We start from the raw sequence: 57314 nt of genomic DNA on the forward strand, positions 1-57314 counted from the left end.
CTGGCGACAATGCATGAAGCCTTCCTCAAACTCGCTGCCTGCATGATCTGCTGGAATACTCTTCAACGATCTGCTCAGGCATTTTGAAACCACCTCTTAAGCAGCTTGTGTGGCTAGAGGATTCAGCCATGGACCATACAAACGCACGTTTATGAATCTATTGAGATGATCGCGCCAGCACATTGCCTTTAGTCAATCTAACGCGTATCTGACTATTAGCAACTATCGACGACGTAACCAAAACAGGAAAGATCAATGACCTGATCGTCACACAGCCTGTCCGGTTTGATGAAGCGTTTGGCCTAAGGCACCAAGGTCATTAAACCGAGCGTTCAACCTGTTGTGCTCTCGGCCTTCAGCCTCTCTTTCGGCGGGAAGCATGTTAGCCTTGAATCGCGTCCTTGTTAGCCAAATATTCGTTAAATTTCCAGCGACCTCTCCTCGATTCCAGCGTCGTCCTTTTTCAAGATTCGCGCGAGGAAGTTAGTTGAGTTGTGAATGTCGAACGCCATTTTTATGGATGACGTCAGGAGGGCACGAAATGATATCGGTCCGTCAGACGCCTCCTAGAGGACACGGACTAATTCCCTCGCTAACAACATAAGCCATGTGACTTCGTTCGAAACCGAACGAGGATCTTGACAAAGCCATGAAGTCACTACAAATTAGCGATCGCGTGCGCTTCAAGAAACACTGAAAGCCGGACTGCTATACGCGGCTTACGATCGAAGATAAACGTTGCGCGGACTCGCACAAAGAACGGCCGGAAGGACGGCACCGCGACAACAAAAAGTCAGGGAGGACACCGTTGGATCTCGCGTCGTGGATTCATCGCTTTTTTGAAGCGCAGAGATCTCGGCTTCCCAATGGAGACATGCTGTTTTCCTACCGGGCAGACTTTTTTGTGACGCGTGGGCGTAACCAAGCGGTGCGGTAAGGTCTTCATCGATACCTGCCCGAAGAAATAAACAGGACAACATGAGCACGCAGTTAGATAAAAACGGACAGCCCCTGATTCGCGCTTTCCGAGGACAAGCCGTAGCAGAGCGAAAACTCGATGAACTGATTGGTATCGTCAAGGGGGTATTGGCAGACGGCGTCGTCTCTCAAGGCGAAGCCGAATTTCTGCTTCATTGGTTGGAAGCCAATCGTGACGTGGCGGCCATATGGCCGGCCAACGTCATCTATCCGCGTCTCGCAGAGGCATTGGCGGACGGCGTCCTCGACCTGCGTGAGGAAGGAGAGTTGCTCGAATTGCTCTTGCAGACTGTCGGTGGCAATAAAGCGCCATCTCAGGGAGAGGCCTCTGATTCCTCGACGCTACCGTTGACGCGCCCCGCTCCTGCCGTAGTGTTTTCAGACCGAAGCTTTTGCTTCACCGGGAAATTCTTCTCGGGCACGCGCGACTGGTGTCGCCGGCAAGTCCACGAGCGCGGAGGAATGCCGACCGATGGAATCACGAAGACGCTGCATTACTTGGTCATCGGAGAAATCGGCTCTCGCGACTGGCTACATTCGACATACGGCATCAAGATTCAGAAGGCGGTATCGCATGCGTCCGGCGGTGCGCCGCTGGTAATCGTAAGCGAGGAGCATTGGGTAAAACACTTGGGTTGAACGGGAGCCCACGCTCGACATCGAGGTTGTTTCTTGAGGCCGATTTGGCGGGCTTCCTGCTGCTTTGTTGTCGATTGAAGCTGATCGGCCGTATCCGGGCGGGAATACTCGACAATCGACAGATGCGACGAGGGGCTCGTTCGTGCCCGCACGAGCTGCGATGTTCAGGGGCTATTTCGGCCTTGCTGTCATTGACGCTCCGTGCGCGGCTCCCACGAAGCAGAGGGCTGGACGAGGCCAACGAGCGAAGTGTGCCGCAAAAGTTGCTCTAAAGAATGTTCGTCCGTTTCCGTTATTAAAGCGGGAACCGCGCACGGCGTGCCGCAATCGCGTGGCCCAGACAACAAAAAACAGCCAAGGCAAGAGGGAAAATTATGGCGTGGGTTAAAGCAGGCGCTGCGATGTTAGCGGCAACGGTGTTCTCAGGTTGCGCGTATAACGTCCAAGTTGCATCGCAATCTGGTGCTTCCGAAGTCATGAGCACGAAGATCAAACAGGACAAGGCCTATGTTGTCTTCAGCGACAATCTCGTTACGGCGGGGAAGGATGTCAAATCCGGTTTTGCCTGCGGCGCACATAAGTACCCAATGTATATCGGTGAGGCGCTGCAAGGTTCACTTTCAAAGACGGTCGAAGCCGCCTTCCCTCAAGTCGTGAACAATGGCGGCGCAGTGCCGTCCGCGCATGATGGGATCATCTTCAAGTTCGACCTCTCCGAGTTTGACCCGCGAATTCGCTTCACTCCCGGCTTTTGGGTGCCATCCGCCGATGCAAACGTGGATATCGCAATTCGCGCTCGCGTCTCCGACAAACAGGGAAAAGAACTGATAACCACGACTTTCCGCGGTCAAGGCCATGCAAGTGAGGACGGAAATTGCCCCGTAGGCGCTGATGCGTTGAGCCTTGCTGCTCAGAAGGCGATCGCCAATGCGATGGAAAGTTTTGTTGACAAGGTGATCAACACGGGTGCGCTCGATCCAGTCATGGCAACATCAGCGCGACAATAATCTCAAGTCAATCTGGGAACGTTGCCAACTTCAGTTGGAGACGGAACTCAGGTACTTCGCGCAAGGTCATCGGTCATCTTTGTCGGATTGGTGGCCTGCCTAAGTGGACGCGGGCACATGCTTTTGTGCCCTTGCCGACCTTCGGTGATCAAGAGTCGGACGGTTCTTCAATTCTCGACAACGGTCGTTGGTATCGCGGCCGCCGCGAACGGCGGCTCGCCTTCTGACCAACAGGCGAAGTCGACCCTTTAGTGTCGTTCGAGAATCTTGGGCCCTGATGGCGACTTTCAAGCCATATCGGGCAGGCCGCTGTCATATCGGTGGGCTGGATATCGGCCTTTGCGGACGACCAACACCCGGTCCGCCGACGACCGCAGAGACACGCGAAGCGGCCGTTGCTACTTGCGAGCAGAGAAAATTTCCGGGCGGGTCCGGTAACGGCCAAGAGGTCATTCGACATGTTGCGCAAGATCGTCAACAATGTCGGAGAGAGATGCTCGGGTGAAGGATGCAGCGCATATTGGCGATTGGCGAGGCGGGTTCACAACTGAAAAAGAGCCCTCGCCGGTTGATGCGTATCTACGCCAACTGATCGACAAGCCTCGGCCGCGTATCTCCTTCATAGCGACTTCCAGTTGCAATAACCGTCGAAAGATCAATAGATTTTATGCGGCTTACGATTCGCTCGGGTGTGAGACGTCTAATCCTTCATTCTTCAATGGTTGGAGTCCACACGCCATCCCGTTCACTGATTTCAGGCAGCACATTTGAGTCAGGACGCGATCTTTGTTGGCGGCGGCCACCTTCGATCTGCACTTGCAGTGTGGCGCGAATGGGGTCTTGACGTCGCGTTAGAGGACGCATGGAATGACGGCGTTCTCCTTGCCGGGATGAGCGCGGGTGCGATGTGCCGGTGTGAGGCGGCGCTGGGCGGGCCAATCGAGCAAGGGAACCACAGGATTCAGCGGGGCTTGGGACTTATTCCACGAGCATGTGCAGCGCACTGTAGCAAGCTGAATATCTCCTGGCGACGGGCTAACCTCCTTAGCGAGGTACATCGCGGCCTGATACCACCCACGCTGGCGATCGACGCCTACGCAGCTGTTCTCTTCAAAGATCACACGCTGGCACGCACCGTTTCGCGGACGAACATGTCTACGGCGCATCGGGTCGAACGGCGAAACGGTAGGGTCGAAGAAACGCCCAGGGTTGCTGTCGTTGAGTGATCGGCGGATTTCGTGACTGGAACGTTCGATTGGGCAGGAGCCACCCAGTTACGGCCACTCGTCCACCGGCTCGAATCGTGCTCGCTTTAGAATCCGGAACAAAAGTTCGCCAAGCTGATTGGCTCCCGCACAAAAAAGGACGTCATGAAGAGACGATGCCTTCTAAAGGGCGTGGCCGCCCTGCCTTTCTTCTCCAGCACCACGACCTTTGCGGACGGAACTCCAGACGTGGCTGGAACGGGCCGCGTCCGGCCTGGCGATCCTAGGTGGCCGCCACCAGACGAATGGGAGGCGCTGAGTCGCGCAGTTGACGGAAATGTGTTGCGACCATCGACGATCTGGCAGACCTGTGCGCAAGCGCCCCGCGCGCCCGATTGTCTTGCTCGCCTGGAGGAAGCACGAAACCCAATCGCGCTCGGCGACGATTCCGGCGGCACTCAGATCTCGGGCTGGCTCGACGCATGGACACCGCGCGCGAGCGCTTACGCCGTGGCGGCCCGCTCGACCGCCGACGTGGTTGCGGGCATCAATTTCGTGCGCCAACACAACTTGCGTCTGGTGGTGAAAGGCGGGGGGCATAGTTACCTTGGCGGCTCGAACGCGCCCGATTCCGTCTTGGTCTGGACACGCGCGATGAACCGCATCGAGTTACACGGTGCGTTCATTCCATTGGGCTCTTCGATGCCTCCGACGCCGGCTGTGACTGTAGAGGCCGGCTGCATGTGGATAGATGTCTACACGGCCGTCACCACCAAGGGGGGGCGATACGTCCAGGGCGGCGGCTGTACGAGCGTGGGAGTGGCCGGCCTCGTCCAGGGCGGCGGTTTCGGATCATTCTCGAAGCGTTACGGATTGGCGGCCGCGAGCTTGCTTCAGGCCGAGATCGTAACCGCTGACGGTGTGATCCGCACCGTCAACGCATCGCGGGAGCCCGATCTCTTCTGGGCGCTGAAAGGCGGAGGTGGCGGCAGTTTCGGCGTGGTGACCAGGATCACCTTGCGAACCCACGATCTGCCTGAGCACTTTGGCTGGGCTGAGGTCAGAGTCAAAGCTTCATCGCGTGATGCTTACCAGCGGCTGGTTGAAAGGCTGGTTGACCACTACGCGGACAATCTGTTCAACCCCCAATGGGGCGAGCAGCTTGTTTTTCACAACGACGAAGTCCATGTTTCGATGGTGTGTCAGGGCCTCGACGATCGACAGGCCAAATCGGCCTGGGCACCTTTCATCGATTGGGTACGAGCGTCGTCGTCGGATTTTATCTTCAACGACGAACCTCACGTTGGCGCCAGTCCCGCACGACATTGGTGGGATCCCAAAACCAACCCGGGACTCGTGCCCGACCCGCGGGCTGAAGCGGCCCCCCAGCACGGCTGGTGGCGAGGCGATGGAGACCAAGCCTCACTATTTCTGTACGGCTACGAGTCACAATGGCTGCCCGCGACGCTTCTCGAGCCAACCCAACGCGGCCGGCTCGTCGAAGCGCTCATGGAGGCCTCCCAATTTCAGACGGTGGAACTGCATGTCAACAAGGGACTCGCGGGCGCTCCCAAGGAGGTGAACGAGCAAGCACGTCGGTGCTCCATGAATCCAAAGGTAGCCGACGCGTTCGCTCTGATGATTGTCGCTGCAGGCGGTCCGCCGCCTTTTGCGGGCCTCCCGGTCACGCCGACTGATATGGCGGACGCGCGTCGCCAAGCCGAATGTGTGGCGAAGGCTGCGGCGGCTCTTAGAACACTGTCGCCAGAAGGAGGCGCCTATCTCTCGGAAGCCGACTTTTTTCGTGAAGATTGGCGCGAAGCGTTCTGGGGAGCGAATTATGCGCGGCTGAAAGCGATCAAGCACCGCTACGACCCCGAAGGATTCTTTTTCGTCCATCACGGGGTCGGCAGCGAGGACTGGAGTTCCGACGGCTTCACGCCGGTGCGGTCGTGATCCTGGGATGTTCGTTCGTTGACTTGCAACGGTCGCACGTCGTCCATTCGGACCACAGATCGCAACGGGTCGATTCCGGCCGACCGAGCAACGGTAGGCTTGCGCAGCTTGGCGTACGAAGATCCGTTCGTTGAGGGCGCCCCGTACTCCGTCAAAGCAAAATCAATTCAGCTGTACAGGCCGAACGCCGTAGGCTTGCATGGCGGATTCGATCTGTTCGCACTCTTTCGTCTCGGGGTAAAGGCGGTAGCTCGGCGCGAGGATCGGTTCGACAGACGTGAGAGCGATCTGAAATAGCGATGCAAACGCAAAGCGTGGTCCAGCGAGTTTTGCTAGCGGAGCGGCCAAGGCATCGAAGCCGTGTTCGGAATTCAGCATCAGCCGTGCGTTGCCTGTCAGTTTGAAGCCTTTCTGAACGAAGGGATCGACGAAGCTGACGCAGACGGCAGCATGCAAACGAATATTGCTCGCGCTTTTCGGCGATGCGATATTGGCGATCAGAAGTTCGTCGCGCCCATGCGGACAGAAAATCTCTTTCGGTGAGACGTTCGGATAACCGTCCCGGTCTACCGTCGCCAGCCAGCACAGCACACTTTTCTTCATCGCCATTGAAATCGTGTCATTCAGCATTCGGCATCACCTTTTCCAATGCATGGTGTAACTGCGTTCGTCTCGATAAGCCGCTATCAGAGACGCAGGGATTTACTTTCCTGACACCTTGCGGTGCACCGTCCTTACGAGTTCGTCGAGAAGACTGGACGCGGGGCCATTGAGCCTGCTGCGTTCGAAAAGCCGCAATTCGAGCGCAGGAAGTCGCGGCAATCCGGCACCTGACAGAGCCCGAATCCCGCGCGGCACGCGGTGATCCGTACGCACGGTAAGACCGTGCCCGAAGCGCAGAGCGGCCCATACGCCAGGCAGGCTTGGCGTCGTGATCGCCAGACGCCATGCACGATTTCGCCGGTCCAGTTCCCGCAGCGCGGTCTGTCTGAAAAGACACGGGTGATCGAAGAGCACTAGCGGAAGCGGCGACTTGGAATTCGGCAAAACGTCAGTGCTTTCGTTTGCAAACCAGAACAAGGGCAGCGTAACGAGCAGAGAGCCGGTTCGGCATTGACCGGACTCGGCGAATGCAATGGCCATGTCGAGCTTTCCCGTGTTCACTTCTTCTTCGAGCGCATAGTTCCGGCCCGCCCGCACTTCCACTTCGACGTCCGGGTGCTTTCTGGCAAAACGGGATACGGCTTCCGGCATGACGTCTTCGAAGAAGTCTTGCGGCAATCCCATGCGGATCGAGACGGCCGGCACGTTCGCCCCCAGCGCCGCGGCGGCCTCGTCGTGCAAATCGACGATACGACGGGCATAAGCAAGCAGTGCATTGCCCGCCTCCGTCAGCACGAGACCGCGGCCTTGCCGCTCGAAAAGGACGTGACCGGCCTGCTCCTCAAGGCGCTTTAATTGCATGCTGACGGCCGACTGTGAGCGTGCGAGCTGGGTGGCCGCACGCGCGAAGCTGCCGACCTCCACGCCCACTACCATGGTCCGCAGCGCATCGATATCGAATCGTATATTCGTGGACATATCAGGAAAGATGAAGTGTCGGTTCAAAGATATTCGTTATTCGAAAGACAATCCCTGAAATATAGTCGCACAACGATGTCGACGCGCCTAGCACTCCGATCGTCTCTCCACCAGGCACCACCATGACAAACATCACGGACAAGCAACCGATCGGCTTTATCGGTCTTGGCACCATGGGCGAGCCGATCGCGCTCAATCTGCGAAGAGCGGGTCATCGACTCGTCGTTTGGAACCGCTCGACGGAAAAGTGCGCGCGCGTCGCAGCGGCGGGTGCGGTAGTTGCCCCGGATCCCGCCGGTGTGTTCGCCACTTGCACGACCGTCATGACGATGCTGGCGGACGGCAAGGCGATAGACGCCGTTTTGGGCCGGGGCACGCGTTCCTTCGAAGAACGTGCCAGCGGACGCACAGTGGTCAATATGTCGACCGTCGAACCCGCCTATTCGCAGGCGCTGGCCGACGACATCCGCGCAGCCGGCGGCAGTTTCGTCGAAGCACCGGTTTCCGGCTCCCGAAGCCCTGCGGAACGCGGCGAACTGGTCGCGATGCTGGCGGGCATACCCGAGGACGTCGACCGTGTGGTCGCTCTGCTGGCGCCGGTGTGCAAAGAGACCTTCCGGTGCGGGCCCGTTCCCGGCGCATTGCGCATGAAACTGGCCGTCAATGTATTTCTGATCACGATGGTGACGGGTCTTGCGGAAGCTGCCCATTTCGCCTCGCGTCAGGGACTCGACACGCGCTGCTTCTCCGACATTCTCAATGCGGGTCCAATGTCGAGTGCTGTATCGCGGGTCAAGACCGAAAAGCTGTGCGAAGACGACATGACAAAGCAGGCAGGCATCACCGACGTTCTCAAGAACAGTGATCTCGTGATGGACGCCGCCAATGTCGCCGGTATCGACATGCCGCTCATGCAGGTTTGTCGGGCGCTGTACGCGCGCACGGAAGACATGGGTTTAGGCGATCACGACATGATCGCCGTCATAAGGGCGATCGAAAACCTCGCTCGTGAAATGTAACCGACGTTCCGCATGTGTCAGGAGAGTTTCATGTTTTCACATGTCTTCGTAGGCGTTACCGACTTCGATCGCGCCTTTCATTTCTACTCTGCGGTTCTGAACGAACTCGGCCTGACGCTGAAATTCTGTGAGCGGGACAGATCGTGGGCCGGCTGGGTGGCAGCGTCGGCTTCTCGTCCGCTATTTCTGATCGGCCATCCGCACGATGGGAATCCGGCGACGTGCGGAAACGGCCAGACGATCGCGTTCACCGCGCCTGATCGCCGTGCCGTTGATCGTGCGTATGCCAATGCACGGGCATTAGACGGCGGATGCGAAGGCGCGCCGGGACTCAGGCCGCAATACCACCCCCACTACTACGGCGCGTACTTCCGCGATCCCGATCGCAACAAGATTTGCGTCTGTTGTCACGATCCGGTATCACAAGCCAGCGATCGTCCCTCAAACGATCTCCTGACATCGTCGGAATGGAGTTGATCAGGATGCGTGCTGTTCAGGCTATCGCTGCAATCGCTGTTGTTGCGCTGTCTTACGGCGCCGTGCAAGCTGCACCGGTTTTCTCCGACACTGGGTACGCCGCCGATGCTTACGGCGCATCCGATCACTATCCGAGTCCCGCTCGTGGTCACGGTAGAACGCAGAAGCAGTTCGTCGGCTATTACAGCCGGTTCGACCAGATCTATCCGAGCGACGCTATCGCCCGCGCCGGGACGCCTTCCGCGTTTCGCTATGCGCCGACCGAACTCGCGCTGACTTATCCCTACGGCGGCCAGTATCGCCACCTCGACGATTATCTCGACCGCAATCCGGTCACCGGTCTGCTGATCGCGCGCGGCAACACGATCCTCTACGAGCACTATCGTTACGGGCGAACGGACACTGACCGGCTGATTTCGCAGTCGATGGCGAAAACCATTGTCGGCATGATGATCGGCATCGCGCTTTCGGAAGGTTCAATTCACTCTATCGACGATCTCGCCGACAGCTACGTGCCGGAGCTTTCAGGCAATCCCTACGGACAGACTTCCATTCGCGATCTGCTGCATATGTCATCGGGAATTCATTTCTTCGAAGACAGCAATCCCGGCGACGATCGCGACAAACTCGGGCAAGCGCTCCTCCTGCAGCAAGGCGTGGGCGCAATTGAAGCGGTCAAGCGCTTCGACCAGCGCGAGCGTGCGCCCGGTACGCATTTCAGCTATGCAAGTATCGAGACCGAAGTGCTCGGACTGGTGTTGAGCCGTGCAACGCACATGACGCTTGCGCAATATGCCAGCGCGCGTATCTGGTCGAAGCTGGGCATGGAATCCGCTGCGTCGTGGGGACGCGATCCGACCGGTCAGGACATCGCCTACTGCTGCGTGAGCGCGACGCCGCGTGACTGGGCGAGGCTTGGCGAGATGCTTGCGAACGACGGTGCATGGGACGGCAACCAGATCGTTCCGCGCGACTGGGTATTGCAGGCGACGAGCATTGCTCCTCGCGATAGCTTCCTCGCTCCCGGCAAGGCAAACCCGATCTTCGGCTACGGTTATCAGGTGTGGATCCTGCCGGGCGAACGTCGCATGTTCGCGCTGCAGGGAATGGATGGTCAGAGGATCATCGTCGACCCGCGCTCGAAGCTTGTACTCGTGCAAACGGCGGTATGGACCAGCGATCACGATCCGGGGATGCGCGAAATTTACGCCCTGTGGTATGCGCTCGTCGCCCAGCATGGGTGAACGTAGCTTCACTGCCAAATGACCGGCCGCTTTCGGCAAGCTCGCTACGCCGCTCTGGGTGGAATGCAAACTGCCACCTGAAACGACTATCGGCCAGAAGCGGTGTTCGGACATCGAGCATCACATTGACAATCGCTTCTTCAAAGGACTTATCGATGCTCGCCGCCCCCTGATCAACTTGGACGATACTGCAACGTGCCGGACGATGAACCGGTTCCCCGCGCCAGGCACGTTGGCAGGCGACGCTGCCGCAGGCTTTCTCAATCGACAGATCAAGGACTTGCAATGAACATATATTTGATAAAGCGCGAGGAGATTGATGAGATGGAAGGTACCTCCAAAACACATTTCCTGAACGCCAACGCACGACGTATCAACAAGTCTCTTGGTGATGCTGCGGGCCTGACAGGATTTGGCTTTCATATCATCGAGGTCGAGCCTGGTCATGAGACAACCGAGCACCACTTACACCATCACGAAGACGAGTGCATTTTCGTATTGAGCGGAACGGCAACTGCGCTGATCGGAGATGAAGAACTTGCCATTGGCCGAGGGGATTTCATTGGCTACCGGAAGGGTGGCTTAGGCCATTCGATTAAGAACACGGGTTGCGAGACGCTGCGTTGTATTGTCGTCGGGCAACGGCTCGCGCATGACGTATGCGATTACCCGCTCTTGAACAAACGAATGTTCCGCAATCCAGGGATGCCAGCAAATCTTGCTGACGTGTCGGAAATTAAAGAGCTTAGTGGATCGGTAGGGAAGAAATGAGCAGGTCGTGAGTGCGACTGGCTATGCGTGCGGACGATTGCCGGCGACCAATGTCTATTTTCAATCTTTTAATCGTCGTGGGCTGTCGTTTTCTTGTTGACAACTGCGCAGGCTCCCACGGCGCGGCGCTCGAGCTATGTATTCGGGCTCGAGTGCGCCGACAACGGACGGTCGACGCGGTCGGCAAGATCGCTGACGCGTCCCGCAGCAACCGCCTCCCTCATACTGCGGGACATCGACGACAATCTGCGCTCCGAAGCGGACAGGTCCCGCCGCATCTTGATTGGGTGCTTGCCATATCAACGAGAGATTCGAATGACAACGTACGCCTTCCGCCTGCTGAACGTATTTGCCGAGTCCATGTTTGGCGGCAATCCCCTTTGTGTGTTCGAAGATGCGCGCGGCCTGAACGACGCAACAATGCAGGCACTGGCAGTACAGTTCAACCTGTCCGAAACAACATTTGTCTTGCCGTCGGACCATGCACATGCACATGCGCGAGTGCGTATCTTTACGCCCGGCTATGAAATGTCCTTTGCGGGCCATCCGACTCTCGGTACTGCGCATGTCGTGCGAGACATGTTCAAAGCAAGCGACGATCTCGCCCTTGAATTCAAGGCCGGAATTGTGCGCGTCAGAGCGCAAGACAACGTATGGACGTTCACTGCGCCTTACGTTGGCATGCCAAAAACAGCTGCTTGCGAATTTTCCAATGCAAGAGTCGCGGCGCTGCTAGGGTTGACAGAGAACGACCTGCTTGTGCCACCAATCTGGGTCAACACCGGTTCGGATCAATTGCTGGTCGCGGTTAAGGACACTGACGCCGTGCGCCGCGCCCAACCCGATAGCGCGTGCTTCCATATCTGGCCGACAAGCAGTCTGGGCCGCAAGACGGCATACGTGTTCGCTTTTGACTCAAATCGCCCCGGAAAGGTGGTTTCGCGTTACTTCTTTGCCAAGCAAAGCGGTGAAATTTCGGAGGACCCAGGTACCGGATCGGCGTGTGCGAACCTAGGTGGCTGGCTGCTTGCTACCAAGCGGGATTTGCCCGTTTCCTTTCAGGTTGAGCAAGGCGAAGCCGTGGGCCGACCTTGTCTGCTGCGATTGTCTGTTACCGCAGGCGGCGAAATCGGAGTTGGCGGTCGTGTGATCGAACTCGGACGCGGCGTAATTAACATCTGAAGGCAAAACCTTCAGCCACGCTTCGCGTAACTGCATGCAGGTTTTCCGTCTGAACGGCCGCTTTGGGTCAAGTCAACCGGCTGCTATGGGTCGTGAGTGTGAATTCGCCGATGCAGGCGGTTGCGGTGCTGCATCGACGCCGCTAAGATCAGCAATCCGCCTGGCTGCTGACGGTGAACAAAATCCGCGTCAATGTCCGCAACGGCCGAAGTCCGGCCCTTACCTCCGCCCTAGACGGCCACGCCCCTTCAAGCCACCCTCTGCAAATACCCCGGCAATTCCGGATCAGGCAACACGGCGAGCACCTTAAGCCTCTGCCTAGTCCGAACCTGCCCGTTATGCAGATGCTCAGCAAGCGCATCGGCAGCCTTCCGATACTCGCGCCGAATCAAGCGTTCGATCACAACTTGATGCTCCACCAACGTCCCCTTATCCGGATGCAGCTGAAACGCGTCGTAGAAGGCGTGATTAACGATAAGCGGCATATGCGCATGCCCGATAGCGGCAAGCAGTTTCCCATTAGGCGCCCGGCTGAGAAACGTGTCATGGAGGGTAGTCTCCAGCCGATGCAACTCCCCCGCATCGACCGAATCCGGATCTTCGATCGCGCGTTCAACATCCGCTAAAGCCTCTTTAAGCAGCAAAGACCCCAACAGAGGCCCACTAGCCAACAAAGCCGCAGGCTCCAACAACCCCCGCAGTTCATAATCCTGCGCCACGGCTCTCGCCGTAAGCGGCCCACAAAGCCAGTGCGAGTAAGCCGACTTCTCGACCAACCCACGATCCCGCAGCCGATTAAGCGCCTCCCTAACGGTCCCCCGACTGACCCCGAACCCTTCAGCCGCTTCACTCTCATCGATCCTGAAGTGACCAAAAACGATAGCCAGCGAAATCGCAGCCTCAAGCGAATCAAGAATCCGCTCACTAGTGGAAGGAATCGAAAGCGGCTCCGGCCGGCGATCAAACCCCAGCGTCTCTTCCGACAATGGCACGCGCAAAGGCTCCGGCACCCCTCCATCGGCCTGAGCAACCAGATACCCTCGCCCTTCAAACGTATGCAGCAACCCGCCGGCGTGAAGCATCTCAAACGCCTTCCTAACTGGCACCCGACTAGTCCCAAACAACCGCGCCACAGGTCCTTCAAGCAACACGAGCCCAGGCTTGATAGCCCCAACAGCAATAGCCGACTTGAGCCGATCATGAATCACGCGATAACGCAGCCGGCTATCCGCCTCGATCTGCGTATCGGCGATTTGCGTCGCGTCAGTCGACGCAACAACCTTATTTGGGGAAGCGCTTGCGCGTCTTGTCATCGTGAAAGCAACTGCATAGAAGCACCTGCACCATCAGGACCTCATGAACTCGGTCCATCGGCGCACGAGGTAGTTATGCTCATCCATCACCGAATCCCAAACCGCGATCCGGCTCATGCGCGCGACGTACCCGCCGCCATCCCGCACTTGCCCGACTGGCACGAGATGCTTGCTGGTAGGCCCGGGCAATTCGGCGGAAGCGCGCGCACCATCGTACCAGTAGGCCCATTCCGCGTCGCTCATCTGTGCGCGTGACTGCTTGGGATTAGAGATATAGAACCCCTGCCGCGCCATCGTCGCGCCGGCCCAGCCTTCGAGCCACCAGTTCAGGTACTCATAAGCCGCATCGAGCACCCTTCCATGCGCCAACCGCGAAATCCCGATACCGCCAAACCACGCCCGATACCCTTCACGCGGCCGAGCCAACCGAAACTTCAGCCCTGCCCGCTCAAGCTCCACAGTAGCCGGCGACCAGATACTCTGAATCACGACCTTGTTGGCGATCATCAACTGCGCCGCTTCAGCAAAGCTCGACCAGAACCCCGCAAAATGCCCGCGCCGCTTGAACTCGATCAACGTCCCGATGAGTCCATCGATCTCCTCGATCTCCAGGTTGCCGATATCCCGAAACCGCATCAGCCCACTCGCCTCGACAGCGAGCGCCGCATCGATAGCGCCGATAGCCGCATCCGCCTGCAACGCCACGCGCCCCGCGAGTTCTGGCGCAAGAAGCCAAGCCCAGCTTTCCTCGCCTTCGACGAGCGAAGCGGGCATTGAATCCGGCAGATACACGAAACTATCCGCGTTATGCGTGAGCGGCAGCATGCTGATGCGCTCGCTTGGCTTGCGCGCGAGCGTGCCATCCGCCTGCACGAACAGCCGATCAGCGGGCACACAGCCCGCGCCTCCTGCTGGTTGTGCCTTCGAGAGACGCCCCGTACGCGGCAACGCATTGACTTCATCCCATCGACGAATACGTGAAAGCTCGATAGGCTGAAGCGCATGCGTGGGCCACAAACAATCGATGCTATGAAACCACTGATCGTACAGTTCATAGCGATCCGGATGCATGACGCCATCGCGCTGCACGCTGCCGCCGTCCTGCACGACAAAGCGCAGCTTGATACCAAGGTCCTGCTCAGCGCGCTTGCGGATATGTTCCTGCAGCGTGACGCTCGTGCCCAGGACGCGCAACTCGACCTTGGAGGGATGCACCGCGGGTGCGGAGGGACTTGAACGAGCAGTGTTCAATCGACGGATTCGGCGGTATGTGGATGAAGATGCCGGCTAAAGCGCCGGTACGAATCGCGGACGGCATTGCCATCGAGATGTTCCGCGATGAACACAAGACGCGAATGCCTCGCGCCGTCCGGCCAGGCATCGAGATGCAAGACCGGATACACGAGATGATGCACCGCATGCACGACAACCGGCTGCGGTGCGCCCTCAAGCGCGAGCAGGCCTTTGACTCGCAGGATGTTATCACCGTGACGGTTCAGCAGCATCGTGAACCAGAGCGTGAAAACGGGCCAGTCGAGCGGCTCATCGAAGTCGATGCAGAACGATTCGATACCCGACAACTTCCCGCGATGCGCATTCAAGCTCGCAAGCGGCCGCGCATTGCCAATAGCTTGCGCATCGCGCGAACCTGAGCGGCGCACAAAATCCGCGAATTCATGCGCGTTTGCGACGACATCAATCACCAGCGAAGCATCGTCACGCTGCGTGCGGCGCGTGATCCGCGCCGCCGGATTCAACTGCGCGAGCATGAGTTCCAACGCATCGATGGCAGCAGCGTCTTCAGCGAGATCCGCCTTGCTGATCAACAGGCGGTCCGCCGCCGCAACCTGCGCAAGCCATTCCGGATGGCGCGCCTGTTGCTGGGCTGCATTGAGCGCATCGACAACCGTGACAATAGCGCCAATCGAATAATGACTCGACACGATCCGGTCGCCCAGCAAGGTCGCAACGATAGGCGCGGGCGTTGCCAATCCGGTCGTTTCCAGCACGACACGCGAGAACGGGGGCACCTCGCCGCGCGCGCGTCGCGAGAAGAGCGTCGCCAGCGCATCCTTCAGTTCGCCGCGAATCGCACAGCAAATGCAGCCGTTATCGAGCAGCACCGTCTGCGCTTCGACTTCGCCTATCAGCAAATGATCCAGCCCGACTTCACCGAACTCGTTGACGAGCACGGCCGTGTCGCGCGCCGCATCGCCCTTGAGCACATCGGCCAGCAACGTGGATTTGCCGCTGCCGAGAAAGCCCGTAACGATCGTGACCGGGATGACATCATAGGCGAGGCTCATGATTGCGCCTCGACATCATCAGCGAACATGGCGAGCGGATCGAGCGGCTTGCCAAGCATCGTTTCAGCGGCCTTCCATATCTGCATGAAGTCCTCGACGATCAGCTGCGCACCCGTCGGCGATGACAGCACGAACGACTGCCCATGAAAATCCGCGAGCGTCAGCCGATACGTCTCAAGCACACGGTTCGCATGCGCCACCTGCACATAGCGTTGCCGTCGCGCGTTCGCGCCTTCGCCCGCCGCCACCGTGTTCGACCAATGTCGTCCGCCGCCGAGCAACCCGCACATGCCGCACATAGCCATCCACTCCTTGCATCAGGGCATGACATCGCCGGAATTCGGACCCAGCGTCTGCCCGACAAACAGATTGCCACCCGGATCCGAAGCCAGCAGCACCGCAGTGGGCGCCACTTCGTCCGCGCGTCCAAAGCGCCGCAACGGCAATTCCTTCGACTTCATCTCCTTCCACGCCGAAGAAATGCCATCGACGAGCGGCGTTTCGATCGGCCCCGGCGCAATCGCGTTCACCAACACATTGTCCGGTGCCGCTTCCAGCGCGAGCGACTTCGTGAAGCCGATCACGCCCGCCTTTGCCGCCGCATAGTGCGTCAGTTCCGCGCCGCCCTTGATGCCCAGTTGCGACGCCACGTTGATGATGCGCCCCCAGCGTTGTGCGGTCATCGCGGGCAGCGCACGCCGTGAGCATAAGAACACGCTGCGGAGATCCACGCGCATCATCTCGTCCCACATCGCAGCGCTGAGATCGACGCAACGCGCCTGCGTCAGCATGCCCGCGTTGTTGACCAGAATATCGATGCCGCCGAACGCTTCGATGCACCGGTCCACGATGCCATGCGCGCCCGCTTCGTCGCCCACATCGGCGGCGATGGTCTCGACACGCACGCCCTGCGCGCGGCACAAATCGGCTTGCGCGGCGAGACGCGTCGCGTTGAGGTCGGCCAGCACGAGACGCGCGCCCGCTTCCGCATATGCTTTCGCGATCGCCGCGCCGATGCCGCTCGCCGCGCCCGTCACCACCGCGCGGCGGCCATCGAGTGAGAAGGTCGATGCCATATGACTTATGCCTCCACGTTGTGTTCAGCCCGGCCAGCGCACAGTCAGGCCACCATCCGCGATGATCGACTGGCCTGTAATGTACGAAGCGTCTTCGCTCGTGAGAAAGCGGATCAGCGTCGCGATCTCGCGCGGCGCGCCCACACGCCTGAGCGGAATGCCCTTCGCCGCTTCACGCAAGCCATCAGGTCCTAACGAGTTGACTGCATCGAGCGATTGCGGCGTTTCGATCAAACCCGGTATCACCGCATTGCAGCGGATATTCCGCGACGCGAGTTCCATCGCTACCGCCCGGCACAAGCCCGGCACGCCGGCCTTCGCCGCCGAGTAATGCGTGTGATCTTCCCAGCCGTACACGCCGCCAGCGATCGATGAAATCGCCACCATCGCGCCGCCGTCCGTCATGTGGCGAGCCGCCGCACGGAACGTGCGCATGACGCCGGACAGATCGACATCGAGCATCTGATGCCACTGGTCATCGCTCATGTCCGTCAATGGCGATACCCTCAACAAGCCCGCATTCGCCACCGCATAATCAATCCGTCCAAAACGCGCCATCGCCGCCTGAGCGAAGGCCTCGACTTCCTCCGCCGATGTCACGTCCACCGCATGCATCAGGCATTGCCCGCCCGCTGCTTCCACGGCATGCGCGGTGGCCTGCGGATCGTGCGGATCACCCGGAAAATATCCGCCGACCACTGCCACGCCCTGCTCCGCATAAGCCACCGCCAGCGCTTGCCCGATACCGCTTGCCGCGCCTGTCACCAATGCAACTTTCACGAGGACCTCCAGGTTATTTGACGTCGGCGGGATCGACATGCCGCGCGAACAGAATGAGCACGCCGGACAGGAAGCACGGCACCGCGCCGAACCAAAGCGCCGCATGCAGCCAGTCGCCGCCATGATTGAGCATCGACGTGACGCCGACGCCCGCGAGAATCGCGCCAATCGGTCCCATCGCATGAACGATCGAGCTGCCCGTGCCGCGAATCGAAGTCGGATAACTTTCGCCGATAAAGAACAGCGCAGCCGAATACGGTCCGATCAAGAAGAACAGCCCGAGGCTATACAACGCGACAACCACCGCCGAACTGCTGGGCCCGAACAACATGCCCGCGAACGCCAGCCCGCCGAGCATCCAGCCAATCGCCAGCGTATTGCGTCGGCCAATCTTGTCGCCGATAAAACCGTGACTCAGATAACCGCAATAACCAATCACATTCGACAGCACGAGAATCAGCAACGAGTTCTCGAACGACACGCCATGCACGCGCGTGAGCACCGTCGTGCCGAGCACGCTGAAGACCTGGATCGCCGACCAGTTCAGCAGGATGCCGCCACCGAGCACGAGCGTCGCGCGCAATGCGTTGCCGCGAAACGCTTCCGCAAGCCCCGCGCGGCTATGTTCTTCGTAATCCACCGCATGGGCGCTTGCCAGTCCGCGCGCTTCGCTGTCTTGTCCGGTTTCGCGCAATTGCTTGATGCGCTTGTGCAGCAGGAACTGCGGGCTTTCTTTCAACCGCCGCGTCATGAAAAAAATGACGATGGCCGGAAACGTCGCAAACACGAAGCAGCCTTGCCAGCCGATGCGCGGCAGCAGCAGCGCCGTCAGCCCCGATGCGATCAGCGCGCCAATCGGCCAGCCGCCCTGCACGAGGCTATAAATGAAGCCTTTGCGGGCATTGAGCTTCGGATCGTTGGCGGCCGAATACAGTTCGTTGAGGTAGGTCGCGTTGACCGTTTCCTCCGCATAACCCAGCCCCGACAACGCGCGGATCAACACGAGCGGAACCTGCCCCATCGCGCCGCCCACCACCGTGAGTCCCGAGCAGACCGCAGCGCCCGCCACGGTCCATAGCAACCCCGCCTTGCGACCCAGACGATCGAGTAACGGCCCAATGGCAAAGGCAATCACCGCCGTCCCTATAGCCACAAGCGTGGCAATCTCCGCCTGCGCGGCAGCATCCCAGTTGTAGTGCTTGCCGATCTCTGGCAACAGCGTCCCGAACAGGATGAAGTCATACACCGCGAACACCCACGCGAAAAACGCGACGATGGTCGCGCGCTTCACGTCGGCCGGCAGGATCGTCTCGAGTTTGAATCCGGATGAAGCGGACGGCGCCTGGCCGTCCATCGTCGCGCCTTCGCGCAAGGGAGAGGAGTTCATGGGTCGGGCCTTGTGTCGGTGAGGGTCAGGACTTGCGTGGGCTGCGCCGCAGGAAGTCGTCGGCAATCTCGTCGCACGTGCAGAAGCGCACGCCTTCATGCTTGCGGAAATGCGCGATCAATCGTTCAAGCATCAGCAGCACCTGCGCACGGCCCGACACGTCCGGATGAATCGTCACCGGGAACACCGCATAGTCATGCTCGCGATACACCCAGTCGAACTGGTCGCGCCACATCTCTTCCAGATGCCGCGGATTCACGAAGCCATGGCTGTTCGGCGCCTTCTTGATGAACATCATCGGCGGCAGGTCGTCGAGATACCAGTTCGCCGGAATCTCCACCAGGTCCGTTTCGTGACCGCGCTGCAACGGCTTCATCCACGTATCCGGATGCTTGCTGTAATCGATCTTCGTCCACGAATCGCCGACGCGCACGTAGTACGGGTGATAGTCGTTGTGCATCAGGCTGTGGTCGTACTTGATGCCTTTCTTCACGAGCAATTCGTTCGTGACGTTGCTGAACTCCCACCACGGCGCCACATAACCGGTCGGCCGCTTGCCGCTCAGTTGCGTCACCAATTCGATGCTGCGGTCGAGCACCGCCTCTTCCTGCTCGGGCGTCATCGCAATCGGATTCTCATGGCTGTAGCCATGGATGCCGATCTCATGTCCCGCATCGGCAACCGCCTTCATCTGCTCCGGGAAGGTTTCAATCGAATGACCCGGGATGAACCAGGTCGTCTTGATCTTCTCGCGCTCGAACAGCTTCAGGAGCCGCATCGAGCCGACCTCGCCCGCGAACAGACCGCGCGAGATATCGTCGGGCGAATCCTCTCCGCCATACGAGCCGAGCCATCCAGCGACCGCATCCACGTCGATGCCGAATGCAACGAGTATTTCCTTGGCCATTCCGTCCTCCTTGAGCGATTCAGTTCGGTGCGACCGTCTGCTCGACGGCCAGTGCGACGCCGATCAGCGCGTCGTCGTCGTTTTGCGCGCGCATCAATTGCACGCTGGTGGGAAGTCCCTGTTCGTCGACGCCGGTCGGCATTGCGAACGCGGGCGTGTCGAGATAACTGCCGGGCATCGTCATCGAGAGCGTCGCGAGATTGACCTTGGCGAACAGGTCGGGATCGCGTTCCAATGGCACGGCTTCAGGCGCAACGTGCGGCACGGTCGGCAGGAGCATGGTCGCGCCCGCAAGTTCGTCGCGCAGGCCTGCAATCAACGGCGCGCGTGCATCGAGCAATTCGGTGAGACGTGAAGGCGGCACGCTGCGGCTCAGTTCGAGGCGCGTGCGCACGCGTTGATCGATGCGTTCGGCATCGGCGGAATCGAGCACTGGTCGATAAAGCTCGAACGCTTCGAGCGAACCGAACCACCCGCGTGTCTTCAGCAGGTCGCAGGTGTCATCGAACGCACCGAGCGGGATTTCGTCGATGCGCGCGCCGGCCCGCACGAGCCTCGCAACGAAGCGCATGAAGTTGGTCGCGACGCTGTCCGTCACGGCGAAACGCGTCTGCCATCCCGACGGCACGATGAAGCGTTGACCGCGCACGTCCGCCGCCGCTGCGATGACGGGCTGATTGCGCACGGCGGCATCGAACGCCGCGCAGTCCCCGACGGTACGCGCGAGCGGCCCGAGCGTGTCCGCTGAACGGGACAGGCCCGTCACGCCTGCCTGCGGATAGCGCGCCCGGCTCGCCCGATATCCGACGATGCCGTTCAACGCCGCCGGCACACGAATGGAGCCCGCCGTGTCGGTGCCGATTGCTATCGGCACGACGCCCATTGCCACGGCAATCGCGCTGCCCGACGACGATCCACCGGGCACGCGATGTTCGCCCTCGAAAGCCGGATTGAATGGCGTGCCGAAGTGCGGATTCAGACCCAGCCCGGAATACGCGAACTCGCTGAGATTGGTCTTGCCGACGCCGACCAGTCCCGCGCGCACGCTGGCCGCGACGAGCGGCGCGTCGGCCGTCGCGGGCGCGCGGTCGCGATACAGCGCGGAGGCGGCCGTCGTCACGCTGCCGCTGATATCGAAGAGATCCTTCCACGCGACCGGCACGCCATCGAGCGCGCTGGCCGGACGCTTGTCGCGCCAGCGTTGCGCGGCCGCGCAGGATTCATCGAGCGTGCGGGTTTCATCGAAGGAGATGAATGCGTTGTTCGCGCCGCGCGCGGCGGATAGCGCCCGTTGCGCGACCGCGACGGGATCGGCGCTGCCCTTGGCATACGCCTCGGCAAGCGAGCAGGCGCTAACGCCCTGGATGAACGATGAACTCAAGCCAAGTCACCTCGAACGAATGGATGCTGAAAATGTACTTCGTCAACAACATCCGTTTACAGTGACGGGAACAAAAATAAAGGGCAAATCAGGGATTACCCTGGTTTGCCCTTCTACCGCTAACCGGCGACGCCATTCAGTCAGGCCGTCTTCGCGCCAATCGTGCGATCGAGAAAGCCGAGCAGCAGCGGACCGATTTCATCGAGCTTGTCTTCCAGCGCGAAGTGTCCCGTGTCGAGAATGTGCACCTCCGCATCGGGCAGATCGCGCAGATAAGGATGCGCGCCTTCTTCCGGGAAGATCTTGTCGTTCTTGCCCCAGACGATGATCGTCGGCGGCCGGTGTTCACGGAAGAACGCCTGGAACTGCGGATAGAGCGGCACGTTCGTGCCATAGTCGAGGAACAGGTCCATCTGGATATCGCGGTTGCCCGGACGGTCGAGCAGCGCTTGATCGTGAACCCAGTTGTCAGGGCTGATCCGGGAGAGGTCCGAGACGCCGTCGGTGTACTGGAACTTGGTGATGTCGAGCGTCACGAGACCATGCAGCGCTTCGCGATTCGTCGCCGAGTTGTCGTTCCAATAGGCCTTGATCGGATTCCAGAACTCACGCAGGCCTTCTTCATACGCATTGCCGTTCTGCACGATCAGGCCCGTCACCCGCGCCGGATTCTTCAGCGCAAGCCGATAACCCACCGGCGCGCCATAGTCCATCACATACATGGCAAAGCGTTCGACGCCAAGCCGCGCCAGCAGGGTATCGACGATATCGGCGAATGCCTGGAAGCCGTACTTGAAGCTCTTGTGATCCGGCGCATCGCTTTGACCGAAGCCAGGATAGTCCGGCGCAATCACACGATACTTTCCGGCGAGTACCGGAATGAGGTTGCGGAACATATGCGACGAAGTGGGGAAGCCATGAAGCAGCAGCACCACGGGCGCATCCTTCGCACCGGCTTCGCGATAGAACACGTTGAGGCCATCGATGTTTTCGGACTGGTAGCGAACGACTTGAATCGAAGTCATGATTGAATCTCCTGTTGGAAGGACATCACAACGCTGCATTCGTCAGAAGCTATTGAGGCTCTTGGGGTCGTGTCTGCAGCGCAACTGAATTCATGTTGCCGGATTGATCGCACCGGCAGAATCCATCAAACGCAGAAGGCACCGTTCGGGGATGGAGAAGAATGACCGGGCATCGGTCAGAGCAGCGGCAGCACGGACTTGACGTGTCCTTCGAAGCGGTCGAGCAATCTCGACGAAGGCCCGCGGCCGCGCTGGACCACGATGCCGACGGAAGGCAACGCGGGCAGATTGTGCGATGCCGGCAAGGTCACGAGATCGGACGGCACGGCATGCTGCGTGAGCACCGCAATAGCCTGTCCCGAACGCACTACCGCCGTCAATCCCGCGAGACTGGCGCTTGCATAAGCAATACGATATTTCCGGCCGATGCGCTCAAGACTCGTAATGGCCGCCTGATGATCCAGCGTGCCGGGTTCGGAGAGCGCGAGTTGCAAGGGGTCGTGATTCATCGCGTCGCTTGCGCCGCTGCCAACCCACACGAACGATTCGCGGCGCAGGACCTGCTCGCTGCGTGCGCCGTCCGGCACGGAGACGATGGCCAGATCGAGGTCATGTTGATCGAGCAGGTTCAACAGGCGCACGGTCGGCGCGCAGACCACTTCGATCAGCACCTGCGGATGCTGCATCGCGAATCCCTGGAGAATCGGCGGGACGAAGACCTGCGAGTAATCCTCGGGACAACCGAGCCGCAACGAACCCGACAAACTTTCGCCGATGAGTTCGGCCACGGCGTCATCGTGCGTTCGAAGAATGTTGCGCGCGTGCACGAGCAGTCGCTCGCCGTGCATGGTCAGCGTGACGCCCCGCGCGCCCCGGACGAGCAGCGGCTTCTCGACGATCAATTCCAGCCGCTTGATCTGCTGGCTCAAGGCCGCCTGCGTGCGCCCGACCTCGCCGGCCGCGCGGCTCATCACGCCGGATTCGGCTATGGCGACGAAGTTGCGCAGGAGATCGATGTCCAGTTGTGGGCCCATAGCCTGAGTGACGTGACGCCGCGTAAAGGGAAGAAAAACGATTCTCCCAGAAAGCACAATCCCTCACACTACCCACTTCACCTCGTTACGAAGCAAGCTTCCGGAACGTGGCGATCACCGCATCACCCTTGAACGGCTTTACGATCCAGCCCTTCACGCCCGCTGCCTTGCCACGCTCCTTCATGGCCGGGCTGCTTTCGGTCGTGAGCATGATGACGTTGACCGTCTGGTTCGCGAGTTCACCGCGAATCTTCTCGACCATCGTCAGGCCGTCCATGTTCGGCATGTTCACGTCGCTGACAATCAAGCGGATGCCCGCATCCGCGCGCAGCTTCGCCAGGCCGTCCTTGCCGTCCACGGCGGTCGCCACATCCAGTCCGCTGTTCTTCAGAAAGCCGGCCACTTCATCGCGTACCGTGCTCGAATCGTCCACTACCAATACTTTTGCCATCTTTCTCATTCCTTGCGCCCAAGGCGCTTCGTTGCCGTTGACACGGTCCCGCGCGCGTTCAGATTCAGAACAGTTCGAGTTCGCCTTCGCCCTGTTCCTCCATGGCGCTGACCGCGAAGTCCATCGCCGCCTGCGCACAGACGCACGCCGTGATCGCCAGCCGCGCTTCCCCGCCCGGACGCAATGCGTAGCGCCAGACATGATCCGGCCTGAGTTCGTCGATGAAGTCGATACAGCGGCTGCTCAGCGCAAAAGGCGTCGACATGCCCAGATCCGGAAAATGCGCGACCAGTTGCTGGTTGATCGACCCGCAACCCAGGTTGACGTGTTCCATCAGCACGTCCGCCAGCGCTTGTTCGCGTTTCGCGCCGGGATAGCAGGCGCGGGTGGCGTCGTCGTCGTTGAAGTGCAGCACGAAGAGCAGGCGGAACGTGAGCGACGAGATCGTCAACACCCATGCATGCTGCGGCAACGTCGCGCGATGCTGCTGCTCGTCCGCTTTCGTAATGTCCATCGGCGCATCGTCTTGCGCGCGCAAGCGCGAGCCAACGGCCTGCTCCACAATCTGTCCGATACTGCGTCTCGCCTCATCCGAAATCATGCGGCCACCTGTTCCATCTCCGTGCGGAACCGGCCTGCGAGCATTTCCACGCTGCCGAGCGACGCCGTGATCATCTTGCCGCCCGCCTGAATGTCCTGGAACGTGGCGGCCGTGGTCAGGTCGTTGCGCAGGAGGCTGTCGCGATAGCTTTTCGACAACTCCTGCGACCGCGAAGCCAGCGCCCGCACTTCGCTTGCAACGATCGAAAATCCACGCCCCGCCGAGCCTGCGCGCGCCGCCTCGATGGACGCATTCAGCGACACGATCAGCACGTGCTGCACGATCGAAGAAAGCTCCTGATTCTTCGAATGCATGTCGCGGTTCTGTGCCATCAGCGAAATCATCTGCTCGTGCCAGCGCTCGAACGTGAGCGACAGCACCTTGAGGCGCGCGGCTTCATCGGCGATACGGCTCGCCTGTTGCAGGCGTTCGTCCGCCTGTACTTTCGCTGCCATCAGCGTGTCGCGCAGGTCGTCGCGTTCGGCATGCGCGCGGTCGAGCGCAGCTTGCAGCGCCGTCGTCTGTTGCGTCAGTTCGTCGATGCGCTTGCCGCTTGCTGTCAGCTCGTCGCGGCAAGCGTTTTCGATCGCACCGAGCCGCTCGCGGAACGCGATGTCCTGTTGCAGCTGAATCCCCAGATGCCTCTTGCTCATCTTGTGCGCCCAGAACATCACGCTCACGACGAACATCGCGCCCACGCAGGCCGCCATCCACTTGTACTCCATTGCCATCACCTTCCGTTATCCGTGCACGGCATCGATGCCGGCTTCTTCCTCGATCACCACGCTCGCCGGCAGCCATACAACCGTCTGGAACGCGCGAAACGCTGCGCCGTGACCTTCATCGATAAACCGCATCTCGATACGTCCGCCCTCACGTTCGACGAACGCCCGCACCGCATCCATGCCGACACCGCGCCCCGACACTTCCGTCACGTTCTGTGCCGTCGAGAACCCAGGGCGGAACACGAGTTCGGCGAGCGCTTGGTCGGCGGGAATGGCGGCGACATCCAGCCAGCCGCGACGTATCGCGTTCTCACGAATCTTGTGCAGCGCGAGACCGCGGCCATCGTCGCTGAGCGTGATGCGCAATGCATCGCCGTGCACGCGTGCATCGACATGAATCAAGCCCGCAGACGGCTTGCCTTGCGCGATCCGTTCTTCCGCCGTCTCGATGCCGTGATCGATGCTGTTGCGCAAAAGATGCGTAAAGACGTTGCCCAAGCGTCCCGCCAGTTCGCTGTCGATACGACAGCCGTGATCGTTCACGCTCATGCGCGGCGAGGGCTTGCCGAGTTCTTTGGCGAGTGAAGGCAGCGAGCCGATCGGCGCATCGAGCGCGTCGCCGATGCTTTCCGTATCCAGCACGCGCAACATGCGATGCAGCGAAGCGCGCACGGCGGCGAGCGCTTGTGCGTCGTTGGCATCGGCGGCTTCGAGCAGCTCGATGTTCTTCTGGATGAACTCGCGATCGATCCCGCCCTGACCCGCCGATGTCTTGCGTCCCAGACTCACTTCATTGACCGTCGCATAGCTTTGCAGCGCCGCGCGCACGCGCTCCAGGTCCGCGATCAGCTCGTCATGATTCCAGAGTGTGCCGCCGCTGTCCTGGCGGATCGCGTCATAGCGCTGCTCGGTGTCGTGCACCACGCTCGTCAGATGCTGAAGGCTATAAGTACGCGCGTTGCCCTTCACCGTATGCATGTTGCGGAACAGTTGCGCGACCGCTTCCTTGCTCGGCATGTCGTGCTCGCGAATGATGCGTTCGTTCTCGCCGACAAAACTCGCCGCGCTATGCATGAAGCGCTCGAACTTCTCCTGGCTGATGGCGAGCACCTCGCCGATCATGTCGAGCCTGCGCCGTTGTTCGCCGGCTTCGGCGGCCAGCGCCTTCAGTTCGGTGACGTCGCGCACACATAACATGAGGCGCACGATCAGCCTTCTTCGTTCGTGATGGCGGACCAGCTCAGGTCGAGCACCTTCTTGCGGCCATCGCCCATGTCCTTGACGATTTCATCGGCGAGCAGATGCCGGTTGAAGTCGAAGTTCATGATGTCTTCGCCAAGACAGGCATCGATAGCCGCGCCCTGCTGATCCAGCGTATCGCTGCCGAGATCCGTGCCGCCGAACACCACATCCATCACACGCAGTCCGGCAAGCTGATCCGTTTCGAAGATCGCTTCGAGGAACGCCGAATACTCGGGATGAATCGTCGCGCCCGGCACCACGGTGAGAATGCCTTGCGGCATGTTCTGCAACATCGCCTGGATGTCGGCGGTGCGCTGCTTGAGTTGCTGCGAGCTTTCCTCGATCTTCTCGATCATGCCGTTGAATGCGACGATCGAGCGGCCGATCTCGTCCATGCGCTCCACCGGCACACGCCGCGTGAAGTCCTGACTCGATGCAATTTCGCTCATCATGATCTGCATGCGGCTGAGCGGCAGCGAGATCTGCCGGTAAAGCAGCACGCTGATGCCCACGAGAATCAGCACCGCGATGCCCGTGGCCGTCGCGATGATGACGCTCGTCGTCGCGAGCGCGTCGTTCAGCGTGCCGATGGCTGCGTCCTTCTCGCGGTTCTTCTCGATGCGCAGCGTCTCGACAATGCCCTGAAGCTCGTCCTTGTACTGCGCGACGTTCGCGAACAGAAAGGCTTGCGCGAAGGCGCTCTTGCCCTGCGCCTGCATCTGCTCGGTCTGCCTGATGGCGTCGAAGTAGTTCGCGAGGCTCTCGCGCGCCTGCACGACGAGGCCCTTCTGCGCGGTGCTGTTCGCGGCGCGCTCCTGCACGTCGAGCGCCGCTTTCAAGGTGCGCTCGCGCTCGGTCAGCAGCTCGCGCGCCTGCGCGGCGATCTGTGCGTCCGGCGCGTAGACCAGCGTCATCGTCGCGATCTGCACGTCCTTGACTTGCGCGGCAAGATCCGCGGAAGCGAGCGCGCTTGGCACTACCCCTTGCGTGACCTGCTGCACTTCGCTTGCGCTGTCGTGAGTCCGCTTGACGGCATAGCCGCCGATCGCCGCCAGTGCCATGAGCATGAGCACGACGAGCAAGGCAATACGCTGCCTGATAGTCATCTGTGAATCCCCGTTTCGTTGCATTACAGGCCGCGTGAAGCGACCGCCCGTCTGGTCTGACTTTTATGTGTTCGGGCGCGGGGATTATTCGTTCTGGGCGTGTCAGGTGCGTGACACGGAGCGGATCGGCATAAAAAAACGGCCACCGGTCCGAAGACCGATGGCCGTATGCCTGCGCTTGCAGCCTCTACCGTTACTCTTCGCTCTTCAACTGCGGAAGCGCCGAAGCTTCGCCCGGCGTCAGCAAGCCGACCTGCGCATAGATGCGCAGCTTGTCGCGCGTATCGGTGATGTCGAGATTGCGCATCGTCAACTGGCCGATGCGGTCACGCGGCGAGAAGGTCGACGCAACCTTTTCCATCGAGAGACGTTCCGGCTGATACGTGAGGTTCGGCGACTTCGTGCTGAGCAGCGAATAGTCGTTACCGCGACGCAGTTCCACCGTCACTTCGCCGGTGATCGCGCGCGCGACCCAGCGTTGCGCCGTTTCGCGCAGCATGATGGCTTGCGGATCGAACCAGCGGCCCTGATACAGCAGACGGCCGAGACGGCGGCCATTCTCGCGATACTGCTCGATGGTGTCTTCGTTATGGATGCCCGTCACGAGGCGCTCATACGCGATGTACAGCAGCGCGAGTCCCGGCGCTTCATAGATGCCGCGGCTCTTCGCCTCGATGATGCGGTTTTCGATCTGGTCGCTCATGCCCAGACCGTGACGGCCGCCGATGCGGTTCGCTTCCAGCAGCAGCTCGACGGCATTCGGGAAGGTCTTGCCATTCAGCGCGACCGGCTGGCCTTCCTCGAAGCGGATGGTGACTTCCTCGCGATCCACCTTCACGTCGTCGCGCCAGAACGCCACGCCCATGATCGGGTTGACGATGCGGATGCCGCTTTCCAGGCTTTCCAGATCCTTTGCTTCGTGCGTGGCGCCGAGCAGGTTCGAATCCGTGGAATAGGCCTTTTCCGCCGACATCTTGTACGCGAAGCCCGACTGGCGCATGAACTCCGACATCTCGGAGCGGCCGCCGAGTTCGTCGATGAACTGCTGGTCCAGCCACGGCTTGTAGATCTTGAGATCCGGGTTCACGAGCAGGCCGTAGCGGTAAAAGCGCTCGATGTCGTTGCCCTTGTACGTCGAGCCGTCGCCCCAGATGTTGACGCCGTCTTCCTTCATGGCGGCGACGAGCATCGTGCCCGTCACGGCGCGGCCGAGCGGCGTGGTGTTGAAATAGGTGACGCCCGCCGTGGAGACGTGGAACGCGCCGCTTTGCAGCGCGGCAATGCCTTCGGAGACCAGTTGCGCACGGCAGTCGATCAGGCGCGCACCTTCGGCGCCATATTCGGTCGCGCGGCGCGGGATCGAATCGTAGTCGTCCTCGTCGGGCTGGCCGAGATTCGCGGTGTACGCGTACGGCACGGCGCCTTTCTGCTTCATCCAGTGAAGCGCGGCGCTGGTATCGAGACCACCGGAGAATGCAATGCCGACCTTCTGGCCAACGGGGACACTTTCGAGAATTGTGCTCATGAGCAAATACCGTCTAATCGACAAAAGGAAAACGCGACAAAAGGAAAACGCAGTGGGACTGGCGAGTATCAGCGAAGCACCGACAGATGACAAGTTTGCCGGAAATGGTTTGCGAACCGGTCGGTAGAAACTACCTCGTAGCGCCGGCCTGAAATAACGCCCTATTCAGCCAGTTCGGCAGGCTCCGGAAACAGCGCGATGAAATCCAGCATCTGCTCGCCCAGCAGGTTCACGTGCGCGGACATGGCCTTGTCGGCGGCATCGCCGTCACCGCGTTCGATGGCGCCGATCACCTGCTCGTGCTCATCGACGGTATCGAGCCGCCGGCGCACCTTCTGCGTGACCATCTTGCGGTAGATCGACACCCGGTTGCGCAGGCCGCGCGTCTGGTCGGCGAGAAACTCGTTCTGGCTCGCCTCGTAGACGATCTCGTGGAAGCGCCGGTTGATCTCGTAGAACGCATCGACGTGGTTCGAATCGAGCGTTTCGCGCAGTTCCGCCTGGGTGTCGCGCAGCCGCTGGATCTGCTGCGGCGTGGCCCGGCGTGCTGCGAGCCGCGCGCACAGGCCTTCGAGTTCGGCCATGACCTGGAACATTTCAAGCAGCTTGCGGGCCGAGAGCGCCGCCACCATCGCGGGCTGGCGCGGCCGCATCGTGATCAGCGCTTCCGACGCCAATTGGCGCAGCGCCTCGCGGATCGGCGTGCGCGAACATTCGAAGCGCTCCGACAGCTCCGTTTCTTCCAGCCGCGACCCGGGCGGCAGTTGCCCCGACAGGATTTCGCGCTCAAGCGTCGTCAAAATCTCGTCCGCTCGGGTGGTCATGTGTATCTCCAGAACCCATTGCCTGTATTTCTTGCGGGCTAGATTGTCGCATGAAACGGTGCCCGAGCCGTCCGTGAAGATGCCTCGGGCGGGCTTCAGCCGGATTTCGGCGTGCGACGCGGCGCCAGATGCTGTTTCAACACCGCGTCCAGTATTCCGACGAAGCGGCGCGCCGCGTTCGACAGCGGCTCGACGTGCGAATACACGAGGCTCGCGGTCAGCCGGTGCGAGCCCTCGGCGCGCAGCGGCACGACATCGAGCGCATCGCGCATGGCGTCGTCGATACAGAACGGATCCACGATCGCCACGCCCACGCCTTCCTTCGCGAGCGTGCAGGCGCTGATGGCAGAGCGCACGCGCACGACCGGCTCGGGTCGGCGCTCGTTGCTGAAGACCGTGCCGACGATGCGCCCGAGCGGCGTGTCGTGTTCATAGTCGATCCACGGCAGCGCGGCGATCTGCGTCGGATCGAGCGCGCGCCGCTTCCCCAGCGTGCCCTTCCGCGCGACACACAGCACCTGGCCGCTTTCCATCGGCACGGTGACGATGTTCGGATGCTGGACCTCGAACATCGACACGCCGATCGTGCCTTTGCCGAACAGCACGCGCGGCACGAGGTGATTGTGGGTGAGCGGTTCGAACGAAACGGGCAGTTTGCGGAACTCGGCATGAAAGCGCGCGATGGCGAGCGGCAACAGATGCACGCCCAGACTCGGGCTGCACACGACATTGAGCGTGCCGCTCGAACCATCCGACAGCGCGCGCACCAGATCGTCCACCCGTTCGATGCCTTCGTAAGCCCGCATCACTTCCTCGAAGATGCGCTTGGCTTCCGGGGTCGGATACAAGCGGCCGCGCGTGCGCTCGAACAGCAGGAAGCCGAGCCGGCGCTCGGTCACTTGCAGCACGCGGCTCACCGACGGCTGCGCCACATATAGCGAGCGCGCCGCCTCGCTGATGGAGCCGGTCATCATGATCGCGCGGAAGACCTCGATCTGACGCATGCTCATCGTGCGGGAATGGGGAGAGGCGTCGTCGTAGTTCATCTTCGGGCGCGGGATGTGGCGTGGGCCCGGCAGTTTAACGCGCCCGCCGCGCGGCCATGCATTGCGTCTATGGGATACCAAATTTGGACTATTTCACAGCGCGGAGCGCCGTTGCTATCGTGGGAATCAAGTTGGTCTATTCACGTTTTCTTCGCGTCGACTCATGACAGCTCCTATCTATTTCCTGAACCCGAACGGTCTCGCCGACGTCACGCGCGACATCGAGCGCACCGTCCGCGCACTGCGCGCCGGCAACGACGCGCCCGTCGCGTTCGACACGCTGCACGCCGTGCCGGGCGGCATCGAGACCCAGCGGGACGCGGATCGCGCCGCCGTCGCGGTCGCGGATTTCGTCGAGCAGCACGACGCGCACGCGGCGGCCTTCGTCATCGCCTGCTTCAGCGATCCGGGCCTGCACGCCGCCCGCGAAATCACGCGCCGGCCAGTGATCGGCATCGGCGCGGCGGCCATGGCGAGCGCGCTGGCGCTCGGCTCGCGCGTCGGCGTGATCGCGGCCGGCACGCGCGGCATGCCGCGCCACTGGCGGGCGTATCATGCTGCCCGCATCGGTGCGGCGGTGGCGGGCGAACGTGCGGTCGGACTGAGTGTCGAGGAATCGGGCAACCGTGCACGGGCGCTCGACAAGCTGATCGCGACCGGCCGCGCCCTGTGCGAAACGGACGGCGCGGATGCCATCGTGCTCGGCTGCGCCGGCATGACGCCGTTGCGCGCCGAACTCGAAGCGGCGCTCGGCGTGCCGGTGATCGATCCGTGTTCGAGCGCCGCCGCGCTGGCCTTCGCGGTCTGCCGCGAGCGGGGTGGCGCATGAATGACATCGCAGCGCCGCTGCCGCGTCTGGGCGTGCTCGGCGGCATGGGCCCGCTCGCTACAGCGGATTTCCTCGTCAAGCTGATCCAGGCGACGCCCGCCGCGTCCGATCAGGAACACATGCCGGTCATCGTTCACAACGTGCCGCAAGTGCCCGATCGCAGCACGGCGTTTCTCGCCGGTTCGGACGCGCCGTGGCCGCATCTGCTCGACGGCCTGCGCACGCTGGAACGCGCGGGCTGCTCGGCCATCGCGATTCCGTGCAATACCGCGCACGTGTGGCATCAGCGGCTGGCGGAAGCGAGCACGCTGCCCGTGCTGCATATCGGCGAAGCGGCGCTGGCTGCGCTGACGCGCCGCTATCCGCAGGCGCGCCGCGTGGGCATTCTGGCGACGGCCGCGACGCTCAAGGCGCGCATCTATCACGATCAGCTCGTGGCGCGCGGCATCGAAGCCATTGAACCCAATGAGGCCATGCAGGCCATGTATGTGTCGGCGGGCGTTGCGGCGGTGAAGGCCGGCCGCCTCGACGACGCCCGCGCGCTGCTCTCCGGCGCAGCGGATGCGCTGATGACGCGCGGCGCCGACGCGCTGCTGCTCGCCTGCACGGAAATCCCGGTGGCGCTGGCCGGCGCCGCCTATCATGCGATCGACCCGACCGACGCGCTCGCGCGCGCCTGCGTCGACTGGTGGCTCGCGGCGCGCGCGGACAACGCGCAACTCGCCGCGCAACCCTGAATCTTCAAGCGGATGACAGTTTATGCAGCAGTTTGATCTCACGATACGCAACGGCCGCGTCGCCTCCGACGAAGCGGTTTTCGAGGCGGATGTCGGCATTGTCGGCGACCGGATCGTTGAAGTGGCGCGCGGCCTGCCCGCCGGCAAGCGCGACATCGACGCCACCGGCAAGTACGTGCTTCCGGGCGGCATCGATACGCATTGCCACGTCGAGCAGCGCTCGGGCATGGGCATCATGGGCGCCGACGACTGGACCTCCGCAAGCGTCGGCGCGGCATTCGGCGGCACGACGATGATCGTGCCCTTCGCCGCGCAGCATCGCGGGCATTCGCTCAAACAGGTGGCGGAAGAGTACGCGGCGCTTGCAACGGCGAAGTCGGTCATCGACTGGAGCTATCACCTGATCGTCTCCGAGACGGACAAGAAGACGCTGCAGGAAGATCTCGTCGAGCAGATCCGCAAGGGCATCACGTCGTTCAAGGTCTACATGACCTACGAGCAGCTCAAGATCGACGACTACCAGATGCTCGACGTGCTCGCGCTCGCCGCCCGGGAACGCGCGCTCGTGATGGTGCACGCCGAGAACAACGACGTGATCCGCTGGGTCTCGCAGAAGCTGCTGGAAAACGGCCGCAGCGCGCCGAAATATCACGCGACGAGTCACGTGGCGCTGGCCGAGGCCGAAGCGACGAACCGCGTGATCCAGCTCTCGAAGCTGTTCGACGTGCCCGTGCTGATCGTGCACGTGTCCGCGCGCGACGCGCTCGCGACGATCGGCGCGGCGCAACGCATGGGCGCGCAGGTGTACGGCGAAACCTGCCCGCATTACCTGCTGCTGACCGAAGACGCAATGGACCTGCCCGGTGTGGAAGGCGCAAAGTATTGCTGCAGCCCGCCGCTGCGCGACGCAGACGCACAGGAAGCGCTGTGGACCGCGCTGAAGGACGGCGTGCTGCAAACCGTCTCGTCGGATCACGCGCCCTATCGTTTCGATGAAACCGGCAAGCTGCCGCACGGCGACGCCACCACCTTCAAGCAGATGGCCAACGGCATGCCGGGCCTGGAAGCGCGCCTGCCGCTGCTGTTCTCGGAAGGCTTCGTCAAGGGCCGCATGACGTTGCCCGAGTTCGTCGCGTTGAGCGCGACGAATCACGCGCGCATGTACGGCATCGCGCCGCGCAAGGGCCTCGTGCAGGCGGGCGCGGACGCGGACATCGCCGTGTGGGACCCGCAGCATCAGGTCACGCTGACAGCCCCGGCGCTGCATGACCGCGTCGGCTACACGCCGTATGAAGGCATGACGGTGACCGGCTGGCCGCGCACCGTGATCAGCGCGGGCCGCGTGATCGTCGATGACGGCGTGCTGCATGCACAGCCCGGCAGCGGCCGCTTCATTCCGCGCTCGACGCCGCTGCCCTTCCAGAACGAACGAGAAATCTCGGCGCGCGGCCAGTTCTTCCGCGCACTCGCCGACGGCGACGCCGAGGGCCACGCAGGCTTCGGCTATACGGACAAGCACTGAAAACCGCATCACACAAGGAAACAGGAAGTCATGAGCAAGTCACGCAAAATCGGTCTCGCGGTCGCGCAAATGGGCCCGGTCCATCTCGCCGACGACCGTCAGGCCGTCGTCAAGCGTCTGGTCGACATGCTGAACGAGGCCAAGGCCCGCAGCGCGAAGTTCGTCGTGTTCCCGGAGCTGGCGCTCACCACGTTCTTCCCGCGCTACTGGATGAGCGAGGAAGCGGCCATTGAACGTTTCTTCGAGCGCTCGATGCCGAATCCGGACGTGCAGCCGCTCTTCGACGCCGCGCGCAATGCGGGCATTGGCTTCTATCTCGGCTATGCGGAACTGACCGCGAAGGGCGAGTGCTTCAACACCGCGATCATCGTCGATGACAACGGCAAGATCGTCGCGAAGTATCGCAAGACGCATCTGCCGGGCCATTCGGATCACAAGCCGGACGCACCCTTCCAGCATCTGGAGAAGAAGTTCTTCGAAGTGGGCAACACGGGCTTCCCGGTGGTCGAGACGATGGGCGCGAAGCTCGGCATGTGTATCTGCAACGACCGCCGCTGGCCGGAAACCTGGCGCGCGATGTCGCTGCAAGGCGCCGAACTCGGCGTGCTCGGCTACAACACGCCGTCGCTGAACATCCACTGGCCGGAGCCGGTGCATCTGCGCATGCACACACATCTCGTGTCGCTGCAGGCGAGCGCTTATCAGAACGCCATGTGGATCGGCGCCGCCGCGAAGTGCGGCAAGGAAGACGGCTTCCATATGATCGGCGGCTCGGTGATCGTCGCGCCGTCGGGCGAGATTGCCGCGCAGAGCGTGAGCGAGGAAGACGAAGTGATCTTCGCGAACATCGATCTCGCGCTCGGCGATACCTTCCGCGAACACGTCTTCAACTTCGCGAAGCATCGCCGGCCGGAACACTACGGGCTGATCGTCGAGCGCACCGGCGCGGGCGAGCCGCTGCCGCACGATCCCGACGCACTCAACTGATGCGTCCACGAGGAGACCACACATGAACCAACCTCTCGACCACACGGCCGAGGGCGCGCGCGGCGTCCCGTCGAAGTCGATCTTCGGTCCGCCGCACATCCGCGCGCTGGTCGCGTCCATTTCCGGCTATGCCATGGACGGCTTCGATCTGCTGATCCTCGGCTTCATGCTGAGCCTGATCTCGGCGGACCTCGGCCTGACCTCGGCGCAGGCCGGCTCGCTCGTGACATGGACGCTCGTGGGCGGCGTCGTGGGCGGCATCGGCTTCGGCATTCTGAGCGACTATCTCGGCCGCGTGCGCGTGCTGACCTACACGATCCTGCTGTTCGCCGTGTTCACCGGGCTGTGCGCGTTCGCGCAGGGCTATCACGACCTGCTCGCGTACCGCTTCATCGCGGGCCTCGGGCTGGGCGGCGAGTTCGGCATCGGCATGGCGCTCGCCATCGAGGCCTGGCCCGCTGAAAAGCGCGGACGCGTCTCGTCATACGTGGGCATGGGCTGGCAGATCGGCGTGCTGATCGCCGCCATCGTGACGCCGATCCTGCTGCCGCACATCGGCTGGCGCGGGATGTTCCTCGTCGGCCTCGCGCCCGCGGTGCTGTCTTTCGGGATCCGCAAGGCGATCGGCGAGTCGGAGATCTTCATCGAGAAAGCCGCCCGCAAGCGCCACGAGTTCCCGCTCAAGACGCTGTTCCGCGACCGCGAGACCACGCGCCGCAGCATCGGCATGATCATCATGTGCTCGGTGCAGAACTTCGGCTACTACGGTCTCATCATCTGGATGCCCGGCTATCTGACCAAGGCCTTCGGCTTCACGCTCGCGAAGTCGGCGACGTGGACGGCGGCGTCGATCCTCGGCATGCTCGTCGGCATCTGGATCTTCGGGCAGCTGGCGGACAAGATCGGCCGCAAGCCGACCTTCGTCATGTATCAGATCGGCGCGCTCGTGATGGTGTTCATCTACTCGCGCATGACCACGCCTGAGGCGCTGCTGATCGGCGGCATGGTGGTGGGCGTCTTCGTGAACGGCATGATGGGCGGCTACGGCGCGCTGATGGCCGAGCTCTATCCGACCCATGCACGCGGCACCGCGCAGAACGTGCTGTGGAGCATCGGGCGGGCGGTGGGCGGCTTCGGGCCGCTGGCGATCGGCGCGGTGGCGAGCTATTACTCGTTCGGCATCGCGATCGCCTCGCTGGCGTGCATCTATGTCATCGATGTCATCGCCACCCTCACGCTCATTCCGGAGCTTAAGGGCGTCGAGCTCGAATAATGTACGCCTGAAGGCGCCCCGCCGTGCGCGCCTTCAGCGCCGATCCGCGCGCATCTCCCGCACGCCGTGTCCGAGCTTGCGGCGCAGCAAGGTGCGCAGGGTCGCGGAATCCGCATACCCCACCTCGCTTGCGATCTTCTCCAGATCGCATCCCGCCGACACGAGTTGCCGCGCGCGCTCGATCCGCAAATCCTGAAAGAACGCCAGCGGCGACTTGCCGAGCACCGCCTCCGTGCGCCGCTGCAAGGTGCGCGGCCCGACGCACAGCGCGCTTGCCACGTCATTGAGCGAGAAGCCCGCTGAAAGGTGCTCGCGCGACCAGCGTTCGAAACGTGCGATCAGCGGGTCCGCATGCGCGACGTAATCCGGCACGATGTAATGCGCCTGCGATGCGCGCTGGTCGATCAGCAGGAAACGCGCGACCATCGTGGCCAGTTCGGGGCTGGCCTGTCGCACGAGCCATAGCGCGAGGTCGAGATGGCCCATCGCGGAACCGGCTGTCACGACGCGCCGCGACGCGACCACCATGCGCGAGTCGTCCAGATCGACCGCCGGAAAACGCTGCCGGAACGCGGGCGCGAGCGACCATGTCGTCGTGGCCTTGCCGTGATCCAGCAAGCCCGCCTCCGCGAGCACGAAGGTGCCGGTACACGCTGCGGCAATACCGATGCCCTGCGCATGCCAGCCGCGCAGATGGCCGATCGCCTCGCGCACATCGGGGCGCGCGAGTGCGGCGACCAACGGCTCTGGCTGCTTGGCGTTGAGCGCGGGCAGTACGACCCAGTCAGGCTGACGCACTTGCGTGACCGGTTCGGGCTGCGTCGAGAAGCCCAGCGCCGTTTTCACACGCCGCCGCACGCCTACCAGATTGAATTCGAATGGAGGAGCCGTGCCGCCCTGCGCGGCGGCCAGTTCGTTCGCCGTGCCCAGCGTGTCCAGCAGCGCAGCCAGTCCGGTATCGAACACGCCATCGAGCGCCAGGATAGAAAGTCGCATGTCGCAAATGATGTCGATAATGTCATTTGCGACTATATTCCGCGCGTGCCCGGACGTCTAGACTGCGAAGTATTCCAGCTCGATCTCACCGACACAGGCCCGCACATGAACCTCGCTCCGCATTCCGTTCTCGGCACCATCGGCAACACCGCGCTGCTGACGCTGCGCCGCGTCGTGCCTTCCAATGGCGCGCGCATTTCGCTGAAGCTGGAAAGCCAGAATCCGACCGGCAGCATGAAGGACCGCATCGCACTCGCGATGATCGACGCGCCCGAGCGCGACGGCCGTCTCAAACCCGGCGGCGCGGTCGTCGAATACACCGGCGGCAGCACCGGCGTGTCGCTGGCGCTGGTGTGCGCGGTGAAACAGCATCCGCTGCATCTCGTGAGCTCGGACGCGTTTTCGAAAGAAAAGCTCGATCACATGCGGCTCCTCGGCGCGCGGCTGACGATTGTCCCGAGCGAAAACGGCAAGCAGACGGAGAAGCTCACGCGCGACATGATCCGCGAGGCGCATCGCATCGCGGATGAAACGGGCGCGTACATCACCGCGCAGATGGAGAACATGGACCAGCTTCACGCGTACACGAAGATGGGCGACGAGATCTGGCAGCAGACGGAAGGTCGCATCGACGCTTTCGTGCAGAGCGTGGGCACGTCCGCTTCGCTGCGCGGCATCTCCGCGACCTTGCGCGGCCATGACGCCCGCGTGCGCGTGATCGGTGTCGAGCCGGCGGAGTCCGCCGTGCTGTCGGGCGGGCCGAGCGGCGCGCACAAGATCGACGGCATCGGCGCGGGTTATGTCGTGCCGCTGTGGCATGACCGCATCGCGGACGAACTCGAACGCGTCTCCACCGATGACGCCCGCGCCATGGCCTTTCGCCTCGCCGCCGAGGAAGGGCTGTTCTGCGGCACCTCGACCGGCGCGAACGTCACGGCGGCCTTGCGTGTGGCCGAGCGTCTCGGGCCGGATGCGCACATCGTCACCATCATGTGCGACACCGGCATGAAGTACCTGAAGTCCTACGCGCAGACGCTGGACGACGCTGCGTAGCTAACCCAGGATCGGATGCGACGTACCCGGGATCGGGTAGCCGCGATTGTCGGTGGGCACGAGCTGCGTCTGGAACGCGACGAACAACGCCTGGAACTTGCCGTCCACTTCCACCATCACGGCGCCGTCCTGGAAGACGCCGTTCTCGTTCGAATGGTCCCTGACCTTGCTGCCTTTCGCGGGCTTCGGATTGCCCTGGTTCATGTGCGTTTCGTGCAGGCCGTCCTTGTCCGGTTCGAACAGGAAACCAAAGCCGTACACCGTGATGTCCTTCGCCGGCTTCCAGCCGCGCCGGTTGTCCTTGTAGGTCGGTGTCGGATAGACATAGGGTACGCCGTCGCCCGACATGTCGAGTTGCAGCATCTCGTTGAGCAACTCGTTGATGTCGTTATGCTCGCCTTCTTCGTCGAGCGCGATGGGGCGCATCGCGTTCAGGTCGACGAGCTTCGTATCGTGCACGTAGTCCAGCTTCGGGAAGTTCGACGTGGACACGCCTGCGGCGATCTTCTCAAGATCCGCGGTCATCGGATGCTCGAAATACTGATTCCACTGATACAGCACGAAGTAGCCTTCGGGGCCGGTGAGCGAGCTGTCCGACTTCACGTTGGTGACGATGCGGAACTCGTTGCCCTCCTGGTCCTCGCTGACGATCACATAATGCGGGTCGCCTTTGTAACCCTGCAGAAAGGGAACGCCGAGCGTGACCTTGCCCTTGAAGAGAACGTATTCGTTGCGTGCCATGAGGTTGGCTCCTGAAGTGGTCCGCTCTCATTGGATAGCTCGCATGTGACAGCGTTCCGTTCGATGGACGGATGAACTCGTGCAGTGTCACGGCACGGTCATGCCGATGACAATAATGTTTCGTGACACGGCGAATCTTCCCCACGACGAGACACACGCACATGGTCACGAAGAACCCGCAAGACTCTGCACCGCTCGCCTCGCGCCGCGGCTTCCTGAAGTTCGCGGGCGCCTCCGGCCTCGCCACCGCAGCGGGCGCGATGAGCCGCTCTGCTTCAGCAACGACGGAAACCCCGGACGGCACGCCCGAACAGATCCACCTGACCTGGGGCGAGGATCCGTCGAGCGAAGTGGTCATCAGCTGGGCGTCGCTTGCACAGGCCACTGCGCCGCGCGTGCGGCTGCAATCGGACGATGGCCGCGCCCACGCGATCCATGCCGTGCCGCGCACTTACACGGACGGCCTCAACGGCGAGATCGTGTGTACTTATCACGCGAGGCTGCGCGATCTGCGTCCCAACACGCAATACCACTACGAAGTCACCGCCGACAACGACAGCAACGCCGGCCAGCCCTTCACGTCGAGCTTCCGCACCGCGCCGCGCGGACGGCACGCGTTCCGCTTCACCAGCTACGGCGACCTCGCGACGCCGAATACGAACTGGGTGCTGTCGTCGCCGCAGAGCCGCTTTGCGGTGCAGGCGGTGGAGCGCTTCGAGCCGCTGTTCCATCTGCTCAACGGCGACCTCTGCTACGCCAACCTCAATCCCGCGAGCCAGCCGGACGTGTGGCGCGACTTCGGCAACAACGCGCAGACGTCCGCCGCGAACCGTCCGTGGATGCCGTGTCCGGGCAATCACGAGATCGAGTTCCACAACGGCCGGCAGGGCTTCGATTCGTATCTGACGCGCTACACGCTGCCTGACAACGGCACGCGTTTTCCGGGCCGCTGGTACAGCTTCCGCGTGAGTTCGGTGCTGTTCGTTTCGCTCGATTCCGACGACGTCGTCTATCAGGACGGCGCCGCCTTCGTGGCCGGGCCCAATCCGCTGGTGCCCGCCGCAAGCACCCGCAATCCGCCGATCCCCCCCGGCACCTCGTTCTATGTGCGCGGCTATAGCCAGGGCGAGCAGACCCGCTGGCTCGACAAGACCTTGCGCGAAGCCTCGCATGACGACGGCATCGACTGGATCGTCGTGCAGATGCATCAGGACGCGCTCAGTTCGTCGAAGACGGGCAACGGCTCCGACAAGGGCATCCGCGAAGCGTGGCTCCCGCTGTTCGACCGCTATGGCGTCGACCTCGTGCTGTGCGGCCACGATCACGACTATGAACGCAGCCATCCGGTGCGCGGCTGCAATCATCACGCGGGCCGTGACGCCGTGACGGGCGAACGCGTCGATACGCTGCAGCCGCGTCCCGTGCACGGTTCGCCGCGCGCGAACGATCCGATCGATACGTCGCACGGCACCGTGCATCTGATCCTCGGCGGCGGCGGCACCAGCGCGCCGCTTGATGTCTACGGCACCGACACGGGCACCGGCCTGCCGCAGGCGCAGGTCTTCACGAAGCCGAACCGGCCCGTGCCCGGCACGACGGCGGGCACCTTCGTGCGGCCGGTCGCGGATGCCGTCGAGGACGCGATCTGGTCGGCGCAGCGCGATACGGGCACGGGCTATGGCATCGCCGTGTTCGATCACGATCCGGGCGAGCACGGCGGCCGCACCTCCATCACGATCAACTACTATCACGCCCCTGGCGCGGACAAGACGCCGACGGCGGACTACGAGCTTTTCGAAACCATCGTGCTGGAGAAGTCGCGCGGACGTTGATCTTCGACGCCGGTCACGTCGTTCTCTTCAACGGGGACGCTGGGACCGGCGTCCGCTTCGGCCGGGCGAACGAGCAGCGCAAGCAGTTCGGGTTTGAGGCCATCGCCGCGCGGGGCGAAAAGTGCGTGAAGCGGTAGAAGCGGCAACATGGCTGAACCTCTTTTGAGCGGGGAATCGAGCCGTTATCCTGGCGCTGGCGCGGTCCTGCGGCACCCTGTTTGTTGCTATGTCATTGTCTGCAACGCTCGGTACGTTTCTTGCCCCTATCTCTGTTCCGCGAGACTAGGGACACGGACATGAACAAGGGAAACAAGGACGCGTTAGCGGAAGCGAGCTTCTCCACTTATGCCGATCCGCTGATCGGCGAGGCGTCCGCGCAGGCCACGATGCTCGAAGGCAGCGCGGACGCCGAGGAACTGCACAAGCTGCGTGTTGCACTGCGGCGACTGCGCACGTTGCTGTGGGCGTATCGCCCGATTCTAAAAAAGGACTTCGACGATCAGCAGCGCGCCCTCCTGAAATATCTGGCCGGCGCGGCGGGCAACACGCGCGACTGGGACATCCTGATCGAACTCGTCGACAAGAAAGGCAGCGCGCCCTTGCTCGACGCATTCCGCGAACAACGCACCGCCACCGCCGCAAAAAGCCGCGATACGCTCTCGCATGCGAAGCTGAAGCAGATGCTGCACGAGTCGCTGAGCGAGGCGAATCGCGAACTCAATACGGCAGCGCGACGCACGCCGCTGACCCAGTTCGCCCGGAAGCGCGTTGCGGCGGCGCAGAAACAACTGAGCAAACGCATACGCTCGGCCGCCAAAACCAAAGGCGCGGATTACGCGCGGCTGCACGATGTACGCAAGGCGGGCAAGAAGGTGCGCTATCTGGTCGAGTTCTTCGAATCGCTTCTCGGCGGCAAGCAACGCAAGACGCTGAAGGGCCTCAAGCGGATGCAGAAGCGCTTCGGCGCGTTGAACGATGTCGTGGCGAGCCGCGCGCTCCTCGAACGGCACCTCGACGCGCTGCCGGATGGCGCGGCCGCACAGGAAGCGCTGCGCTCGCTGAAGAAGGAACAGAAGCGGCGCACGAAGGCCGCCGTGCGATTGCTGTAGAGGCTTACGCGCGCGCGACGATCCTGCGCGGCAGATGCGGCGCGTTCTGCGCAATCTGATCGAGTTCGTCGCGCACGGCTTCGATGTCGCGCGTGTCGTGCAGATAGGGATCTGCGGCGTGGATCGCTTCCAGGCGGCGTCTCACAGCGCCGTATTGCGCCCCCGCGCGCCGGTGCAATTCGGCGCGCTCGCTGTAACGCAGAAAGGTCTGCAAGGACGCGAGCACGGCAGCGCCGATACTCGTCAACCCGATGACGATGCGCAATTGCGGCGAGATGGCGGTCGCGACAAGCGAGAGAAACGCCGAGGTGCCCGTAGCGGTCGTGATGCCAATGACAGCCAGCCCGAGCTTCCTGCCGCTCGCGGTCAGACGGTCGGCCATGGTGTAGTGACGGATCTGCGATTCACGGGCCCGTCTGATCCAGTTCAGCACCAGTGCCCGCGCGTCCTGCGGCGGCTCATAGGATTGATGTAACGATGCGGTCATATTCAATGCAGGGCTTGAGTGAAACCCAGTCTAGCGTCCCACTGTGGACAAAGCGTGTCCTGGTCGCGCGTCTTGAAGCGCGCTCCAACGCCTTCGTGAATTCGCTGGACAGAACCGAAAAGCTACGCTTCTTTGGGCAATTGAATCGCGCGTGGCTGCGTAGACTTCTCTACATGGCGCAACACACCGCGCCAGTAAAAGCGAAGCGATATTCACTGAGCAAACCGGCTTACCCTCAACTTTTTTACCGGTTGCAGCATGTGTCGTAGTCGCAGGATTTTCGGAGTGGTTGCAGTTGCAGTTGCGGGAGTGGCGTTGGCGGGGTGCAGGACGTCGTTGAATGTGCCGTTCAGAAGTCGCAGTAATAGCAGCAACAATACAAAAACAGCAGTAAGAGACGTACCGGTAGATGTAGAAAACTTGCCCCGGCCGAGCGCATCCGCCGGGGCTTTTCTTTGCGTCGCCGGTTTTCGCGTTCAGGGTCGCGCTACGCCGCACGCGGCTATCGTTGCAAAAGATCGTGCAAGGTGCTCCACAAGAAAATTCACCTTGGGTACACTAGCTGCTGCCCGACAGGGCGATACCCTGCGAACGGTAGCGCGAGAACAAAAAGCATCGGAGCGAATTTGAGGAAACGAGCCACGGTCGTCTGCCGGAGAGGCAAACACATTCTGCTGGTCGCGCGGCGCGAATCCAAATGGGCGCTGCCCGGCGGCATCCTCAAGCGCGGCGAAGATCTTTCAGATGCCGCGCTTCGCGAGCTGAAAGAAGAAACCCGTCTGTCGGGCAAGTCGGCCAAACACCTGTTCAACTATCGCGGCGACCAGAAACATCACCACGTGTTTTTCTGCGACATCTCGAAGAGCGCGAAAGCCCGCGCCAGCAATGAGATCGCGCGTTGCCGCTGGGTGCATGTCGATGAAATCGCGCGGCTCGCCACCAGTTCGCCCACCAAGGTCATCGTCAAGATTCTCGGCGAGAAGCGCAACAGCGTGCGCGGCAAGTAGCGTCAAAGCGCGGCGAACGCGCATCGGTTACTCTGGGAACCTTTTGCGTCCCAGGCGCCCGCCTGACAGCCCATGAACACGCCTCAAGACGACTACGCGCTCAATCTCGACCTCATGTCCGCCGACGACATCTCGGCGACGCTCCCCGCCAGCGTGCTTGCCACGCTGCACGGCACCGACATCACCGTGTTCCGCGTCCCCGACGACGCCTCCGACACCGCCGCATGCAGCGAGCGCTTCGGCATCGACCTGGAAGACTGCGCGAACACCATCGTCGTGCGGTTCAAGAAGGATGGCGGCGAACACTACGCGGCGATCGTCACGCTCGCCTCGAAGCGGCTCGACGTGAACGGCGCGGTCAAGCGCGCGCTCGGCGCGCAGCGCATCTCGTTCGCGTCGCGCGAAGTGGCGACCGAACACTCCGGCATGGAGTACGGCGGCATCACCGCGTTCGGCGTGCCGGCGTCGTGGCTCGTGCTGGTGGAAGCGGCGGTCTTGGAGCGCGCGCGCGTCGTCATGGGCGCGGGCGTGCGCGAGGCGAAGCTGCTGATGTCGCCGCAACGGCTGCTCGCGCTGCCGAACGCGACGGTCGCCGCGCTCGCCAATTGAACCCGCAGAGGCGCGCGCTGCCCGCTCACTTGCCCGGCGTGAGCACCACCCTGAAGCGCGCCTTGCCGCTCATCATGCGGTCGTAGGCTTCCGCCGCGCGCGACAGCGGATATTCCTCGATCATCGGCTTCACGCCGGACAACGCGCTGAACGCGAGCGTCTCCTGCGAGTCCGCCGCGGTGCCGGACGGCCAGCCCTGCACCGAGTTGCGCCCCATGATGAACTGCGTGATCGGCACCTCGACGGGTTCGTCGGAGATGCCCACCATGATCATCTTGCCGTTCAGTCCGAGCCCGCCGATGGCCGCGTTCATCGCACGGCCGCTGGTCGCCGTTGCCAGGATCACGCGCGCGCCGCCCAGCGCCTTCAGTTCATCGGCCACATTCTGCGCTTCGCTGTCGATGTAATGATGCGCGCCCAGCTCCTTCGCCAGCGGCGCCTTGTCCTGACCGCGCGCGATCGCCACCGTCTCGAAGCCCATCTTGCGCGCGAACTGCACGCCCAGATGCCCCAGCCCGCCGATGCCCAGCACCGCGACCACATCGCCGGCACGCGCGCCGCTGTTGCGCAGCGCATTGAAGGTGGTGATGCCCGCGCAGAGGAGCGGCGCGGCATCGACGTCGGCGAGATCGTCGGGCATGCGCGCCAGCGCTTCCTGCGGCGCCACCATGTAGTCGGCATAGCCGCCGTCATAGCTGATGCCGGGCACGAGCCCCTTCTGGCAAAGCACGAAGTCGCCATGGCGGCAATGCTCGCAATGACCGCAGTGTCCGCCGTGCCAGCCCACGCCGATGCGCTGCCCCTGCTGCCATCCTTCGACGCCCGCTCCGAGTTTCTCGATCACGCCCGCGATCTCATGCCCCGGCACGCGCGGAAACTGGAGACCGGGCCACAGCCCTTCCTTCGTCAGCGAATCGCTATGACAGATGCCGCACGCCTGAACCTTGATGAGCACGTGCCCTTCCGGCGGTTCCGGCACGTCGCGCTCGACTACTTCGAGCGGACCGTTCGCCTGCGCCACCTGCACTGCCTTCATCTTCGCCATGGCTTGCTCCTGTTGCATGAAAGAGATTTTGGAGGACACGCAAAAAATTCAGAATAGGATGCCGTTCGGCGTTTTGAAAGCTCCGAGTGCGGTCAGCGCTCGTCGTCGGCGAGCAGCGATGTCAGCGGCACCGTATGCCTGACGAACGGCGAGCGAATGACGATATAACTGAAGTATTTCTCGATGCCCACATTGCGGTCGACGAGCTTCTCGATCACCGCCTGATAGTGACCGATATCCTTGACGAGAAACTTGAGCAGGTAGTCATAGCCGCCGCTGACGAGATGGCACTCGGTGACTTCCTCCACATCGCGCAGATTGGCCTCGAAGCGCACGAAGTCTTCACGGCGGTGATCGTGCAGCATGATCTCGGTGAAGACCGTCACCGTGCTCGTGAGCTTCGTCAGATCGAGATGCGCGCCATAGCCCGAAATGATGCCTGCCGCTTCGAGCCGCCGCACGCGTTGCAGACACGGACTCGCCGACAGCCCGACCACGCCCGCCAGATTCGCGTTCGTGATGTTGCCGTTCTTTTGCAGTTCGGCCAGGATCCTGATGTCGATGCGGTCCAGCTTGTGTCGGTGGTTCATGTCGTGCGGGATCGATGGGCGCCAGGCGGCCGCGTCAGCCTTCGGCGAGTTCGGCGTGATGCGCCGTGACGAGTTGCGCCATGCTCGTGAACTTGAAATTGACGGCGGGTTCCGTGAGCGTCTTCACGGTCGCGCCGAAGCCGCGTTGCTCGAAGCGCCGATGAATCCAGCAGCCATGCATGCCGTATTCCGCCGCCGGAAGCAGATCATGATAATTGCTGTCCGCAATGTGCAGCGTCTCGCGCTTGTCCACGCCGAGCCGGGCCAGCACGTCGAACAGATAGTCGAAATTGCGGCGCGCCGGCTTGTATGAACCCACGTCCTCGGCGGTCACGATGGCGTCGAACTCGACATCCAGCTTGCGCTTGCTCGCCTCGAAGCTCGCATTGTCCACGTTCGAGACGATGACCAGCTTGAAGTACTTCTTCAGATACTGGAGCGTGCTGGCCGAATCCGGAAACGCGGGCCAGTCGCCGACGGACGCGCCATAGGCCACGGCCTCGTCCCACGTGTAGCCGACCTCCCACTCCTCCGCCACGCGCTTGTACACGATCTCCAGCAAGCGGTTGTAGGCCATGGCGGGCGTGAGCAACTGCTGCTGCGATTCGTGACGCGCATGCGCTTCCAGAATCTGGTCGCGCGTGGGCGCTTCGGGATGCCGCGCCGCCAGCTTCGCCAGCCCGGCGGCAATGCCGGCTTCCCAGTCGATCAGCGTGCCATAGCAATCGAACGTCAGTGCCTTGAACTCGGTGAGCCGCACACCTTTCTCCTCATGACTGTGCCAACGCTTCGCGATGCGCCTCTGCGAGTTCCGCCATGCTGTTGAAGCGGAACGCGATGGTCGGCTGCGTGCCCGGATCCATGGTTGCACCAAAGCCCGGCTGCGCATGCCGCCGATAAATCCAGCACGACGTCAGGCCGAATGCGTTGGCCGGCTTGTGATCGTGGAACAGGCTCTCGGCGGTATGGAGAATCTTCTCCTTGCGAATGCCGCGCTCGCCCAGCTTCTCGATCATGTACTCGAAATTGCGCGGCGACGGCTTGTATAAGCCGACGTCCTCCGCCGTGATGATCGCATCGAACGTCACTTGCAGCTTCGTGTTGCTGTGCGTGAAGCTCTCGTTGTCCACATTGGAGAGGATCACGAGCTTGTAATGCTGCTTCAGATAGCGCAGCGCCTCCGCTGAATCCGCGAAGGCCGGCCAGTGCCGAATGGAACGGCCATACGCCACGCATTCCTCGTGCGTATGCGGCACGCCCCATTCCTCGGCCAACCGCTTGTAGACGATCGCCAGCAGATCCTGATAACGCTTCGCCGGCGTGTACTTCTGCTGCGAGGACTCGTGGCGCGCGTGCGCTTCCAGCACCTGATCGCGCGTCAGTGCGGGCTTCACGCGTTCGAGCAGCGGACGCAGCCCTTCGAAGATGCCGCTTTCCCAGTCGATCAGCGTGCCGTAGCAGTCGAAAGTGAGGGTGTCGAAGTCGGTGAGTTTCACGGTCGCTCCTGTCTGATGGCGAGGGGTGGAGCAGTCAGTGTAGTGAGACACAGCGGCAGCCGGAGCCGATGTTGCCTTCCGCAACCGCAGCTTGTGCGGTTTGTGGTCCGTGCCGCAGCATATTCTGCTGCATGCAGGAAGCAGTTTCCGCGACCTTACCAGAACGATCGGCCTTATTTTTATCTGCTTGAGGGTCCAATCCTTCTGCACTACATTGGTGTTCCTTCGAAACCGTCTGGAGACGAGTCCATGCGCTATTCCGTCCTTGCCCTGGCTGCGCTATCCGTCCTCTCCGTGGCCGCTTCCGCGACCGCGCAGGAAGTCGTCACCTTCGGTCACTCCGCGCCGCTCACCGGCCCGCAGGCGCCGAACGGCAAGGACAACGAGAACGGCGCGCGGCTCGCCATCGACGAACTGAATAAAGCGAACATCAGCATCGGCGGCAAGAGCGTCACCTTCAAGCTGGATTCGCAGGACGATCAGGCCGACCCGAAAGTCGGCGTGCAGGTGGCGCAGAATCTCGCCGATCACAACGTAGTCGCGGTGCTCGGCCCGTATAACTCGGGCGTCGCGATTCCGGCCTCGCGCGTCTACAGCACGGCGGGCATTCCGCTGCTGCCGGTTGCGTCGAACCCGGCGCTCACGAAGCAGGGCTTCAAGAACATCTTCCGCATCGGCGCGAGCGACGAGCAACTCGGCGGCACCATGGGCGAGTTCGCCGCGAAGACGCTGAAGGCGAAGACCGCCGCGATCATCGACGACCGCACCGCCTACGGCCAGGGCGTCGCCGAGCAGTTCGAAAAGGTGGCGAAGGCGAACGGCATCAAGATCGTCGACCAGCAGTTCACCAATTCACAGGCCACCGATTTCCTCGGCATTCTCACGGCGATCAAGTCGAAGAATCCCGATGTGATCTTCTTCGGCGGCTATGCGTCGCAAGGCGCGCCGATGGCCAAGCAGATGAAGCAGCGCGGCATCCGCGCGAAGCTGCTGGGTGGCGACGGCATCTGTTCCGCCGACATGGGCAAGGTCGCGGGCGAGGCGGCGTCCATTGTCTATTGCGCGCAAGGCGGCGTGGCGCTGGACAAGACGCCGGAAGGCCGCGCTTTCCTGAAGAAGTATCAGGATGCGTATCACACGGACACGCAGGTCTATGGCGTCAATTACTACGACGGCGTGAAGATGCTCGCCGACGCCATGGTCAAGGCCGGCACCACCACCGACAAGGCGAAGCTCATCGCGCAGATGGCGAAGGAGAAGTACAAGGGTGTTGCGGGCACCTATTCGTTCGACGCCAACGGCGACCTGCAAGGCGCGCCCACCACGGTCTACATGATCCGCAATGGCCTGCCCGTTCCCTACGCTCAATAAGTCTCACCGCACAACGCAATGAAACTCTCCCGATCCATTTCGACCGTCGAAGTCCATACTGGCGGCGAGCCATTCCGCATCGTCACGAGCGGCCTGCCGCGTTTGCCCGGCGACACCATCGTGCAGCGCCGCGCCTGGCTGAAGGAACACGCCGACGACATCCGCCGCGCGCTGATGTTCGAACCGCGCGGCCATGCGGACATGTACGGCGGCTATCTCACCGAGCCGGTCTCGCCGGAAGCGGACTTCGGCATCATCTTCCTGCACAACGAAGGCTATAGCGATCACTGCGGACATGGCGTTATCGCGCTTGCGACGGCGGCGGTCGAATTGGGCTGGGTGCAGCGCACGAGCCCGGAGACGCGCGTGGGCATCGATGCGCCGTGCGGCTTCATCGAAGCCTTCGTGAAGTGGGACGGCGACCATGCGGGTTCCGTGCGCTTCGTGAACGTGCCGTCGTTCATCTGGAAGCGCGACGTGACCGTGGACACGCCGAGCTTCGGCAAGGTGACGGGCGACATTGCGTATGGCGGCGCGTTCTATTTCTACGCCGATGGCGCGCCGCACGACCTGCCGGTGCGCGAGTCGTCGGTGGAGCAGCTGATCCGTTTCGGCGCGGAGGTGAAGGCCGCGGCAAACCAGGCGTTTCCGCTTGCGCATCCGGACATTCCGGAGATCAATCATATCTGCGGCACGATCATCGCCAACGCGCCACGTCACCCCGGCTCGACGCAGGCGAATTGCTGCGTGTTCGCGGACCGCGAAGTGGACCGTTCGCCGACCGGCTCCGGCACGGGCGGGCGCGTCGCGCAGCTCTATCTGCGCGGACAGCTCGGGGCGGATGACACGCTCGTCAATGAATCGATCGTCGGGACCGTCTTCAAAGGGCGCGTACTGAAGGAAACGATGGTGCACGACATTCCAGCGGTCATTCCGGAAATCGAAGGCGAGGCGTTTATCTGCGGCTTCGCGAACTGGATCATCGACGAGCGCGATCCGCTGGCTTATGGGTTTCTGGTGCGCTGAGGCGCGTTGATCGACGGAAGGCGTGCGTAGCAAGCCCGGCGCAAGCGGCGACCTCTTGGTGCTGATCCTGCTGGCCGTCGCGCTGTTCCTGCGGCACACCCTCACCAACGGCCGCTACGGCTTTCATCGCGACGAGCTGTCGACGCTCGAAGACGCCCGTGCGCTCGCGTGGGGTTATGTTGGCGTGCCGCCGGGCACGCCGTTTCTCGCGCATGTGGCTACGACGCTCTTCGGGCCGTCCCTCGTCGGGCTGAGGGTCTTCTCGTCGCTCGCGATGAGCGTGGCGCGCGTGCTCACCGGACTCATGGCGCGGAACATGGGCGGAAGCCGCTTCGCACAGACCGTGGCGGCGCTCGCCGCCGCGATCAGCAGCGTCGCCCTGAGCACGGGCAGCCTGTTCCAGTACGTCAGCCTTGACTATCTGTGCTGGGTAGCGGCGGCGTACTGCATGGCGCGCGTGCTGTCGTCCGATGATCCGCGCGGGTTCATCGGCGTCGGCATCGCGGTCGGGCTGGGCTTGCTGACCAAGTACACCATGGACATCTACGTCTGTGACGCTCCGCGCCAGCCGTGGCCCGCGTTCTGGCGCACGGTGAAGCGCTACGGCTAGCGCGCCGTCTTTTCCCGCACGCACGCGTCGCCCTCGCGTTCCAGCCACACGCGAAACAGCGCGATCAATTCATCGCCCGCCCGTTCCTCCGCGACATAGGTGCAGTACGCACGCGACGGCAGGCGCGGCGCGTCGAACGGGGCGCGACCAGCCGGCCGCTCGCGAGATCGTCGGAGACGAGCGCGGTTGGACCCATGGCGATACCGAGACCATCGACCGCCGCCTGCAAAGTCAGATAGAAATGGTCGAAGCTCAGGACGGCGGCCGGACGCAGCGTCGGCACCTCCGCTTTCGCGAGCCAATCGGGCCACACGCGCGGCAGACTCGACGCGTGCAGCAGCGTGTGCCGTTCCAGATCCTGCGGCACACGCAGCGGCACGCGGCGCAACAGCGCCGGACTGCACACCGGCAGGCGCTCTTCAGCGAGGAACGGCTGCATTGCGTAGCCATAGAACGTGTCCGGACCGCCGCGTATCACGATGTCGTGACTCTCCTTCAGCGCCTCGACCGGCTCGTTCGACGTTTCCACCCGAACTTCGACGTCCGGATGCGCGCGGCGAAAGTCTTCCAGACGCGGCACGAGCCAGCGCAGCACGAAGGTCGCGGGTGCATTCACGCTGAGCACGCGGCTGACGGCTTCCGACACACCGTAGCGCGCCGTGGATTGCGACAACTGATCGAACAGCGGACCAATCTGCGCGAGATACGCTACGGCGGCCTGCGTCAACGCGATGCGCCGGTTATGACGTTCGAACAGCGGCGCGCCGAGCCACGCCTCGAGCAGACGCACTTGCTGGCTGACGGCACCGTGCGTCACGTGCAGTTCGGCGGCCGCCTGCTTGAAGCTACCGAGCCGTCCGGCGGCTTCAAAGGCGCGCAAGGCATTCAGCGGCGGCAGGGTCCGGTTCATTTCGAAAGAGATTTTCTAACGCGATATCCGACAATAAGTGGTTTGTGAGCGGCTTACAAGATAGTTATTCTTCTTGTCACGATAACAACAGCCTCAAGGCACGCTCATGCTCAGCTATACCGGTGGCATCGTCCTCCTCGCCGCCCTGCTTCATGCAAGCTGGAACGCGATGTTGCACGGCAATCGCGACCGCTTCTTCTCGATGACCTGGATGAGCATCGCCATCGGCGCGGTGTCGCTCGTCGCGGTCGTTCTGCTGCCGCTGCCCGCATCGGCGGCGTGGCCGTACGTGATCGCCTCCGGGCTCGTGCATGTGGTCTACAACGTGAGTCTCGTGCGTTCGTACCGGCGCGGTGATCTCGCGCAGGCCTATCCGATCGCGCGCGGCTCGTCGCCGCTGCTCGTCACGCTCGGTGCAGCGCTGTTCGCGCATGAGGGAATCGGCGCGTTGCGCGTGCTCGGCATCGCGCTGATCTCGGGCGGCATCATGGCGCTCGCGCTGCGCGGGCGGCACGTCTCGCGCGCGGGTGCACTCGCGGCGCTGACCACCGGCGTGACCATCGCGATCTACACGGTGATCGACGGCATCGGCGTGCGCCTCTCGGGCGATCAACCGTTCGCCTACACGGCGTGGATGTTCCTCTTCTACTGGTTCATGCCGCTGATCTTCATCGTGCGGCGCGGCGCCGACGCCATCTGGAAGCCGGTCTTCGCCGCGCCGATGTCGGTCGTCTCGTCGATCGCGGGCGGACTCGTCTCGATTGCCGCCTACGGCATCGTCATCTGGGCGATGCAGTCGGGCGCGATGGGCGCCGTGTCCGCGTTGCGCGAAACCAGCGTCGTGTTCGCGGCGCTGATCGGCCGCGTATTCCTGCGCGAGAACGTCGATGCGCGGCGCTGGATCGCATGCGTGGTCGTCGCCGCGGGCGCGGTATGCCTCGGGCTTTGAGCCAGCAGTACAACAGCGGCCATCACATGCGCGCGACGTCGATCACCGCATCGGCGAAGGCGCGCGGCGCCTCCTGCGGCAGATTATGCCCAATCCCGCCGCCGATGGTCCGATGCTCATAGCGCCCCGTGAACTTCTTCGCATACGCCGCCGGCGCGGGATGCGGCGCGCCGTTGGCATCGCCCTCCAGCGTGATGACCGGCACGCCGATGGCTGGCCCCTTCGCGAGTTGCGCCTCGAGCGCATCGTACTGCGGCTCGCCGTGCGCCAGCCCGAGCCGCCAGCGATAGTTGTGGATCACGATCTCCACGTGATCCGGATTGGCGAACGACGCGGCTGAACGCGCGTAGGTCGCGTCGTCGAAGCGCCATTGCGGCGACGCTGTCTGCCAGATCAACCGGTTGAAATCGTTCCGGTTCGCGTCGTAGCCCGCGCGGCCGCGTTCGGTCGCGAAGTAAAACTGATACCACCACGACAGCTCGGCCTGCGGCGGCAATGGCGCCTGATTGGCCTGCTGGCTGCCGATCAGATAGCCGCTCACGGAGACCATCGCCTTGACGCGCCCCGGCCACAGCGCCGCGACGATATTCACCGTGCGCGCGCCCCAGTCGAAACCGCCCAGCACCGCATGCTCGATCGAAAGCGCATCCATCATCTCAATCACATCGCGCGCAAGCACAGCCTGCTGGCCGTTGCGCGGCGTATCGGCGGACAGGAAGCGCGTCGGCCCATAGCCGCGCAGATACGGCACGATGACCCGATAGCCCGCCGCCGCCAGCATCGGCGTGACTTCGGCGTAGCTGTGGATGTCGTAGGGCCAGCCGTGCAGCAGGATCACAACGGGCCCGTTGCTCGGACCCGCTTCGGCATAGGCGATGCTGAGCGTCGGCGTCGCGATGTGCTTCAGATGCGTGAAGGCTTCCGGCAACGCGGGCGCCAGACTGGTCCGCGCTTCCGCCGCCTCGACGAGCCCGCTCAGCCCCATCTCAAGCAAGCCCATCCCGGCGACGGCGGTGCCCAGCAAACGGCGGCGGCGGGTATCGATGCGGTCCTTCATGATCTTTCCTCTCGTTGTCAGGTCATTCTGCGAGGGACCATTTGAAGCGCCGCACGTATCCGGCGTATGTCGAGACGGCAGGCGCGCGCAACGCACTGTGTCCGTGGCGCGGATGGACACAATGAGATACACGACAACCGCGCACGGTAACAATAAGCAAATGACGGCATCCACATGGGCGGAGCCGGTTACCATTCTTGTCTGAGCGCTTAACAGCCAGCGCGGGCGAGTTCGGTCACTCAACGACAAGAGCCGCCCGATAGCGAACTTCAAGGGTGTCATGTCAAAAACCGAAGACGCAATCGCACGCGATCCAGCGGGCGATGCCGCAGAGCTGCCGCACGGAACCCAGGAAGAGACAGCAAGCGAAGCACCGAAGGACACGAGCCTCGAATCGGAAGCGCCCGCCGTCACCCGCACCGGGCCGCTCACCGAAGCCGCGCTGTTCGGCCGGCAGACGCCGCCCGCCGCGCCCGCGCCGCTGGATGCCGCACCGCACGTCCATCCGCCCGGCGCGGGCAGCAGTTATCGCGCGCTCGCGGGGCTGCTCATCAGCTATGCGCTGCTGATCGTCGGCAATGGCCTGTTCCAGACGCTGATCCCGTTGCGCATCATGCAGTCCGGTTATCCGACCATCGTGATCGGTCTGGTTCAGTCGTGTTACTACGCCGGCTTCATTCTCGGCGCGATGGTCAACCGCAGGCTCATCGACCGCATCGGGCAGCACCGGACTTTTGTCGCGTACTCGGCGGCGGCGTCGATTCTCGCGCTCGCGTTCGGCGCCGCGCAATCGCCGTGGACGCTCGCCCTCGTGCGCCTGCTGACCGGCTTCGCCTTCATGGGCCTGTATGTGTCGATCGAAAGCTGGCTCAACGGCACGGTCGAGAACGAAAAGCGCGGACAGGTTTTCGGCACCTATGCGGCCATCAACTATCTCGCGGTGGGCAGCGGACAGTTCCTGCTGAACTTCGGCGCGGGCATGGGCGGGCAGCAATTCTCGATCGCGGCGGCCCTGTTCGCGGCGGCCGTGATGCCGGTGACGCTGCTCGAAGGCTGGCCCGTCAAGGTGGCCGACGAATCCCTGCACCGCGTGCCCGCGCGCACCTGGCGGGAGAGCGTGCGCGACATGATGGCCGCCGCGCCGCTTGCCGTGCCGGGCTGCGTGCTCGCGGGTTTCATCTACAGCGCCTTCTACGCGATGATGCCGGTCTATCTTCAGCGCGCCGGCTTCTCGACGAGCGAACTCGCGACCTTCATGGGCGTCGCGCTGATCGGCGCGCTCGTGCCGCAATGGCCGATGGGCCGCCTCTCCGATCGCTTCGACCGGCGTCGTCTGGTGTACATCACCGCGTCGATTTCGGCGACGCTGAGCCTCGTGCTGTTCTGCATCGACGTGCGCGTGGTCACCTGGTGCGCAACGCTCGCCTATGTAGCGGTCACCTTCACGCAGTACGGCCTGATCGTGTCGCACGTGCAGGACCGGACCGAGCCGCATCATCGCGTGGCCATATCCGCGACGCTGCTCGCGCTGTTCTCGTTCGGCGGCATGGCGGGCCCGGCGCTCGCGTCTTCGCTGATGACCGTCGTCGGCCCGAGCGGACTGTTTCTCTTCAACGCGCTGTCCTGCGTGTTGCTCGCGTTGAGCGCACGGCGCGCGCTCGGCATTCATCTGCGCGGCGCGCATGCGGGCGCCTGAGGGCCGTCATACATGCGCGAGATTTACCAACGCATTACGCAGAGAAAAATAATAGCTTACGAATAATTGCGCAAAATCGTTTATTCCGAAGACAAAATGCCATCATCTTTCGCTTTCTGCGTGAAAAGCACTGATAGTTGGCCGACAAGTCGCCGTCACCCCGAGTAAATTCGTAAAAGGCATGAACTGGTGGAAAGGGCGCAAAAGAGACGTCCGCCGCCGGAGCATCCGTGACGGGCGCAGTCGCGCTCGCGCATCGGGTCTCGGGGATTCAATGAACGACCATCACGACCAGACACAACTTGAAGTCGTTTGCGACGAACAGGGTTTCCTCGCGCTCGAGCGCGAATGGAATGCACTCTGGCTCAAGGCAAACGGACGGTATTTCCAGCGCTTCGACATCTGCCTGCTCGCCTGGCGGCACGTGGCCGCTCCTCAAGGAAGGAAGCTGCATTGCATCGTGCTGCGCGAAAACGGCGAGCTGCGGCTCGTCTGGCCGCTCGTCTCGTGGCGGCGCATCCTCTGGACCTATCTGCTGCCGCTCAGCCCGGATGCCGCCGACTACACCAGCGTGCTCGTCGAGGACGGCCCGCGCGCGCCGGGATTGATCGAGGCGGCGTGGCGTCTCGCCTGTGCGAAGTGCAAGGCGGACTTCGTGCATCTGCCTTATGTGAACGAGGGTTCCGAGCTGCATCGCATCGCGCTGCGCGAGCGGCACGTGCTGGGGCGTTCGCGCCACGAGTCATGGGTCGCGCAGCTGCGCGACGAAACCGACTGGGCGACTTACTGCCGTTCGCTCGGCACCATGAACGGCAAGAAGCCAGGACAGCTGGAACGGCGCCTCGCGAAGGAAGGTGACTTGCGCGTGCGGATGATCGAGCCGTCGGATACGCGCACGATTGATCGATGCGTGCGCGCGATGCTCGCGTGGAAGCGTCAGTGGGGCGAGCGCACGGGCAAGCAGGGCGTCTGGCTGTTCTCGTCGCATTACCAGATGTATCTGATGGCGACGCTGACGAAGCCAGGCGGCTTTCCCACGGGCGAGCCGCCCGCCCGTCTGATTGCCGTCATGCTCGGCGATCAGCCGATTGCGGTATCCATCATGAGTCACGGCCATCCGCTCGCCAACGCGGTGATCGCCAGTTTCGATCCGGCTTATGGCAAATTCGGCGCCGGCGCGGTGGCGTGGGAACACGCGGTGAAGTGGGCGCTGGAGCAGCACTACGATATCGACTTCGGCGTCGGCTCGGAGCGCTTCAAGACCTACTGGGGCCGAGGCAATCGCAGCTACGCGTGGTCGATGCAGATCGGCAATTCGGCGTGGGGCGTGATCAGCCACCGGATCGTGCACGCGTTGCGCGATCTCTATCTGTGGCTCAAGGGCGGCATGCCCGCTCCGCGCGGCGCAACGGCACGGACGGGCGAAGGGCCCGACGGCGCAGCGACGATGGAGAATCTCGGGAAGTAAAGCGGTCCGCGCGTGGCGGTGTCTGAGGATGCTGCCTGGCTGCGTCCTGGAGCCATTCGCGCCTGCCGCATTGCCGGTTTCATTGCACGGCGCGGCGGCGGCCGGTCACTCAACGGACGGTTCCGTCCGATTCATCCACCGATGACGCGAGCGGCCCGCGCCGCCCCGTCACGGTCGCTCATGCTTACACCAGTGCTTCGACTTGACGACGCGGCAGCATCCGGTCGAATTCGCGCTTGACGATGCCGTAGCATTCGCACGCACGCTCTTCCAGGCCGGCGCGGTCCAGCACCTTGATGCAGCCGCGGCTGTGATGAATCAGGCCCGCGTCATGCAGCTTGCCGGCGGCTTCGGTCACGCCTTCGCGACGCACGCCGAGCATGTCCGCGATCATCTGTTGCGTCACGCGCAGCTGGTCCGACGGCGTGCGGTCGGTCTGGATCAGGAGCCAGCGGCACAGTTGCTTCGACAGCGAGTGGTGACGATTGCACGCCGCCGTTTGCGCGACTTGCGTCAGAAGGGCTTGCATATAGAGCAGCATCACGCGGCGCAGGAAATCGGAGCGGCCGAAGTGCTCGCGCAAGGCGCCCGCGCTCATGCGATAGGCGAAGCCGGAGCACTGGACCTGCACGCGCGTCGGCATCGTGTCGCCGCCGGTCAGGACCGGCACGCCGGACATCCCTTCGCGTCCGACTGCCGCGACTTCGACCGAACCGCCGTCTTCCATCGTGTGGAGCAGCGAGATGATTGCGGTCGTCGGGAAATATACGTGATGAATGCGCTGGCCCGAATCGCAGAGCAGTTGCTCGGTGCGCAACTGGACGAGTTCGAGATGCGGCGCGATGGCCTGCCATTCTTGCGCCGGAAGCGCGCCCAACAGGTGATTGCCGTGCAGATCCGATTGAAGTGTCAACATGTTCTTATGCTCTTTTCTCTGTGCGCTTCGCGCCTGATTTTTTTCTGGCCCCCAGCGGCTTCGCGATCAATTCTGTGTCGATCGTCGAAGCCGCTGTGACCAGCCCCGTTGCACCCGGCCGCCGCTGCTTGTTGTGGTTTTGGATCGCGGCGGCCTTCGTGCTTGGTCATACATAAGCGAGAGGTGTGCCAGGCCACGTTCTGTATGGGG

53 protein-coding genes and 2 pseudogenes are annotated in these 57314 nt (G+C 62.5%); 25 read left to right on the top strand and 30 right to left on the bottom strand.

All coding sequences use genetic code 11. The annotated features are described in order from the left end of the window. Positions 1–978 precede the first annotated feature (978 nt). From QCE63_RS19790 to QCE63_RS19800, 4 genes are all read left to right on the top strand, one after another. The gene (locus QCE63_RS19790) at positions 979–1617 is read left to right on the top strand and encodes a BRCT domain-containing protein (RefSeq protein WP_309835325.1); all 639 of its coding nucleotides are present in this window, start codon (positions 979–981) and stop codon (positions 1615–1617) included. Between the two features lie 476 nt (positions 1618–2093). Beyond that, complete coding sequence (locus QCE63_RS19795; RefSeq protein ID WP_309835326.1) at positions 2094–2624, top strand: hypothetical protein; 531 nt, start codon at positions 2094–2096, stop codon at positions 2622–2624. Between the two features lie 767 nt (positions 2625–3391). Continuing rightward, positions 3392–3850, top strand: a complete 459-nt coding sequence (locus tag QCE63_RS36890; RefSeq protein ID WP_404990147.1) for a Type 1 glutamine amidotransferase-like domain-containing protein — start codon at positions 3392–3394, stop codon at positions 3848–3850. A gap of 318 nt (positions 3851–4168) precedes the next feature. Further along, positions 4169–5785, top strand: coding sequence for an FAD-binding oxidoreductase (locus QCE63_RS19800; protein ID WP_309835328.1), 1617 nt, complete (start codon positions 4169–4171; stop codon positions 5783–5785). A gap of 162 nt (positions 5786–5947) precedes the next feature. Here the strand turns inward: QCE63_RS19800 and QCE63_RS19805 are convergent, their stop codons facing one another. Both QCE63_RS19805 and QCE63_RS19810 read right to left on the bottom strand, forming a co-directional pair. Continuing rightward, positions 5948–6415: a pyridoxamine 5'-phosphate oxidase family protein gene (locus QCE63_RS19805; protein ID WP_309835330.1), complete on the bottom strand. Its 468-nt coding sequence runs from the start codon at positions 6413–6415 to the stop codon at positions 5948–5950. 72 nt (positions 6416–6487) lie between these two features. Continuing rightward, positions 6488–7393 (bottom strand): LysR family transcriptional regulator, encoded by a 906-nt coding sequence (locus QCE63_RS19810; RefSeq protein ID WP_309835333.1) that lies wholly within the window; start codon positions 7391–7393, stop codon positions 6488–6490. Positions 7394–7488: 95 nt separating this feature from the next. Between QCE63_RS19810 and QCE63_RS19815 the strand changes: the two genes are divergently transcribed. From QCE63_RS19815 to QCE63_RS19835, 5 genes are all read left to right on the top strand, one after another. Beyond that, entirely contained in the window at positions 7489–8385 is an 897-nt protein-coding gene (locus QCE63_RS19815; RefSeq protein ID WP_309835334.1) for an NAD(P)-dependent oxidoreductase, read from the top strand. Positions 8386–8415: 30 nt separating this feature from the next. Beyond that, positions 8416–8862 (top strand): VOC family protein, encoded by a 447-nt coding sequence (locus QCE63_RS19820; protein WP_309835336.1) that lies wholly within the window; start codon positions 8416–8418, stop codon positions 8860–8862. A 5-nt stretch (positions 8863–8867) separates the two neighbouring features. Next, positions 8868–10106: a serine hydrolase gene (locus QCE63_RS19825; protein WP_309835337.1), complete on the top strand. Its 1239-nt coding sequence runs from the start codon at positions 8868–8870 to the stop codon at positions 10104–10106. Positions 10107–10301: 195 nt separating this feature from the next. Next, on the top strand, positions 10302–10877 hold the full coding sequence (locus tag QCE63_RS19830) for a cupin domain-containing protein (protein ID WP_309835338.1): 576 nt from the start codon (positions 10302–10304) through the stop codon (positions 10875–10877). A 315-nt stretch (positions 10878–11192) separates the two neighbouring features. Next, positions 11193–12059, top strand: a complete 867-nt coding sequence (locus QCE63_RS19835; protein ID WP_309835339.1) for a PhzF family phenazine biosynthesis protein — start codon at positions 11193–11195, stop codon at positions 12057–12059. A gap of 248 nt (positions 12060–12307) precedes the next feature. Here the strand turns inward: QCE63_RS19835 and QCE63_RS19840 are convergent, their stop codons facing one another. From QCE63_RS19840 to QCE63_RS19925, 18 genes and pseudogenes are all read right to left on the bottom strand, one after another. Then, positions 12308–13372: a GntR family transcriptional regulator gene (locus QCE63_RS19840; RefSeq protein ID WP_309835341.1), complete on the bottom strand. Its 1065-nt coding sequence runs from the start codon at positions 13370–13372 to the stop codon at positions 12308–12310. Positions 13373–13405: 33 nt separating this feature from the next. Further along, the gene (locus QCE63_RS19845; protein ID WP_309835342.1) at positions 13406–14587 is read right to left on the bottom strand and encodes an extracellular solute-binding protein; all 1182 of its coding nucleotides are present in this window, start codon (positions 14585–14587) and stop codon (positions 13406–13408) included. 32 nt (positions 14588–14619) lie between these two features. Beyond that, on the bottom strand, positions 14620–15678 hold the full coding sequence (locus QCE63_RS19850; protein WP_309835343.1) for a GTP-binding protein: 1059 nt from the start codon (positions 15676–15678) through the stop codon (positions 14620–14622). Next, positions 15675–15983 (bottom strand): hypothetical protein, encoded by a 309-nt coding sequence (locus QCE63_RS19855; protein ID WP_404990148.1) that lies wholly within the window; start codon positions 15981–15983, stop codon positions 15675–15677. Before QCE63_RS19855 ends, QCE63_RS19850 begins: the two co-directional genes overlap by 4 nt. A 12-nt stretch (positions 15984–15995) precedes the next feature. Continuing rightward, positions 15996–16754 carry an SDR family NAD(P)-dependent oxidoreductase gene (locus QCE63_RS19860; RefSeq protein WP_309835344.1) on the bottom strand — a complete coding sequence of 253 codons (759 nt, stop codon included), beginning with the start codon at positions 16752–16754 and terminating at the stop codon, positions 15996–15998. A gap of 24 nt (positions 16755–16778) precedes the next feature. After that, complete coding sequence (locus tag QCE63_RS19865; protein ID WP_309835345.1) at positions 16779–17534, bottom strand: SDR family NAD(P)-dependent oxidoreductase; 756 nt, start codon at positions 17532–17534, stop codon at positions 16779–16781. Positions 17535–17547: 13 nt separating this feature from the next. Beyond that, on the bottom strand, positions 17548–18921 hold the full coding sequence (locus QCE63_RS19870; RefSeq protein WP_309835346.1) for an MFS transporter: 1374 nt from the start codon (positions 18919–18921) through the stop codon (positions 17548–17550). A 25-nt stretch (positions 18922–18946) separates the two neighbouring features. Continuing rightward, entirely contained in the window at positions 18947–19828 is an 882-nt protein-coding gene (locus QCE63_RS19875; RefSeq protein WP_309835347.1) for a polysaccharide deacetylase, read from the bottom strand. A gap of 19 nt (positions 19829–19847) precedes the next feature. Continuing rightward, positions 19848–21209 (bottom strand): amidase family protein, encoded by a 1362-nt coding sequence (locus QCE63_RS19880; RefSeq protein ID WP_309835350.1) that lies wholly within the window; start codon positions 21207–21209, stop codon positions 19848–19850. A gap of 140 nt (positions 21210–21349) precedes the next feature. Then, positions 21350–22234 (bottom strand): alpha/beta hydrolase, encoded by an 885-nt coding sequence (locus QCE63_RS19885; protein ID WP_309835352.1) that lies wholly within the window; start codon positions 22232–22234, stop codon positions 21350–21352. 176 nt (positions 22235–22410) lie between these two features. Next, positions 22411–23268 (bottom strand): LysR substrate-binding domain-containing protein, encoded by an 858-nt coding sequence (locus tag QCE63_RS19890; RefSeq protein ID WP_309835353.1) that lies wholly within the window; start codon positions 23266–23268, stop codon positions 22411–22413. An 85-nt stretch (positions 23269–23353) separates the two neighbouring features. Next, positions 23354–23719 (bottom strand): response regulator, encoded by a 366-nt coding sequence (locus QCE63_RS19895; protein ID WP_309835355.1) that lies wholly within the window; start codon positions 23717–23719, stop codon positions 23354–23356. Between the two features lie 64 nt (positions 23720–23783). Next, positions 23784–24233 carry a hypothetical protein gene (locus QCE63_RS19900; RefSeq protein ID WP_309835356.1) on the bottom strand — a complete coding sequence of 150 codons (450 nt, stop codon included), beginning with the start codon at positions 24231–24233 and terminating at the stop codon, positions 23784–23786. An 83-nt stretch (positions 24234–24316) separates the two neighbouring features. After that, positions 24317–25045, bottom strand: a complete 729-nt coding sequence (locus tag QCE63_RS19905) for a methyl-accepting chemotaxis protein (RefSeq protein WP_404990149.1) — start codon at positions 25043–25045, stop codon at positions 24317–24319. Positions 25046–25060: 15 nt separating this feature from the next. Further along, positions 25061–27393, bottom strand: a pseudogene (locus tag QCE63_RS19910) (ATP-binding protein). Positions 27394–27586: 193 nt separating this feature from the next. Continuing rightward, positions 27587–28918, bottom strand: a complete 1332-nt coding sequence (gene argG, locus QCE63_RS19915; protein ID WP_309835359.1) for an argininosuccinate synthase — start codon at positions 28916–28918, stop codon at positions 27587–27589. A 161-nt stretch (positions 28919–29079) separates the two neighbouring features. Continuing rightward, entirely contained in the window at positions 29080–29742 is a 663-nt protein-coding gene (locus QCE63_RS19920; RefSeq protein WP_309815137.1) for a GntR family transcriptional regulator, read from the bottom strand. Positions 29743–29837: 95 nt separating this feature from the next. Beyond that, positions 29838–30788: a LysR substrate-binding domain-containing protein gene (locus QCE63_RS19925; protein WP_309835360.1), complete on the bottom strand. Its 951-nt coding sequence runs from the start codon at positions 30786–30788 to the stop codon at positions 29838–29840. A gap of 163 nt (positions 30789–30951) precedes the next feature. Between QCE63_RS19925 and QCE63_RS19930 the strand changes: the two genes are divergently transcribed. The 5 genes from QCE63_RS19930 to QCE63_RS19950 are packed head-to-tail and all read left to right on the top strand — an operon-like array spanning position 30952 to position 36136. Continuing rightward, positions 30952–31617, top strand: a complete 666-nt coding sequence (locus tag QCE63_RS19930; RefSeq protein ID WP_309835361.1) for an aspartate/glutamate racemase family protein — start codon at positions 30952–30954, stop codon at positions 31615–31617. Further along, positions 31614–32354 carry an amino acid racemase gene (locus QCE63_RS19935; RefSeq protein WP_309835363.1) on the top strand — a complete coding sequence of 247 codons (741 nt, stop codon included), beginning with the start codon at positions 31614–31616 and terminating at the stop codon, positions 32352–32354. Before QCE63_RS19930 ends, QCE63_RS19935 begins: the two co-directional genes overlap by 4 nt. Before the next feature lie 22 nt (positions 32355–32376). Beyond that, on the top strand, positions 32377–33876 hold the full coding sequence (hydA, locus tag QCE63_RS19940; RefSeq protein ID WP_309835364.1) for a dihydropyrimidinase: 1500 nt from the start codon (positions 32377–32379) through the stop codon (positions 33874–33876). 30 nt (positions 33877–33906) lie between these two features. Next, positions 33907–34863 carry an N-carbamoyl-D-amino-acid hydrolase gene (locus QCE63_RS19945; protein ID WP_309835365.1) on the top strand — a complete coding sequence of 319 codons (957 nt, stop codon included), beginning with the start codon at positions 33907–33909 and terminating at the stop codon, positions 34861–34863. A 22-nt stretch (positions 34864–34885) separates the two neighbouring features. Then, positions 34886–36136 carry an MFS transporter gene (locus QCE63_RS19950; RefSeq protein WP_309835366.1) on the top strand — a complete coding sequence of 417 codons (1251 nt, stop codon included), beginning with the start codon at positions 34886–34888 and terminating at the stop codon, positions 36134–36136. 33 nt (positions 36137–36169) lie between these two features. Here QCE63_RS19950 and QCE63_RS19955 read toward each other — a convergent pair whose 3' ends face one another. Continuing rightward, on the bottom strand, positions 36170–37132 hold the full coding sequence (locus tag QCE63_RS19955; RefSeq protein WP_309835367.1) for a helix-turn-helix domain-containing protein: 963 nt from the start codon (positions 37130–37132) through the stop codon (positions 36170–36172). Between the two features lie 105 nt (positions 37133–37237). Between QCE63_RS19955 and QCE63_RS19960 the strand changes: the two genes are divergently transcribed. Continuing rightward, positions 37238–38185, top strand: a complete 948-nt coding sequence (locus QCE63_RS19960; protein WP_309835368.1) for a cysteine synthase family protein — start codon at positions 37238–37240, stop codon at positions 38183–38185. Here QCE63_RS19960 and QCE63_RS19965 read toward each other — a convergent pair whose 3' ends face one another. Further along, entirely contained in the window at positions 38186–38926 is a 741-nt protein-coding gene (locus QCE63_RS19965) for a DUF2278 family protein (protein WP_309835369.1), read from the bottom strand. It lies immediately after the preceding gene. A 161-nt stretch (positions 38927–39087) separates the two neighbouring features. Between QCE63_RS19965 and QCE63_RS19970 the strand changes: the two genes are divergently transcribed. Further along, positions 39088–40758 (top strand): fibronectin type III domain-containing protein, encoded by a 1671-nt coding sequence (locus QCE63_RS19970; protein WP_309835370.1) that lies wholly within the window; start codon positions 39088–39090, stop codon positions 40756–40758. 296 nt (positions 40759–41054) lie between these two features. Beyond that, positions 41055–41867, top strand: coding sequence for a CHAD domain-containing protein (locus QCE63_RS19975; protein ID WP_309835371.1), 813 nt, complete (start codon positions 41055–41057; stop codon positions 41865–41867). A 4-nt stretch (positions 41868–41871) separates the two neighbouring features. Here the strand turns inward: QCE63_RS19975 and QCE63_RS19980 are convergent, their stop codons facing one another. Continuing rightward, entirely contained in the window at positions 41872–42354 is a 483-nt protein-coding gene (locus tag QCE63_RS19980) for an SLATT domain-containing protein (protein WP_309835372.1), read from the bottom strand. A 626-nt stretch (positions 42355–42980) separates the two neighbouring features. Between QCE63_RS19980 and QCE63_RS19985 the strand changes: the two genes are divergently transcribed. Next, positions 42981–43361: an NUDIX domain-containing protein gene (locus tag QCE63_RS19985; RefSeq protein ID WP_309835506.1), complete on the top strand. Its 381-nt coding sequence runs from the start codon at positions 42981–42983 to the stop codon at positions 43359–43361. A 72-nt stretch (positions 43362–43433) separates the two neighbouring features. Then, positions 43434–43970, top strand: coding sequence for a YbaK/EbsC family protein (locus QCE63_RS19990; RefSeq protein ID WP_309835375.1), 537 nt, complete (start codon positions 43434–43436; stop codon positions 43968–43970). Between the two features lie 25 nt (positions 43971–43995). Here QCE63_RS19990 and QCE63_RS19995 read toward each other — a convergent pair whose 3' ends face one another. From QCE63_RS19995 to QCE63_RS20010, 4 genes are all read right to left on the bottom strand, one after another. Next, entirely contained in the window at positions 43996–45015 is a 1020-nt protein-coding gene (locus tag QCE63_RS19995) for an alcohol dehydrogenase (protein ID WP_309835376.1), read from the bottom strand. 92 nt (positions 45016–45107) lie between these two features. Next, complete coding sequence (locus QCE63_RS20000; RefSeq protein WP_309835378.1) at positions 45108–45605, bottom strand: Lrp/AsnC family transcriptional regulator; 498 nt, start codon at positions 45603–45605, stop codon at positions 45108–45110. 34 nt (positions 45606–45639) lie between these two features. Further along, positions 45640–46365, bottom strand: a complete 726-nt coding sequence (locus tag QCE63_RS20005; RefSeq protein WP_309835380.1) for a haloacid dehalogenase type II — start codon at positions 46363–46365, stop codon at positions 45640–45642. A 10-nt stretch (positions 46366–46375) separates the two neighbouring features. Continuing rightward, on the bottom strand, positions 46376–47101 hold the full coding sequence (locus QCE63_RS20010) for a haloacid dehalogenase type II (protein WP_309835382.1): 726 nt from the start codon (positions 47099–47101) through the stop codon (positions 46376–46378). Between the two features lie 249 nt (positions 47102–47350). Between QCE63_RS20010 and QCE63_RS20015 the strand changes: the two genes are divergently transcribed. The 3 genes from QCE63_RS20015 to QCE63_RS20025 are packed head-to-tail and all read left to right on the top strand — an operon-like array spanning position 47351 to position 50108. Next, positions 47351–48472, top strand: a complete 1122-nt coding sequence (locus QCE63_RS20015; RefSeq protein WP_309835384.1) for a branched-chain amino acid ABC transporter substrate-binding protein — start codon at positions 47351–47353, stop codon at positions 48470–48472. 18 nt (positions 48473–48490) lie between these two features. Beyond that, positions 48491–49498, top strand: coding sequence for a trans-3-hydroxy-L-proline dehydratase (gene lhpH / locus QCE63_RS20020; RefSeq protein WP_309835387.1), 1008 nt, complete (start codon positions 48491–48493; stop codon positions 49496–49498). Positions 49499–49520: 22 nt separating this feature from the next. Further along, entirely contained in the window at positions 49521–50108 is a 588-nt protein-coding gene (locus QCE63_RS20025; RefSeq protein ID WP_309835389.1) for a glycosyltransferase family 39 protein, read from the top strand. On the opposite strand, the pseudogene gcvA reads toward QCE63_RS20025, so the two are convergent. Then, positions 50105–51018: pseudogene (gene gcvA / locus QCE63_RS20030) on the bottom strand (transcriptional regulator GcvA). The gene QCE63_RS20025 and the pseudogene gcvA overlap by 4 nt on opposite strands. Before the next feature lie 106 nt (positions 51019–51124). Between gcvA and QCE63_RS20035 the strand changes: the two are divergent. Next, a complete protein-coding gene (locus QCE63_RS20035; RefSeq protein WP_309835392.1) occupies positions 51125–51967 on the top strand; it encodes an EamA family transporter in 843 nt (280 codons plus the stop codon). 22 nt (positions 51968–51989) lie between these two features. Here QCE63_RS20035 and QCE63_RS20040 read toward each other — a convergent pair whose 3' ends face one another. After that, a complete protein-coding gene (locus tag QCE63_RS20040; RefSeq protein WP_309835393.1) occupies positions 51990–53024 on the bottom strand; it encodes an alpha/beta hydrolase in 1035 nt (344 codons plus the stop codon). Positions 53025–53304: 280 nt separating this feature from the next. Here QCE63_RS20040 and QCE63_RS20045 point away from each other — a divergent pair, with 280 nt between their 5' ends. Then, positions 53305–54720, top strand: a complete 1416-nt coding sequence (locus tag QCE63_RS20045; protein WP_309835396.1) for an MFS transporter — start codon at positions 53305–53307, stop codon at positions 54718–54720. 274 nt (positions 54721–54994) lie between these two features. Next, positions 54995–56188, top strand: a complete 1194-nt coding sequence (locus tag QCE63_RS20050; RefSeq protein WP_309835398.1) for a GNAT family N-acetyltransferase — start codon at positions 54995–54997, stop codon at positions 56186–56188. Positions 56189–56372: 184 nt separating this feature from the next. On the opposite strand, the gene QCE63_RS20055 is transcribed toward QCE63_RS20050, so the two are convergent. Beyond that, a complete protein-coding gene (locus tag QCE63_RS20055) occupies positions 56373–57104 on the bottom strand; it encodes a Crp/Fnr family transcriptional regulator (protein ID WP_309815229.1) in 732 nt (243 codons plus the stop codon). Between the last annotated feature and the right edge of the window lie 210 nt (positions 57105–57314).

The organism is Caballeronia sp. LZ065 (assembly GCF_031450975.1).
Taxonomy (GTDB): Bacteria; Pseudomonadota; Gammaproteobacteria; order Burkholderiales; family Burkholderiaceae; genus Caballeronia.

What these genes read in the sequence shown, in the direction of transcription:
- QCE63_RS19920 (WP_309815137.1), bottom strand. Translation starts at nt 29,742, where the DNA reads ATGACCACCCGAGCGGACGAGATTTTGACGACGCTTGAGCGCGAAATC.
- QCE63_RS19955 (WP_309835367.1), bottom strand. Translation starts at nt 37,132, where the DNA reads ATGCGACTTTCTATCCTGGCGCTCGATGGCGTGTTCGATACCGGACTG.
- QCE63_RS20015 (WP_309835384.1), top strand. Translation starts at nt 47,351, where the DNA reads ATGCGCTATTCCGTCCTTGCCCTGGCTGCGCTATCCGTCCTCTCCGTG.
- lhpH (WP_309835387.1), top strand. Translation starts at nt 48,491, where the DNA reads ATGAAACTCTCCCGATCCATTTCGACCGTCGAAGTCCATACTGGCGGC.
- QCE63_RS19995 (WP_309835376.1), bottom strand. Translation starts at nt 45,015, where the DNA reads ATGGCGAAGATGAAGGCAGTGCAGGTGGCGCAGGCGAACGGTCCGCTC.
- QCE63_RS19815 (WP_309835334.1), top strand. Translation starts at nt 7,489, where the DNA reads ATGACAAACATCACGGACAAGCAACCGATCGGCTTTATCGGTCTTGGC.
- QCE63_RS19900 (WP_309835356.1), bottom strand. Translation starts at nt 24,233, where the DNA reads ATGGACATTACGAAAGCGGACGAGCAGCAGCATCGCGCGACGTTGCCG.
- QCE63_RS19825 (WP_309835337.1), top strand. Translation starts at nt 8,868, where the DNA reads ATGCGTGCTGTTCAGGCTATCGCTGCAATCGCTGTTGTTGCGCTGTCT.
- QCE63_RS19990 (WP_309835375.1), top strand. Translation starts at nt 43,434, where the DNA reads ATGAACACGCCTCAAGACGACTACGCGCTCAATCTCGACCTCATGTCC.
- QCE63_RS19930 (WP_309835361.1), top strand. Translation starts at nt 30,952, where the DNA reads ATGACAGCTCCTATCTATTTCCTGAACCCGAACGGTCTCGCCGACGTC.
- QCE63_RS19885 (WP_309835352.1), bottom strand. Translation starts at nt 22,234, where the DNA reads ATGACTTCGATTCAAGTCGTTCGCTACCAGTCCGAAAACATCGATGGC.
- QCE63_RS19935 (WP_309835363.1), top strand. Translation starts at nt 31,614, where the DNA reads ATGAATGACATCGCAGCGCCGCTGCCGCGTCTGGGCGTGCTCGGCGGC.
- QCE63_RS19875 (WP_309835347.1), bottom strand. Translation starts at nt 19,828, where the DNA reads ATGGCCAAGGAAATACTCGTTGCATTCGGCATCGACGTGGATGCGGTC.
- QCE63_RS19795 (WP_309835326.1), top strand. Translation starts at nt 2,094, where the DNA reads ATGAGCACGAAGATCAAACAGGACAAGGCCTATGTTGTCTTCAGCGAC.
- QCE63_RS20045 (WP_309835396.1), top strand. Translation starts at nt 53,305, where the DNA reads ATGTCAAAAACCGAAGACGCAATCGCACGCGATCCAGCGGGCGATGCC.
- QCE63_RS19980 (WP_309835372.1), bottom strand. Translation starts at nt 42,354, where the DNA reads ATGACCGCATCGTTACATCAATCCTATGAGCCGCCGCAGGACGCGCGG.
- QCE63_RS19950 (WP_309835366.1), top strand. Translation starts at nt 34,886, where the DNA reads ATGAACCAACCTCTCGACCACACGGCCGAGGGCGCGCGCGGCGTCCCG.
- QCE63_RS19790 (WP_309835325.1), top strand. Translation starts at nt 979, where the DNA reads ATGAGCACGCAGTTAGATAAAAACGGACAGCCCCTGATTCGCGCTTTC.
- argG (WP_309835359.1), bottom strand. Translation starts at nt 28,918, where the DNA reads ATGAGCACAATTCTCGAAAGTGTCCCCGTTGGCCAGAAGGTCGGCATT.
- QCE63_RS19840 (WP_309835341.1), bottom strand. Translation starts at nt 13,372, where the DNA reads ATGACAAGACGCGCAAGCGCTTCCCCAAATAAGGTTGTTGCGTCGACT.
- hydA (WP_309835364.1), top strand. Translation starts at nt 32,377, where the DNA reads ATGCAGCAGTTTGATCTCACGATACGCAACGGCCGCGTCGCCTCCGAC.
- QCE63_RS19805 (WP_309835330.1), bottom strand. Translation starts at nt 6,415, where the DNA reads ATGCTGAATGACACGATTTCAATGGCGATGAAGAAAAGTGTGCTGTGC.
- QCE63_RS19870 (WP_309835346.1), bottom strand. Translation starts at nt 18,921, where the DNA reads ATGAACTCCTCTCCCTTGCGCGAAGGCGCGACGATGGACGGCCAGGCG.
- QCE63_RS20000 (WP_309835378.1), bottom strand. Translation starts at nt 45,605, where the DNA reads ATGAACCACCGACACAAGCTGGACCGCATCGACATCAGGATCCTGGCC.
- QCE63_RS19965 (WP_309835369.1), bottom strand. Translation starts at nt 38,926, where the DNA reads ATGGCACGCAACGAATACGTTCTCTTCAAGGGCAAGGTCACGCTCGGC.
- QCE63_RS19895 (WP_309835355.1), bottom strand. Translation starts at nt 23,719, where the DNA reads ATGGCAAAAGTATTGGTAGTGGACGATTCGAGCACGGTACGCGATGAA.
- QCE63_RS19960 (WP_309835368.1), top strand. Translation starts at nt 37,238, where the DNA reads ATGAACCTCGCTCCGCATTCCGTTCTCGGCACCATCGGCAACACCGCG.
- QCE63_RS20035 (WP_309835392.1), top strand. Translation starts at nt 51,125, where the DNA reads ATGCTCAGCTATACCGGTGGCATCGTCCTCCTCGCCGCCCTGCTTCAT.
- QCE63_RS19835 (WP_309835339.1), top strand. Translation starts at nt 11,193, where the DNA reads ATGACAACGTACGCCTTCCGCCTGCTGAACGTATTTGCCGAGTCCATG.
- QCE63_RS19970 (WP_309835370.1), top strand. Translation starts at nt 39,088, where the DNA reads ATGGTCACGAAGAACCCGCAAGACTCTGCACCGCTCGCCTCGCGCCGC.
- QCE63_RS19850 (WP_309835343.1), bottom strand. Translation starts at nt 15,678, where the DNA reads ATGAGCCTCGCCTATGATGTCATCCCGGTCACGATCGTTACGGGCTTT.
- QCE63_RS20040 (WP_309835393.1), bottom strand. Translation starts at nt 53,024, where the DNA reads ATGAAGGACCGCATCGATACCCGCCGCCGCCGTTTGCTGGGCACCGCC.
- QCE63_RS19860 (WP_309835344.1), bottom strand. Translation starts at nt 16,754, where the DNA reads ATGGCATCGACCTTCTCACTCGATGGCCGCCGCGCGGTGGTGACGGGC.
- QCE63_RS20050 (WP_309835398.1), top strand. Translation starts at nt 54,995, where the DNA reads ATGAACGACCATCACGACCAGACACAACTTGAAGTCGTTTGCGACGAA.
- QCE63_RS19975 (WP_309835371.1), top strand. Translation starts at nt 41,055, where the DNA reads ATGAACAAGGGAAACAAGGACGCGTTAGCGGAAGCGAGCTTCTCCACT.
- QCE63_RS19855 (WP_404990148.1), bottom strand. Translation starts at nt 15,983, where the DNA reads ATGGCTATGTGCGGCATGTGCGGGTTGCTCGGCGGCGGACGACATTGG.
- QCE63_RS19820 (WP_309835336.1), top strand. Translation starts at nt 8,416, where the DNA reads ATGTTTTCACATGTCTTCGTAGGCGTTACCGACTTCGATCGCGCCTTT.
- QCE63_RS19905 (WP_404990149.1), bottom strand. Translation starts at nt 25,045, where the DNA reads ATGGAGTACAAGTGGATGGCGGCCTGCGTGGGCGCGATGTTCGTCGTG.
- QCE63_RS19945 (WP_309835365.1), top strand. Translation starts at nt 33,907, where the DNA reads ATGAGCAAGTCACGCAAAATCGGTCTCGCGGTCGCGCAAATGGGCCCG.
- QCE63_RS20055 (WP_309815229.1), bottom strand. Translation starts at nt 57,104, where the DNA reads ATGTTGACACTTCAATCGGATCTGCACGGCAATCACCTGTTGGGCGCG.
- QCE63_RS19890 (WP_309835353.1), bottom strand. Translation starts at nt 23,268, where the DNA reads ATGGGCCCACAACTGGACATCGATCTCCTGCGCAACTTCGTCGCCATA.
- QCE63_RS19925 (WP_309835360.1), bottom strand. Translation starts at nt 30,788, where the DNA reads ATGAACTACGACGACGCCTCTCCCCATTCCCGCACGATGAGCATGCGT.